The organism is Pseudomonas sp. H3_A02, assembly GCF_054671965.1.
The window spans coordinates 5808087-5864047 of the sequence record NZ_CP162807.1; the positions used below are offsets into that span (position 1 = coordinate 5808087).

The 55961-nt window shown below is 60.7% G+C and carries 57 protein-coding genes (1 of these 57 only partly in view); 29 read left to right on the forward strand and 28 right to left on the reverse strand.

What is annotated here, in order from left to right:
- Nucleotides 1–269 precede the first annotated feature (269 nt).
- The 3 genes from AB4N80_RS25440 to AB4N80_RS25450 all read left to right on the forward strand — a co-directional run bounded on the left by AB4N80_RS25440 (nt 270) and on the right by AB4N80_RS25450 (nt 2510).
- Nucleotides 270–740 carry a hypothetical protein gene (locus tag AB4N80_RS25440; protein ID WP_305470331.1) on the forward strand — a complete coding sequence of 157 codons (471 nt, stop codon included), beginning with the start codon at nt 270–272 and terminating at the stop codon, nt 738–740.
- A gap of 220 nt (nt 741–960) precedes the next feature.
- Entirely contained in the window at nt 961–1854 is an 894-nt protein-coding gene (locus tag AB4N80_RS25445) for a sensor histidine kinase (RefSeq protein ID WP_460083161.1), read from the forward strand.
- Nucleotides 1851–2510, forward strand: a complete 660-nt coding sequence (locus AB4N80_RS25450) for a response regulator (protein WP_122567859.1) — start codon at nt 1851–1853, stop codon at nt 2508–2510. Before AB4N80_RS25445 ends, AB4N80_RS25450 begins: the two co-directional genes overlap by 4 nt.
- Here the strand turns inward: AB4N80_RS25450 and yegS are convergent.
- Nucleotides 2494–3411, reverse strand: coding sequence for a lipid kinase YegS (gene yegS, locus AB4N80_RS25455; RefSeq protein WP_122567858.1), 918 nt, complete (start codon nt 3409–3411; stop codon nt 2494–2496). The two genes, AB4N80_RS25450 and yegS, sit on opposite strands and share 17 nt — an antisense overlap.
- Nucleotides 3412–3726: 315 nt before the next feature.
- On the opposite strand from yegS, the gene AB4N80_RS25460 reads away from it, so the two are divergent.
- Nucleotides 3727–4035 carry a hypothetical protein gene (locus AB4N80_RS25460; protein WP_354336715.1) on the forward strand — a complete coding sequence of 103 codons (309 nt, stop codon included), beginning with the start codon at nt 3727–3729 and terminating at the stop codon, nt 4033–4035.
- Nucleotides 4036–4094: 59 nt separating this feature from the next.
- Here the strand turns inward: AB4N80_RS25460 and AB4N80_RS25465 are convergent, their stop codons facing one another.
- The gene (locus tag AB4N80_RS25465) at nt 4095–5282 is read right to left on the reverse strand and encodes a molybdopterin molybdotransferase MoeA (RefSeq protein WP_163006838.1); all 1188 of its coding nucleotides are present in this window, start codon (nt 5280–5282) and stop codon (nt 4095–4097) included.
- A gap of 22 nt (nt 5283–5304) precedes the next feature.
- Entirely contained in the window at nt 5305–5844 is a 540-nt protein-coding gene (gene moaB / locus AB4N80_RS25470; protein WP_053120541.1) for a molybdenum cofactor biosynthesis protein B, read from the reverse strand.
- 78 nt (nt 5845–5922) lie between these two features.
- Between moaB and mobA the strand changes: the two genes are divergently transcribed.
- Nucleotides 5923–6525 (forward strand): molybdenum cofactor guanylyltransferase MobA, encoded by a 603-nt coding sequence (mobA, locus tag AB4N80_RS25475; RefSeq protein ID WP_305470329.1) that lies wholly within the window; start codon nt 5923–5925, stop codon nt 6523–6525.
- Between the two features lie 75 nt (nt 6526–6600).
- A complete protein-coding gene (locus tag AB4N80_RS25480; RefSeq protein ID WP_003199454.1) occupies nt 6601–6822 on the forward strand; it encodes a YgdI/YgdR family lipoprotein in 222 nt (73 codons plus the stop codon).
- A gap of 436 nt (nt 6823–7258) precedes the next feature.
- Here the strand turns inward: AB4N80_RS25480 and AB4N80_RS25485 are convergent, their stop codons facing one another.
- The 3 genes from AB4N80_RS25485 to AB4N80_RS25495 all read right to left on the reverse strand — a co-directional run bounded on the left by AB4N80_RS25485 (nt 7259) and on the right by AB4N80_RS25495 (nt 8869).
- The gene (locus tag AB4N80_RS25485) at nt 7259–8149 is read right to left on the reverse strand and encodes a pseudouridine synthase (RefSeq protein WP_305470326.1); all 891 of its coding nucleotides are present in this window, start codon (nt 8147–8149) and stop codon (nt 7259–7261) included.
- Nucleotides 8150–8220: 71 nt separating this feature from the next.
- Nucleotides 8221–8541, reverse strand: a complete 321-nt coding sequence (locus AB4N80_RS25490; RefSeq protein WP_003199451.1) for a hypothetical protein — start codon at nt 8539–8541, stop codon at nt 8221–8223.
- Between the two features lie 91 nt (nt 8542–8632).
- Nucleotides 8633–8869 carry a glutaredoxin family protein gene (locus AB4N80_RS25495; protein WP_122567853.1) on the reverse strand — a complete coding sequence of 79 codons (237 nt, stop codon included), beginning with the start codon at nt 8867–8869 and terminating at the stop codon, nt 8633–8635.
- 189 nt (nt 8870–9058) lie between these two features.
- On the opposite strand from AB4N80_RS25495, the gene AB4N80_RS25500 reads away from it, so the two are divergent.
- Nucleotides 9059–10771 (forward strand): cation:proton antiporter, encoded by a 1713-nt coding sequence (locus AB4N80_RS25500; RefSeq protein WP_122567852.1) that lies wholly within the window; start codon nt 9059–9061, stop codon nt 10769–10771.
- Between the two features lie 8 nt (nt 10772–10779).
- Here the strand turns inward: AB4N80_RS25500 and AB4N80_RS25505 are convergent, their stop codons facing one another.
- Nucleotides 10780–11988, reverse strand: a complete 1209-nt coding sequence (locus tag AB4N80_RS25505; protein ID WP_122567851.1) for an ammonium transporter — start codon at nt 11986–11988, stop codon at nt 10780–10782.
- 338 nt (nt 11989–12326) lie between these two features.
- On the opposite strand from AB4N80_RS25505, the gene AB4N80_RS25510 reads away from it, so the two are divergent.
- From AB4N80_RS25510 to AB4N80_RS25540, 7 genes are all read left to right on the forward strand, one after another.
- Nucleotides 12327–12641, forward strand: a complete 315-nt coding sequence (locus tag AB4N80_RS25510) for an ElaB/YgaM/YqjD family protein (RefSeq protein ID WP_122567850.1) — start codon at nt 12327–12329, stop codon at nt 12639–12641.
- Nucleotides 12642–12643: 2 nt separating this feature from the next.
- Nucleotides 12644–13033, forward strand: coding sequence for a phage holin family protein (locus tag AB4N80_RS25515; protein WP_060738527.1), 390 nt, complete (start codon nt 12644–12646; stop codon nt 13031–13033).
- Nucleotides 13030–13365, forward strand: a complete 336-nt coding sequence (locus AB4N80_RS25520) for a hypothetical protein (protein WP_122567849.1) — start codon at nt 13030–13032, stop codon at nt 13363–13365. The genes AB4N80_RS25515 and AB4N80_RS25520 overlap by 4 nt, the downstream gene beginning before the upstream one ends.
- 190 nt (nt 13366–13555) lie before the next feature.
- The gene (locus AB4N80_RS25525; RefSeq protein WP_053183171.1) at nt 13556–14884 is read left to right on the forward strand and encodes a deoxyguanosinetriphosphate triphosphohydrolase; all 1329 of its coding nucleotides are present in this window, start codon (nt 13556–13558) and stop codon (nt 14882–14884) included.
- Between the two features lie 399 nt (nt 14885–15283).
- Nucleotides 15284–15910 carry a response regulator transcription factor gene (locus AB4N80_RS25530; RefSeq protein WP_014337291.1) on the forward strand — a complete coding sequence of 209 codons (627 nt, stop codon included), beginning with the start codon at nt 15284–15286 and terminating at the stop codon, nt 15908–15910.
- A gap of 9 nt (nt 15911–15919) precedes the next feature.
- Nucleotides 15920–19540 carry a transporter substrate-binding domain-containing protein gene (locus tag AB4N80_RS25535; RefSeq protein ID WP_460079457.1) on the forward strand — a complete coding sequence of 1207 codons (3621 nt, stop codon included), beginning with the start codon at nt 15920–15922 and terminating at the stop codon, nt 19538–19540.
- Between the two features lie 115 nt (nt 19541–19655).
- Nucleotides 19656–22604, forward strand: coding sequence for an HD domain-containing phosphohydrolase (locus AB4N80_RS25540; protein WP_460079460.1), 2949 nt, complete (start codon nt 19656–19658; stop codon nt 22602–22604).
- On the opposite strand, the gene AB4N80_RS25545 is transcribed toward AB4N80_RS25540, so the two are convergent.
- Nucleotides 22605–23087 (reverse strand): GAF domain-containing protein, encoded by a 483-nt coding sequence (locus tag AB4N80_RS25545; protein ID WP_354339694.1) that lies wholly within the window; start codon nt 23085–23087, stop codon nt 22605–22607. It lies immediately after the preceding gene.
- Nucleotides 23084–23974: an ATP-binding protein gene (locus AB4N80_RS25550; RefSeq protein WP_460079464.1), complete on the reverse strand. Its 891-nt coding sequence runs from the start codon at nt 23972–23974 to the stop codon at nt 23084–23086. The genes AB4N80_RS25545 and AB4N80_RS25550 overlap by 4 nt, the downstream gene beginning before the upstream one ends.
- Nucleotides 23975–24137: 163 nt before the next feature.
- Here AB4N80_RS25550 and AB4N80_RS25555 point away from each other — a divergent pair, with 163 nt between their 5' ends.
- Complete coding sequence (locus AB4N80_RS25555) at nt 24138–26459, forward strand: hybrid sensor histidine kinase/response regulator (RefSeq protein WP_122567844.1); 2322 nt, start codon at nt 24138–24140, stop codon at nt 26457–26459.
- Here AB4N80_RS25555 and AB4N80_RS25560 read toward each other — a convergent pair.
- From AB4N80_RS25560 to msrB, 3 genes are all read right to left on the reverse strand, one after another.
- Entirely contained in the window at nt 26443–26904 is a 462-nt protein-coding gene (locus AB4N80_RS25560) for a MarR family winged helix-turn-helix transcriptional regulator (RefSeq protein WP_122567843.1), read from the reverse strand. The two genes, AB4N80_RS25555 and AB4N80_RS25560, sit on opposite strands and share 17 nt — an antisense overlap.
- On the reverse strand, nt 26901–27386 hold the full coding sequence (locus AB4N80_RS25565) for a glutathione peroxidase (protein ID WP_003199416.1): 486 nt from the start codon (nt 27384–27386) through the stop codon (nt 26901–26903). The genes AB4N80_RS25560 and AB4N80_RS25565 overlap by 4 nt, the downstream gene beginning before the upstream one ends.
- Before the next feature lie 184 nt (nt 27387–27570).
- Complete coding sequence (gene msrB, locus AB4N80_RS25570) at nt 27571–27966, reverse strand: peptide-methionine (R)-S-oxide reductase MsrB (RefSeq protein WP_122567842.1); 396 nt, start codon at nt 27964–27966, stop codon at nt 27571–27573.
- Between the two features lie 220 nt (nt 27967–28186).
- Between msrB and AB4N80_RS25575 the strand changes: the two genes are divergently transcribed.
- Nucleotides 28187–29398, forward strand: a complete 1212-nt coding sequence (locus tag AB4N80_RS25575) for a pyridoxal phosphate-dependent aminotransferase (protein WP_018603142.1) — start codon at nt 28187–28189, stop codon at nt 29396–29398.
- Between the two features lie 302 nt (nt 29399–29700).
- Nucleotides 29701–30588, forward strand: coding sequence for a protease HtpX (htpX, locus tag AB4N80_RS25580; protein ID WP_003183732.1), 888 nt, complete (start codon nt 29701–29703; stop codon nt 30586–30588).
- A gap of 1038 nt (nt 30589–31626) precedes the next feature.
- Here htpX and AB4N80_RS25585 read toward each other — a convergent pair.
- On the reverse strand, nt 31627–32280 hold the full coding sequence (locus tag AB4N80_RS25585; RefSeq protein WP_122568538.1) for a thiopurine S-methyltransferase: 654 nt from the start codon (nt 32278–32280) through the stop codon (nt 31627–31629).
- A gap of 103 nt (nt 32281–32383) precedes the next feature.
- Between AB4N80_RS25585 and AB4N80_RS25590 the strand changes: the two genes are divergently transcribed.
- Nucleotides 32384–33151 carry a DODA-type extradiol aromatic ring-opening family dioxygenase gene (locus AB4N80_RS25590; RefSeq protein ID WP_460079480.1) on the forward strand — a complete coding sequence of 256 codons (768 nt, stop codon included), beginning with the start codon at nt 32384–32386 and terminating at the stop codon, nt 33149–33151.
- 196 nt (nt 33152–33347) lie between these two features.
- Here the strand turns inward: AB4N80_RS25590 and AB4N80_RS25595 are convergent, their stop codons facing one another.
- Nucleotides 33348–35021 carry a DEAD/DEAH box helicase gene (locus AB4N80_RS25595; RefSeq protein ID WP_122568540.1) on the reverse strand — a complete coding sequence of 558 codons (1674 nt, stop codon included), beginning with the start codon at nt 35019–35021 and terminating at the stop codon, nt 33348–33350.
- A 443-nt stretch (nt 35022–35464) separates the two neighbouring features.
- On the reverse strand, nt 35465–36220 hold the full coding sequence (locus tag AB4N80_RS25600) for a spermidine synthase (protein WP_122568541.1): 756 nt from the start codon (nt 36218–36220) through the stop codon (nt 35465–35467).
- Nucleotides 36221–36362: 142 nt separating this feature from the next.
- On the opposite strand from AB4N80_RS25600, the gene AB4N80_RS25605 reads away from it, so the two are divergent.
- Nucleotides 36363–37709 carry a class II 3-deoxy-7-phosphoheptulonate synthase gene (locus tag AB4N80_RS25605; protein ID WP_305491952.1) on the forward strand — a complete coding sequence of 449 codons (1347 nt, stop codon included), beginning with the start codon at nt 36363–36365 and terminating at the stop codon, nt 37707–37709.
- Between the two features lie 134 nt (nt 37710–37843).
- Here AB4N80_RS25605 and AB4N80_RS25610 read toward each other — a convergent pair whose 3' ends face one another.
- Nucleotides 37844–39073 carry a winged helix-turn-helix domain-containing protein gene (locus tag AB4N80_RS25610; protein WP_122568542.1) on the reverse strand — a complete coding sequence of 410 codons (1230 nt, stop codon included), beginning with the start codon at nt 39071–39073 and terminating at the stop codon, nt 37844–37846.
- A gap of 64 nt (nt 39074–39137) precedes the next feature.
- Entirely contained in the window at nt 39138–39356 is a 219-nt protein-coding gene (locus AB4N80_RS25615; protein ID WP_053120494.1) for a DUF1127 domain-containing protein, read from the reverse strand.
- 97 nt (nt 39357–39453) lie between these two features.
- Between AB4N80_RS25615 and AB4N80_RS25620 the strand changes: the two genes are divergently transcribed.
- On the forward strand, nt 39454–40308 hold the full coding sequence (locus AB4N80_RS25620) for a LysR substrate-binding domain-containing protein (protein WP_027912697.1): 855 nt from the start codon (nt 39454–39456) through the stop codon (nt 40306–40308).
- On the opposite strand, the gene AB4N80_RS25625 is transcribed toward AB4N80_RS25620, so the two are convergent.
- Entirely contained in the window at nt 40298–41065 is a 768-nt protein-coding gene (locus tag AB4N80_RS25625) for a sulfite exporter TauE/SafE family protein (RefSeq protein WP_436278788.1), read from the reverse strand. The genes AB4N80_RS25620 and AB4N80_RS25625 overlap by 11 nt on opposite strands.
- Before the next feature lie 129 nt (nt 41066–41194).
- On the opposite strand from AB4N80_RS25625, the gene AB4N80_RS25630 reads away from it, so the two are divergent.
- The 3 genes from AB4N80_RS25630 (at nt 41195) to AB4N80_RS25640 (ending at nt 43512) form a co-directional block, all read left to right on the forward strand.
- Nucleotides 41195–41656 (forward strand): MarR family winged helix-turn-helix transcriptional regulator, encoded by a 462-nt coding sequence (locus tag AB4N80_RS25630; protein ID WP_305470317.1) that lies wholly within the window; start codon nt 41195–41197, stop codon nt 41654–41656.
- Nucleotides 41657–42042: 386 nt separating this feature from the next.
- On the forward strand, nt 42043–42462 hold the full coding sequence (locus tag AB4N80_RS25635) for an organic hydroperoxide resistance protein (RefSeq protein WP_122568544.1): 420 nt from the start codon (nt 42043–42045) through the stop codon (nt 42460–42462).
- A gap of 36 nt (nt 42463–42498) precedes the next feature.
- Nucleotides 42499–43512 (forward strand): alpha/beta hydrolase, encoded by a 1014-nt coding sequence (locus AB4N80_RS25640; protein WP_305470316.1) that lies wholly within the window; start codon nt 42499–42501, stop codon nt 43510–43512.
- A gap of 210 nt (nt 43513–43722) precedes the next feature.
- On the opposite strand, the gene AB4N80_RS25645 is transcribed toward AB4N80_RS25640, so the two are convergent.
- Together AB4N80_RS25645 and earP are read right to left on the reverse strand one after the other, a co-directional pair.
- Nucleotides 43723–44292, reverse strand: a complete 570-nt coding sequence (locus tag AB4N80_RS25645) for an elongation factor P (protein WP_003199385.1) — start codon at nt 44290–44292, stop codon at nt 43723–43725.
- A 48-nt stretch (nt 44293–44340) separates the two neighbouring features.
- Entirely contained in the window at nt 44341–45474 is a 1134-nt protein-coding gene (gene earP / locus AB4N80_RS25650; protein ID WP_460079488.1) for an elongation factor P maturation arginine rhamnosyltransferase EarP, read from the reverse strand.
- A gap of 121 nt (nt 45475–45595) precedes the next feature.
- Between earP and AB4N80_RS25655 the strand changes: the two genes are divergently transcribed.
- Nucleotides 45596–45988 (forward strand): hypothetical protein, encoded by a 393-nt coding sequence (locus AB4N80_RS25655; RefSeq protein ID WP_122568547.1) that lies wholly within the window; start codon nt 45596–45598, stop codon nt 45986–45988.
- Between the two features lies 1 nt (nt 45989).
- Nucleotides 45990–46472, forward strand: coding sequence for a GreA/GreB family elongation factor (locus AB4N80_RS25660; protein WP_122568548.1), 483 nt, complete (start codon nt 45990–45992; stop codon nt 46470–46472).
- 13 nt (nt 46473–46485) lie between these two features.
- Here the strand turns inward: AB4N80_RS25660 and cysB are convergent, their stop codons facing one another.
- From cysB to AB4N80_RS25680, 4 genes are all read right to left on the reverse strand, one after another.
- Nucleotides 46486–47460, reverse strand: coding sequence for an HTH-type transcriptional regulator CysB (gene cysB / locus AB4N80_RS25665; protein ID WP_003199376.1), 975 nt, complete (start codon nt 47458–47460; stop codon nt 46486–46488).
- Between the two features lie 110 nt (nt 47461–47570).
- Nucleotides 47571–48071 carry a universal stress protein gene (locus AB4N80_RS25670; protein ID WP_354339691.1) on the reverse strand — a complete coding sequence of 167 codons (501 nt, stop codon included), beginning with the start codon at nt 48069–48071 and terminating at the stop codon, nt 47571–47573.
- Between the two features lie 96 nt (nt 48072–48167).
- The gene (locus tag AB4N80_RS25675; RefSeq protein WP_305470314.1) at nt 48168–49073 is read right to left on the reverse strand and encodes a 5'-nucleotidase; all 906 of its coding nucleotides are present in this window, start codon (nt 49071–49073) and stop codon (nt 48168–48170) included.
- Between the two features lie 22 nt (nt 49074–49095).
- Nucleotides 49096–50049 (reverse strand): putative 2-dehydropantoate 2-reductase, encoded by a 954-nt coding sequence (locus AB4N80_RS25680; protein WP_122568550.1) that lies wholly within the window; start codon nt 50047–50049, stop codon nt 49096–49098.
- A gap of 267 nt (nt 50050–50316) precedes the next feature.
- Here AB4N80_RS25680 and AB4N80_RS25685 point away from each other — a divergent pair, with 267 nt between their 5' ends.
- Nucleotides 50317–51393, forward strand: a complete 1077-nt coding sequence (locus AB4N80_RS25685; protein WP_003183777.1) for a 3-deoxy-7-phosphoheptulonate synthase — start codon at nt 50317–50319, stop codon at nt 51391–51393.
- Between the two features lie 87 nt (nt 51394–51480).
- On the opposite strand, the gene AB4N80_RS25690 is transcribed toward AB4N80_RS25685, so the two are convergent.
- Nucleotides 51481–51762 carry a GNAT family N-acetyltransferase gene (locus AB4N80_RS25690; RefSeq protein ID WP_053120470.1) on the reverse strand — a complete coding sequence of 94 codons (282 nt, stop codon included), beginning with the start codon at nt 51760–51762 and terminating at the stop codon, nt 51481–51483.
- 635 nt (nt 51763–52397) lie between these two features.
- On the opposite strand from AB4N80_RS25690, the gene oprI reads away from it, so the two are divergent.
- Nucleotides 52398–52649: an outer membrane lipoprotei OprI gene (oprI, locus tag AB4N80_RS25695; protein ID WP_003183784.1), complete on the forward strand. Its 252-nt coding sequence runs from the start codon at nt 52398–52400 to the stop codon at nt 52647–52649.
- Nucleotides 52650–52773: 124 nt separating this feature from the next.
- Here oprI and AB4N80_RS25700 read toward each other — a convergent pair whose 3' ends face one another.
- The 3 genes from AB4N80_RS25700 to AB4N80_RS25710 all read right to left on the reverse strand — a co-directional run bounded on the left by AB4N80_RS25700 (nt 52774) and on the right by AB4N80_RS25710 (nt 54929).
- Nucleotides 52774–53745 carry a L,D-transpeptidase family protein gene (locus AB4N80_RS25700; RefSeq protein ID WP_060738551.1) on the reverse strand — a complete coding sequence of 324 codons (972 nt, stop codon included), beginning with the start codon at nt 53743–53745 and terminating at the stop codon, nt 52774–52776.
- A 228-nt stretch (nt 53746–53973) separates the two neighbouring features.
- Nucleotides 53974–54267, reverse strand: coding sequence for a hypothetical protein (locus AB4N80_RS25705; protein ID WP_003199347.1), 294 nt, complete (start codon nt 54265–54267; stop codon nt 53974–53976).
- Nucleotides 54268–54323: 56 nt separating this feature from the next.
- Complete coding sequence (locus AB4N80_RS25710) at nt 54324–54929, reverse strand: arylesterase (RefSeq protein ID WP_460079497.1); 606 nt, start codon at nt 54927–54929, stop codon at nt 54324–54326.
- A gap of 10 nt (nt 54930–54939) precedes the next feature.
- Between AB4N80_RS25710 and AB4N80_RS25715 the strand changes: the two genes are divergently transcribed.
- Together AB4N80_RS25715 and AB4N80_RS25720 are read left to right on the forward strand one after the other, a co-directional pair.
- Nucleotides 54940–55623, forward strand: a complete 684-nt coding sequence (locus tag AB4N80_RS25715; protein ID WP_460079499.1) for an ABC transporter ATP-binding protein — start codon at nt 54940–54942, stop codon at nt 55621–55623.
- Nucleotides 55623–55961 carry the start of an ABC transporter permease gene (locus AB4N80_RS25720; protein WP_460079502.1) on the forward strand. 2166 nt of this gene lie beyond the right edge of the window, so the window shows 339 of its 2505 coding nt (coding positions 1–339); the start codon lies at nt 55623–55625; the stop codon falls past the right edge of the window. The genes AB4N80_RS25715 and AB4N80_RS25720 overlap by 1 nt, the downstream gene beginning before the upstream one ends.

A 55961-nucleotide genomic window follows, 5' to 3' on the forward strand; every position in this document is an offset into this window, starting at 1 on the left:
CAATCAGGTCCAACCTGATATTCCCGTTATCCAATAGCCATTAATGTGACGCCATTCTCATTGCTGAACGGAGTCAGGCTTTTGTACGCGACCACAGGACATCGGACCTGCAGCCTTTCGGCCGATCCCACCCGTGTAATCGTTTACGAATTCACCTTCGCTGAACGGCACGGGCGTGTCGTCACGCCTCCGTCCGCGGTCGACCTTGAGATCCAGCCGTTCGCCATACGCGGTTTCCTTTCGCCTGACATGATGTTGTGGAGATAAGCATGCCGAACGATCGTAGGAACTGGAATCAACGTCTTCCCGAATTTCTGATCGAGGCCGAGACACTGCTGGCCAAGTCGGAGGAATGCCTGAGCCATCTGCAATTGATCAACAATGACAAGGACGCCATCGACTGCATGCTCAGCACTTTGCTGAAACTGGCAAACAAGGCCAATGCCCTGGCGCTGGAAGCCGTTTCGGAGTTTTCCCTGCATATCCATGGCTTGCTCAGCCATGCGCAAAACCACATGGAGTTGCATGATCAGGCCCTGGACGCGTTGAAGGATTGCTTCACCCTGATGGCTTGGCAATTGGAACTGGTCGATCACACCACTGGCCAGTTGGGCCTGGACAGCAGCGAACAGACGTCCTTGATCGAGGCATTCGCTTTCCAGGTGGGTCAGAGTCCCGGCCAGGCATTGGCCGCGTCGCGTCCGCTGGCGTTGGTGTCTTATCCCCAGAAACAAGCCTGATACGATGGCGATGTGCCTGCTCCCTAGCGCTTTCACGGCTCCATGCCGAGCGCGACCAACGATAGGCGAAGTGGTACTATCTCCCGCGTCAGCCACTTCAAGACAGCGTCATAAAAGCCGCCAACCGAAGCCGCCTTCGACCTGAAACGTTTACCCGACCCGGCCTGTCAGATGCGCTGACCGGCCTGCCCGCAGCGAACATTCATTGGCTCCATCCGCTATGCACGCCAGCCTCAAGTCATTCATCACCTGGCCTCCCTCCCGAGAAAACGCCCGTCGCTTCACCTTATTATTGTGCATCTGCTCGACCTTCGGCTGCCTGCTCACCTACCTGTACGCCGACACGGTGCCGTTGGTCCTGCTGGCCCTGAATGTCGCGGCCTTGAGCTGTGTCTGGATCCACCATCGATTGTCGCGCAAATCCATCAAATTCCAGCCCCAGGAGCTGGCCGACCGGTTGCTCGAGGTCCAGGAGAATGAGCGCCATCGACTCAGCCGCGAACTGCACGACGACATTGGCCAGTTGCTGACCGCGGCGAAACTGCAAGGCGAATGGCTCAAGCGGCGGATGCCAGAGGAATTGCAAGGTCAGTGCGCGCTCTTGTGCGAGACCCTGGACGAAACCCTCAACAAGGTCCGCGACGTATCGGCGATTCTCAACCCCAGAGAACTGGCCAGCCTCGGGCTTGAGGCCAGCCTGCGGGCGCACCTGCTCAAGACCCTGGCCAACGTCCCGGTGAAGTGGAGCCTCGATTGCCAACAGCGCATGACGGGGATCCCGGAGGAGATGTCGGTCGCGGTGTTCCGGATCACCCAGGAAGCAGTCACCAATATATTGCGCCATGCCCGGGCGACGAACCTGCTGGTACGCCTGCAACGCCTGCCCGACGGCCTGACCCTGGTGATCAGCGACGATGGCCAGGGATTTGTCCCGGCCAGCCACCCCGCTCGCGAAGGTCAACGAGGCATGGCCGGCATGTTGGAGCGGGTCGAACAATTGGGCGGTACCCTCAAGATCATGAGCGAGGCCGGCAAAGGCACGCACATCGAAGCACGCTTCCCCTGGGCACCGCGCGCCCTGGAACGAGCCAGTAAGAATAAGGTTCTCCTTTGATTTGTAATTTGCTTCTGGTAGATGACCACTCCCTGATCAGGGCCGGCGTACGCGCCCTGGTCATGGATATCCCAGGCTATGCCGTGATCGGCGAAGCCAATGACGGCACGCAATTGGTGGAGTTGGTCGAGCGGCTGAACCCCGACATCGTGCTGCTGGACATTTCCATGAAGGACACCAGCGGCCTGGATGCCTTGCAACAGCTCAAGCGGGTACGACCTCACAGCAAGGTGATGATCCTGTCGATGCATACGGATCCGACACTGATCATGCAGGCGCTCGAATCAGGCGCCCATGGCTACCTGCTCAAGGACACCACCGCCACCGAGCTGAAACACGCCTTGGAAGCGCTGCGCAATGACGAACGCTACCTGAGCCCTGCCATCGCTCACACGGTGATCAACCAGGCACTGACCCGCGTCCAGAAACATCAGCCGGGCCCTGCCCAGACCCATAACCTGACGGCACGCCAGTTGGAAATTCTGCGGCTGATCGTGCGTGGCAAGTCCACTCGGGAAATTGCCAACGGCCTGAACCTGAGCGTCAAGACCGTGGAAACCCACCGGGCGCAAGTCATGAAGCGCTTGCAGATCCATGACGTGGCCGGCCTTGTGCTGTTCGCGGTGCGCGAGCAAATCATCAGCCTGGATGACTGAGCACCGTCGCGCCGCCCAACAGCGGCGAATCGGATGGCAGGTGCAGCCGCAGCGCCTTCGGGCGGACAGTGAAGCGCAGGGTGCCGACCTGCAACGGTTCGCCATCGAGATTGATGTCCAGGCCTTGAGCGACCTTGATTTCCACCCACGGCAAGCGCGCGCGGACAAACATGTTGTCGATGCCCAGGCCGCCAGCGAGCAAGTCCTTCAAGGTACTGACCACTTCCTGGGGCGCCGGCAGGATGCTGATGTCCAGCAACCCATCATCCGCCAACGCCTCCGGGCACAGCACATGGCCTCCCCCCGCCTGCCGGCCATTCCCGATGCCCAGCGCGAGCAAATCGCCCTGCCAGTGAAAATCGGGGCCCTGCAACTCACCATAGGCGGCACTCAGCTCACTGAATCGCGACAGGCCCGTGAACAGGTAGGCGGCACCGCCCAAGACCTTCTTGAGATCCTCGGAGGTGTTCGCCGTCACCTGGCTGCCAAAACCACCGGTGGCCATGTTCAGGAAAATCCGCCCGCCGACTTCGCCCACATCAACGGCCTGCGGCGCAACGTCCAATAGATCCAGGGCCTGCGCAGGCTCCAACGGAACACCGGCCGCCCGGGCGAAATCGTTGGCCGTGCCCAGCGGCAGCAGTACCAGACTGGCATCGCTGGACTTGAGGGCGATCGCTTCGGCGATATCACGCAAGGTTCCATCACCGCCGCCGGCGATCAGTCGGGTATAACCAGCATCCAGGGCTTCATCGACGCATCGCTGGGCATCACCGGCTTCCCAGGTCAACCGTACCGCCAGCTCCCAGCCCTGTTCGCGCTTGAGCATCACTGCCGAGCGAACCTCTTCGTTGAGCGCTTGCTTGCCATGCAGAATCAACAGCGCCTTGCCTTTGCTCATCGTGGTCTCCGTCATTGGAAGGTTCAGGCATGGGACCACCCATTCGAGCGAAAAAGCCCGACGCATCTCAATTTATTAACAGAGCAGGACGACTCGCCCGATCGACACGCCCTGATTCGAAGAGTTTTCTTACAAGATCTGGCGAATCAGCTCAATTGACCCTCCAGCGGTATTGAGACACCTTGGCTTCATGTTTGCTGGATCGCTTAAACCCTCATCACACAAGGAAGCATTCTCCCATGGATGGATACGTCACGGCCCGCAGGGGCCGGATCAGTCGCTCGAACAGTTATGCCCAAGGGGATGGACCGTCCCATGCATAACCGTGAATACAAACTGTCGCCCCGGCAGCTCGCACCCTTTGGAAGCGGGCGGGCCGATACTCGAAACGAATGCAAAAGTTGCAGTAATCCCGTTGGAGGAATTGATTTGGAACCGCGCGTCGTTGAACTGGAAACCCACCTCAAATACATCCGCAAAGACATGGATGAAATTCGCACCGACGTCAGGGTGATCCGCCACCGGCTGGCCTATTCGGCTGGGGCCGCGGCGGTGGTGCTCGGCCTGCTGGGCTGGATTGCCAACAATCGATTCGATCAGTTGGTGATGCTGCTCACGCGATAAAGGTGAGGCGCGCAAAGGCCCGAGCGTTCAACTCGGGCCGGAGAACACCTGCCAGGGTACTAGCCCAGGACTTCGCTCAAGGGGATGAAGCCCACCTCGTCGCCCTCCACCAGCGTCTGTCCCTCGAGCACTTCGACCAGCCCTTCGGCCCAGGCCGCGCTGCGCAGGACACCCGAGCTCTGATTTCGGTAGATGATCGCTCGGCCATTCTCCATACGACCTCGCAGGTATTCTCGTCGACTGCCCGCCTTTGGCCAGGCGAAACCGGCCGGCACCTTGAACTTGAGCGGCGCCACCGACTGAACGCCTTGGCGTCTCAATAGGTAAGGTCGTGCCAGCAGCGCGAACGTCACGAGGGTCGAAGCGGGATTTCCAGGCAAGCCTATGACTGGCACGCCACGGTAATGCCCGAACGTCAGCGGTTTACCCGGTTTGATGGCGAGTTTCCACAGCGCCAATTCACCGTCCTCGCGCAAGGCGATGCCCAGGAAGTCCGCCTCCCCCACCGATACCCCTCCAGTGGACAGGATCAGATCGACATCCGACAACTGTGCCAGGCGCTCGCGGGTGGCCGACAAATCGTCGGGCAGGATACCTGCGTCAACCACCTCACAGCCCAGGCGTTGCAGCCAGCCGCACAGCAACACGCGGTTGCTGTTATAGATCTGGCCGGGACCCAATGCCTGCCCGGGCTCGACCAGCTCATCACCCGTGGACAGCACGGCGACGCGGACCTTGCGCACCACGTCCAGCGACGCACAGCCCAAGGATGCCGCCAAGCCCAGCTCGATCGGCCCCAGGCGAGTACCGGCGCAAAGGACTTGCTCCCCAACGGTGGTCTCCTGTCCTTGAGGACGAATGTTCTGCCCACCGACCATGGGCTCGGTAAACCGCACCCGTTGATCGCTTTCAACCACGGTGTTTTCCTGCATCTCGACGCAATCGGCGCCGGCAGGGACTGGCGCCCCCGTGAAGATCCGCGCACACGTGCCAGCGGCCAGCGGCTCCGGCGCCTGCCCGGCAAAAATCCGCTGGCTGACCACCAACGGCTCGCCGTTCCAGTCCGCCAGCCGCAAGGCATAACCGTCCATGGCGCTGTTGGGCCATGGCGGTAGATCAAGGGTCGAGACCAGATCCTCGGCAAGCACTCGCCCTGACGCCGCGGCCAAAGGCAAATGCTCGCGCTGGACAATCGGTGTACTCGCCGCCATCTCGAGCAGCCGCTCCAACGCCACCTCAACGGCCATCAAGGCACCGGCCTTGCCCGGTTTACCCACGGGATTCACAAGGAGCAGCCTGTTTCAAATGGGCCACGAAGTTGCACGGTCGATGCCGTACATCCAATTGTTCGGCCAGGATCCCATCCCATCCGGTACGCACCGCATTGGTCGACCCTGGCAGGCAACATACGAGCGTGCCATTGGCCAGGCCGGCCAACGCACGGGACTGCACAGTGGAAGTGCCGATGTCAGCCACGGATATCTGCCGGAACAACTCGCCGAACCCGTCGACCTGCTTGTCCAGCAGACACGTGACCGCTTCCGGCGTGCTGTCACGCCCCGTGAAACCGGTGCCGCCGGTGATCAGCACCACTTGCACCACGTCCTCGGCAATCCAGGTCGCGACTTGCGCGCGGATCTTGTACAAATCATCTTTGAGCAGGACCCGCGCCGCCAGGTTGTGACCGGCCGCCGTGAGCCGATCGACAAAGACCTGCCCGGACGTATCGGTTTCCAGGGTACGGGTGTCGCTGACTGTCAGCACCGCGATATTGAGCGGCACGAAAGGTACATCAGCCTTGGCTTTCATAGGCTCGTCCAGTTGTGAAGGAAACAGCCCGGTGTTATATCACAGCGCTTCATTTTTTAGCCCGTGCGGAGACACGCCATGACCTCGAACACGCCGCTGCCATCCTGCTCCATTCTGCTCTTGGCGGGTGGGCGTGGGCAACGCATGGGCGGCCAGGACAAAGGCCTGGTGCAGTGGCAAGGCGAACCGCTGATTGCTCATCTCCATCGCCAGACCCGCGCCATGAGCGATGACCTGATCATTTCCTGCAACCGCAATGCGCAACGTTATGCAGCGTATGCCGATCAGTTGGTGCATGACGAGGAAGGCGACTTTCCCGGGCCGCTGGCGGGCATCCGGGCGGGTCTCAAGGCAGCGAGGCATCCGTATTTGCTGGTGCTGCCGTGCGACGTGCCGCAGATCGACGCGAGCCTGCTCGACAACATGCGCAAAACGGCCAGCCAGCACCCTGATCAACCATTGATGGTGCGGCACGGCGAGCATTGGGAGCCGCTGCTGTGCGTCATTCCGTTAACCCTGGCAGCACGCTTCGAACAGGCCTGGAGCGAAGGCGAACGCAGCCCCGGTCGCATCATGCGCGCGCTGCACGCCATTGCCTTGCAGTGCCCTGCCGACGATCCGCGGCTGGCCAATCTGAACACCCCGGAGTTACTGGCCCGACATAAAGGCGTGTCAGATTGACACTAGCCAGGAACTTGCGCGCAATGTATACGTCTGAAGGTCAGTAACTTGAAGAATCCATTTCGGAGAAACACCATGACACAACGGACCCTCGCCACGTTCATGCTCGCTCTGGGCCTCGCCACCCTTGCCGGGTGCGCTTCGCCAACAGTGATCACCTTGAATGACGGTCGCGAAATCCAGGCCGTCGATACCCCCCATTACGATGAAGAAAGCGGCTTCTACGAATTCGAGCAACTGGATGGCAAGCAGACTCGCGTGAACAAGGATCAGGTTCGTACCGTTAAGGATTTGTAATCTGTAGCGTTGCTGCCCGATGTTGCTGGAAAAACCGGCGCTTCCTGAAGAGGGAAGCGCCGGTTTTTTTTTGGGCTTGGGTTTTGAGTTTTGGGTGTATATCCGTTTCTTCGGTAACGGCCACTGGCGGTTCCGCTCTTACAGCGGCTCACTTTTGAAAAGCGCAAAAGTAAGCAAAACGCTTTTGCCCCACCACTCGGTGCCTCGCTTAGGCTCGGCATGCCTGAACGAAGGCATTGCTCCGTGGGCCGCCGCGAAGGGCCCACGGAGCAATGCCGGAGTGAGGGCATGCCGAGCCTGAGCGAGGCACCAAGTGGTGGGGCAAAGCGTTTTTGGTTACTTTTGGCGCTCTTCCAAAAGTGACCCGCTGTAAAAGCGGAACCATAAGCGGCCGTTACCTAAATAACGGATATACACACCCTACCCTAAACAAAAACTACCACTGCAACGAAATACCACTCTCGAACACCCGCTCCTGCCCCGTAACCGGATCGACAAAACGCAACCCCTGAGCCAGCAGCTTTAGCGGATTGGAGTAATCATCCTCAACATCCCGAAGCACATCAGGATAAAACGGATCGTTGCAGATCCCCGCCCCAAGGGCATTCATGTGAACCCGCAACTGATGCTTCTTACCCGTCACCGGATACAAACCATAACGCCACAACTCGCCATTCCTTTCCAGCACTTCGATGGCCGTTTCGGTATTGGGCTCGCCCGGCCCTTCCTGCATTCGGAAGAACGGTTCGCCATCGATCATTCGGCTTTTATGTACTCGCGGAAAGGTCAACCCAGGCAACGCGCGGGCAATGGCCTGGTAGCGTTTCTCGATCCGCCGCGTCGGAAATAACGACTGATACGCCGAGCGGGTATTCGGGTTGGCCGAAAACAACACCAGCCCAGCCGTATGCCGATCGATGCGGTGCAAGGGCACCAGATGCGGGTTGTCCAGCCGCCGGATCAGCCGTCGCAGCAAGGTTTGTTCGACGTATTCGCCCGCCGGGGTGACAGGCAGGAAATGCGGTTTGTCTGCCACCACCAGATGCTCGTCAGCGTACAGGATCGACTCCACCACCGGAATCGGCTTCTCGTCGGGCACTTCACGGAAGTAGTGGATGCGCAGGCCTTCACGGTACGGCAAGTCGACAGGGATGGCCTTGCCCTCCCCGTCCAATACCCGTCCCCGGGCGATCCGGTCCAGCCACTGCTCGCGACTGATGGCGCTGAAATGCTCGCACAAGCACTCCAGCACCGTCGACCAGGAACCGGGCGGCAGATACAGCGTACTGGCCTGATGATGAGCGGCGGAAAACAATGAACCGGACATTGAAAACTCTTGGGCGTTTTACAGGGCGGCATTATCCGACAGTCGCATCGGTCAGCCCAGCGATGATTGCTTCACGCCGTGACTGACGTCGATTTGGCAGCCGCTTCGGTGAACTCCTTCAACCAGCGCAGCACTTCCACCGCCTCCCAGCGACCTGGATCGTACAGCGCGTACAGCAAGCCCTGGTAACCCACCACATCCAACTGCTTGTGATAGCCGGCACGCTGGAACAACGCTTCGATCTCGGCGAAACAGGTGTTGAAATGCAGTTTATTGAACGGTGTCTTGCCTTCGGTCACCAAGCCATCCAGGCGCAGCTCCAGGACCGCCTCACGCACAACGTCCGCGGACATCCTGTTTACGCTGCTTTTCAGTTGTTCGACATTGACCAAGGGATGCACTCCAGATAACTGTATGAACATACAGTAACCGAAGCAGGCTATTTTCGCCAACCGCAGTATCAGAAACTGACGGACGAGCCACTCAGCGGAGAAAGGTCACGATCTGTTCGGCGCCGAAAGGCCAGTCCAGCTCAGCACCAGTATCGATCCTGCGCAGGACCGGGATACGTAACTCATAGGCTTCGAAAAAGGTCTCGTCCTCGGCGATATCCACCAGCTCCACCAACAATCCATGTTCGACGAAAGGCATCAGTTCAGCTTCGGCGACTTCGCAAAGATGACACCCCAGGGTGCCGAACAACTGGCATTCAGGAAGCATGGCGGGTAGACCCTAAAAAGATAGACGGTCATTCTAGGCCCGCCTCGGAAAACCGTCGAGTCACTGGCTCGCTTCAGGGTGTTTCGGTAAAACGCTGATGCAAATCACTGAACATAAATGCTTTTCCAGCGACGCTTGTCACGGTTTCCCCTCTACGCTGTGCGTTGTAGCCTTGAAACGGAGTTCCCCTTGTTTGCCAACCTGCTGATCATCCTTGCTTCGTCCCTGGTGGTCATCGCCCTGTTCCGGCGGCTGCGCCTGCCCCCCGTGCTGGGCTATCTCTGCGTCGGGCTGGCGGTGGGGCCGACCGCGCTGGACTGGGTCAACGACAGCGAAGAACTGCCAGACCTGGCCGAGCTCGGGGTGGTGTTCCTGTTGTTCTCGTTGGGACTGGAGTTTTCCCTGTCGAAAATGCTCGAGCTGCGTCGGGTCGTGTTCGGCCTCGGCAGCCTGCAGGTGTTGTGCTCGGGAGCGCTACTGGCGGGATTGCTGGCCGTGTGCGGCGCACCGGTGATCGCCGCGTTGCTGCTCGGTGCGGGGCTGGCCTTGTCCTCCACCGCCATTGTCAGCAAGGAGTTGACCAGCCTGGGCGAGATCTTCAGCAGCCACGGCCAGAACGCCATCGGTGTGTTGTTGTTCCAGGACGTCGTCGCAGTGCTGCTGTTGACCCTGGTGCCGGTCTTCGCCGGCAGCAGCGAGCACCCGTGGTACTGGGCGCTACCACTGACCCTGGGCAAGACCCTGGTGTTGTTCGGGGGCCTGCTGCTGGCCAGCCGGCTGCTGTTGCCCCGGCTGTTCCATGAGGTAGCGGCGTCCCGCTCCGCAGAATTGTTCGTGCTGCTGGCCCTGGTGATCGTATTGCTGACGGCATGGCTGACCCACCTGCTCGGCTTGTCGCCGGCCCTGGGGGCTTTCCTGGCAGGCATGTTGCTGGGGGAAAGCCACTACCGCCATCAGATCGAAGCCGACATACGCCCGTTCCGCGACATCCTGCTGGGGCTGTTTTTCGTCAGCATCGGCATGCTGATCGATCTGCAGCTGTTCCTCGATGACGGCCTGCTGATCCTGGGATTGACCCTCGGCTTGATGCTTATCAAGGGTTGCGTGGTCGCCGCCCTGGTGAAATGGCGCGGCAGTGATGGGGAAACCGCCTGGCGCAGTGGCCTGGCCCTGGCCCAGGGCGGCGAATTCTGTTTTGCCTTGATGGCGCTGATGCAGCAGAACCGTCTCATGCCCGCCGACATCAGCGGCCTGCTGCTGGCCGCGACATTCTGCTCGATGCTGCTGACCCCGCTGTTGCTGCGCGCGGCGCCACGCATCGCCGCGCGCCTGCATCGCAAACCCAACGAAGAGGCGCAACTGGAGCAGATCAGCGCACTCAATGCCGGCTTGTCGGATCACGTGGTGATTTGCGGCTACGGTCGCGTCGGCCAGTCCATAGGGCGCTTCCTGCGCCGCGAAGGCCAGGCGTTCGTCGCCCTGGATGACGACCCGGTGATCATCCAGGAAGCCACCGTCGGGGAAAACTGCGTGCATTACGGCGATTCGCGACGGGGTGACCTGCTCACCGCCGTTGGCTTGAGCCGCGCCAGGCTGTTGGTGATCGCAGTGGACAAGACCGACATCGCCATCACCGTGCTCAAGGCGGCCCGACGGGTCAACCAACAGGTGCCGATCCTGGTGCGCACCCGTGACGACAGCCAATTGGCCGAGTTACAGGCAGCCGGGGCCAGCGAAGTGGTCCCGGAGCTGCTGGAATCGAGCCTGATGCTGGCGTCCCACGCCCTGATCATGCTCGGCCTGCCCGAGCAGCAAGTCCGGCATCATGTGGATCAGGTTCGTCACGACCGTTATCGCCTGCTCCATGGTTTTTACCCGGGCAACCAGGACAAGGAACCTTAGTGCGCCGATCAGTCCTGGCTGACTGCGCCGATCTTGTGAATCGACAGGTCGGCACCGTAATACTCTTCTTCCTGGCTCAAGCGCAGTCCCAGCACGGCCTTGATCGCGCCATAGACCGCAAACCCGCCAGCCAGGGCGACGACAACACCCAGTGCAGTGCCAATCAACTGGCTGATCAGGCTAACCCCACCCAGACCGCCGAGGGCACCCTGGCCAAAGATGCCACAGGCAATGCCACCCCAGACGCCGCACAGCCCGTGCAGCGGCCAGACGCCGAGTACATCGTCGATCTTCCACTTGCCCTGAGCCGCCGTGAAGCACCAGACAAACAAAGCACCGGCAATGGCACCCGTGGCCAGCGCACCCACCGGGTGCATCAGGTCGGAACCGGCACAGACCGCCACCAGCCCGGCCAGCGGGCCGTTATGCAGGAAGCCTGGGTCATTGCGCCCGACAATCAAGGCCGCCACGGTACCGCCTACCATGGCCATCAACGAATTGACCGCCACCAGCCCGCTCACCCCAGGCAGGGTCTGGGCACTCATCACGTTGAACCCGAACCAGCCGACAATCAGGATCCACGAGCCCAAGGCCAGGAATGGAATGCTCGAAGGCGCGAACGCCACCAGGCGACCGTCCCGGTAGCGGCCATTGCGGGGGCCGAGCAAAAGCACCGCGGCCAACGCCAGCCAACCGCCCATGGCATGCACCACCACAGAGCCGGCGAAGTCATGGAAACTGGCGCCGAACCGGGCTTGCAGCCAGGCCTGCAGGCCGAAATTGCCGTTCCAGACCAAGCCTTCGAAGAACGGATAGACAAACGCCACGATCAGCACTGTGGCGCACAACTGCGGGGCGAACCGCGCACGCTCGGCAATACCGCCGGAAATGATGGCCGGGATCGCGGCGGCAAAGGTCAACAGGAAGAAGAACTTCACCAGGCTGTAGCCATGATCGGTGCTGAGCACCGCCGCTGGCTGCAGGAAGGTCACACCGTAGGAAATCCAGTAGCCTACAAAGAAATAGGCCAGGGTCGAGACCGCGAAATCGCTGAGGATCTTCGACAGCGCATTGACCTGGTTTTTTTGCCGGACCGTTCCCACCTCAAGAAAGGCGAAGCCGGCATGCATGGCCAGGACCATGACGGCGCCGAGCAGGATGAACAGCGTGTTGGAGCTGTGGACCAGACTGTCCACGGCACTTTGCATATTTTCCATGGGTTGGCAGACCTGAAAAAGTTGAAAAAAGCACCAAACCGGCTCATCCACCCCACAAGCGCACCAAGTTGAAACGATTCGTCGGCCGAACGCAGGCCAACGAACCGCTTTGGTGCGCCACAACGGGCAAAACGAAGCCCCGCTTGGAGCTGCTTCGCGGGTTTTGATTATTTGGGTTAAGGTTTTGCGGGCTTGCGCCCAGCTTCAGCGCACTGGCGCAGGCTGACGCACCAGTACATGGCAGATGCGTGAGCAAAAGTTGTACCAGTCACTTTCACTGAACCTTCCAGCAAGGCTCATACTCGAACGCTTCAGACGTCACTTACGGAGATTCACCCATGGCCAGAACCCAGGCAAAGACTGCTCAAGACATCCTGATGGAAGATTTCCAGACGCTGGTCAGCGACACGGAGCGCTTGCTCGATCACACCGCGACGCTGGCAGGCGATCAAGCCGATGCGCTGCGCAGCCAGATCCACGAAACCCTCCTGCGCGCCCGCGAGACGCTCAAGCTGACTGAAGACTCCATGCGCGAACGTGGCCAGGCTGCGGTAGTCGCCACTGAGGAATATGTACAGGCCAACCCTTGGCAATCGGTAGGCATTGCCGCGGGCGTTGGTTTTCTGATCGGTCTGCTGGCGACACGGCGCTGATCATGGGTATCGACGAATCCGGCTCGTCCGAAGCGGGCACACAACCTACAGCACGCCGCCTGGGCGCGGCGTTTCTTGGCTTGCTACACAGCCACGTCGAATTGTTCGGCATGGAGTTGCAGGAACAGAAGGCCCGCACCGTCAGCCTCCTGCTGTTCGCCGGTCTTGCACTGGTGTTCGGCTTGCTGCTGCTGGTCGGGCTTTCGGCGCTGGTGCTGATCCTGGTCTGGGACACCTATCGTCTGTCGGGCATTATCGGCCTGTGCTTGTTTTATCTGCTGGCGGCGCTGTTCTGCGGTCTGCGGCTCAAGGCAGCGATCTACGACGAGTCCTCCCCTTTCAACGCCACCCTCGAAGAACTGGCCAATGACCGGGAGCGCCTGCTGCCATGAGCCTGCCTGATATCCCTCAAGCCCGGACACGACAGGAAATGCGCAAGGCACTGGTGCGCCTGCGCATGGAAATGCACCGCCAGGAAATCCGCCAGGAGACGCGCCAATTGCTGCAGCCCTTGCAACGGGTGCGCGGCTTGACGCAAAGCTGGCACGAAGGTTTCGGCATCAAGCATGCGCCACTGTGGGGCGTAGCGGCGGTGTCCCTGCTCGGTTTCCTAACCGGAAAACGGACCCGCCATGGCGGTGGCGGTGGTTTAACTGGCCTGATCCGCCTGGCAACGACATTGCTGCCGCTGGTCAAGCTGGCCAAGGACCTGCGCAAACCCTGAAGGGATCGTGGAGCAAGCGCTGTGTAGGAGCTGTCGAGTGCAACGGGGCTGCGATCTTGTCCCAGCCAATTGAATCCTGAGTGAACGAAAAGATCGCAGCCTTCGGCAGCTCCTACCCGCATAAGCCTTGCAGGGCGACCCACGAACCGGGAAGCTAGGGCATCGACATCATCGAACGGAGCAACCGGCCTTGGATTGGCATACCCTGCTGACTCGCGAACGTCTCGGAAAACCGCTGCATAGCCCGCAAGAACTGGGCCGTAGTCCCTTCCACAAAGACCACGACCGCATCATCTTTTCCGGTGCCTTCCGCCGCCTCGGGCGCAAGACGCAAGTGCATCCGGTTTCCAGCAACGACCACATCCACACGCGCCTGACCCATTCCCTGGAAGTCAGTTGCGTCGGGCGCTCCCTGGGCATGCGCGTGGGAGAAACCATCCGCAATGCCCTACCCGACTGGTGCGAGCCAAGCGACCTGGGCATGGTGGTGCAATCGGCTTGCCTGGCACACGACATTGGCAACCCGCCGTTCGGTCATTCCGGCGAGGACGCCATTCGTTATTGGTTCCAGCAGGCCGCCGGGCGTGGTTGGCTTGATGCGATGAGCGAAGCCGAGCGCAACGACTTCCTCAATTTCGAAGGCAACGCCCAAGGCTTCCGCGTCCTCACCCAACTTGAATACCACCAGTTCGACGGCGGAACCCGGCTGACCTATGCCACCCTCGGCACGTACCTGAAATACCCCTGGACTGCCCGCCACGCCGATTCCCTGGGCTACAAGAAGCATAAGTTCGGTTGCTACCAGAGCGAACTGCCACTGTTGGAACAGATCGCCCATAAACTGGGTTTGCCACAGATCGAGGATCAACGCTGGGCACGGCATCCGCTGGTTTACCTGATGGAGGCCGCCGATGACATCTGCTATGCGCTGATCGACCTGGAAGACGGCGTGGAGATGGATCTGCTGGAATACCCACAGGTGGAATCGCTGCTCCTGGACCTGGTGGGCGACGATCTTCCGGACACCTACCGGCAACTGGGGCCACTGGACTCGCGACGGCGCAAACTGGCGATCCTGCGGGGCAAAGCCATCGAACACCTGACCAACGCCGCCGCCCGGGCGTTTGTCGAGCAGCAGGAAGCGTTGCTTGCCGGCACGCTGCCAGGGGACCTGGTGGAGCATATGCACGGCCCGGCAAAACGCTGCGTGTTGAATGCCAAGGACATGGCGCGCCGGAAAATCTTCCAGGACAAGCGCAAGACCCTGCATGAGATCGGCGCCTACACCACGTTGGAAATCCTGCTCAACGGCTTTTGCGGCGCCGCCCTCGAACAGCACGGTGGCCGCACGCCTTCGTTCAAGAATCGGCGCATCCTCGACCTGCTGGGGAACAATGCGCCAGATCCCAACGGCCCTTTGCATGGCGCATTCCTGCGAATGATCGACTTCATCGCCGGCATGACTGACAGCTATGCCAGCGAAATGGCCCAGGAGATGACCGGCCGCACGCGCCAATAAAATATACCCTGGCACATCCTACATCGATGCACACAGATCCACCGCCATCGCGAGCAAGCTCGCTCCCGCAGGGGATTGGCGGTGCATGTGGATTTTGTAGCACCACCCCACAAGGAGTTTTAAGTAGATAAATAAATGTATGGCTTACACAAATCTTGGTTAAAGCGCGTCCTTTGTTTGCACAAACAACACATTCAAAGAAATATCCTTCCACACACCGCCAACATCTCCCCTCTTATTGTCATCCACCTACTAAAAAACCGATTACACCGTAATATCTTGCCTCTTTTTTTGTAGGAAACTTCTGAAATTGAAGTTGCATGCCCGTCTCTTCGTACGGCCCCGGCTGTAAGTGGGCTAAGGTGCGCGCTTTATTCAAGTTCGCAGGGTAATTTATTCATGAACTCCGTTTTCATTGTCGACGATCATCCGGTCATCCGCCTCGCCGTTCGCATGCTCCTGGAACATGAGGGCTATAAGGTCGTAGGAGAAACTGACAACGGCGTCGACGCGATGCAAATGGTGCGCGAATGCATGCCAGACCTGGTTATCCTGGACATCAGCATCCCCAAACTTGACGGGCTGGAAATTCTGTCGCGCTTCAACGCCATGACCACGCCGCTCAAGACACTGGTGCTCACGGCACAATCGCCGACGCTCTTTGGTATCCGATGCATGCAATCCGGCGCCTCTGGTTACGTGTGCAAACAGGAAGACCTCAGCGAACTTGTCAGCGCGATCAAAGCGGTATTGTCCGGCTATAACTACTTTCCCAGCCAGGCGCTGAACCCGGTACGCCCGGATGACCCGCGCAGCATAGAGCTGGACCTGTTCAAAAGCGTCAATGATCGGGAACTGATGGTACTGCAACTTTTTGCCCAAGGCCGGACCAACAAGGAAATAGCCAAGGGGATGTTTCTCAGCAATAAAACCGTCAGCACTTATAAAAAGCGCCTGATGCAGAAACTCAAGGTCAAGTCCCTGGTCGAGCTGATTGAAATGGCGAAGCGCAACGCGCTGGTGTGAGAAAACAGGATGCTCAGACGCATAACCGAATGCCTCCTGCTGATCAGCGCAGCGTTATATACAGGAGTGCTCGCGGCGACGCCGGATGCGCCCGCGCAGTACACGCTGCTAGGGCGTTCGTCCATGGCTCAGGCCGAGATCAAGCTCGATGATGTCCACCGCGCCTGGCTAAAAAGCCGGCAGGAACTGGTCCTGGGAACTTCCGCACCGGATTACCCGCCCTTCGATCTCTCCGCCAGCGGACGCGACTACGAGGGCCTGACCGCCGACTATGCCAACATCCTCGCCAAGGCCACCGGCCTGCCCATGAGTGTCCTGCGTTTCGCTTCCCGTGAGGCAGCCATGGCGGCGCTCAAGGATGGGAAAATCGATATGCTGGGCACCGCCAACGGTTTCGAGGCCCGCGACCCCGACATTGCGCTCTCGACGCCATACGCAGTGGACCAACCCGTGCTCGTCACCCGAACGAATGAAAGCCGATCCCTGAATGAAGACCTCAAGGGGTTGCGGCTGAGTATGGTCTATCACTACCTGCCCTTGCGGGAAATCGAAAAACTCTACCCCAAGGCAATCATCACCACCTATCCGTCCTACCAGAACGCCATCAACGCTGTCGCCTTTGGCCAGGCCGATGTATTTCTCGGCGATACCCTGTCCACCCACTACATGATCAGCAAGGGTTACTTGAGCAATATCCGTATGGCCAGCTTCGGCAAACATGAATCCTATGGATTCGGTTTCGCCGTACGCCGTGGCGATACCCGTCTGCTGGACATCATCAACGCTACGCTGAACCAGGTTCCCATCGCCGAACAGGCGGCCATTTCCAAGCGCTGGAGCGCAGGCAGCGACCTGTACCTCACAGACCACCGGGTACAACTGACCGACCGCGAGCAACGCTGGCTGGCCCGGCATCCGGTAGTCCGGGTGGCAGTAAACGAAACCTCCGCCCCCTTCACCTTCTTCGATTCGGACGGTGATTTTCGCGGCATCAGCGCCGACCTGCTGGAACTGATCCGGTTGCGCACCGGCCTGCGCCTGGACATCCAGCGCCATCAGAACGACAGTGAAATGATTGCCGCAGTCCTGAACGATCAAGCCGACATGATCGCCGCACTGTTGCCCAGCAGTGAACGGCAACGCCAGTTGAAATTCAGCCGTCCCTACGTCGACAGCTCGTTCGTTCTATTGACCCGCAAGCCGTCCGACACGCCCACCACACTGGATCAATTCGGCCACGCCAGCGTGGCGATCGCCAAGGGTAATCCGGTCATTGAATGGCTGCGCAGCCAGTACCCGAGCATCCAGATCATCGAAACGGACGGCCCCTTGCGCGCCGTAGACATGCTCGCTCATGGCCAGATCGACGGCAGCGTGCACTCGCAGGTGATGGCCAACTACTTCATTTCCTCCCATGCGTGGCGGGACAGGTTGCAGATCAGCAGCACGGTGGGCACCCAACAGGCGCTGTTCGCGCTGGCCACGGCCAAAAACGCCAGCGAGTTGAACGCCATCCTCGACAAGGCCCTGACCAGCATCGACCCCGACGAGCTGGGCGTCATCAACAACCGCTGGCGCGGTTACGTCTCTCCCTCGGAACACACCTGGCGCACCTATAACCGCCTGTTCTTCCAGGTCGTCGCGGGCGTAGGTCTGTTGTTGCTGCTTTCCCTGGCGTGGAACGCCTACATGCAGCGCCAGATCAGGCAGCGTCAACGGGCTGAACTGGCCCTCAACGATCAACTCGAATTCATGCATTCGCTGCTTAATGGCACCCCCCACCCTATTTACGTGAGGGATCGCAACGGCATCCTGCAAAGCTGCAACGACAGTTACCTGGAAGCGTTCAACGCCAGGCGCGAAGACATCATCGGCAAGGACTCGATGCCCGGCTCCATGAGCAACGCCTTCGAAGCGCAGGAATACCAGGCGGACTACCAGCGCGTCATGGCCGAAGGTACCGCCCTGATCGTCGACCGTCCCCTGCACATCGGCGACCGTAAACTGACGATCTATCACTGGATCCTTCCCTACCGAAACTCCGCCGCGCAAGTGCAAGGCATCATCGGCGGCTGGATCGACATCAGTGAACGCCGGCAGCTGTTCGAGGAACTGCGCGCATCCAAGCAACGGGCCGATGACGCGAACCGCGCCAAAAGCACGTTCCTGGCCACCATGAGCCATGAAATCCGCACCCCGATGAACGCCGTGATCGGCATGCTCGAGCTGGCCCTGAAACACGCCGACAAAGGCCACGTGGACCGTTCGACCATTGCAGTCGCGTACGAGTCGGCTTCCGGCATGCTCGAACTGATAGGCGACATCCTGGACATCGCCCGTATCGAATCCGGCCATTTGAGCCTGGCCCCCGAACGCGTCAACCTCAGGGCCCTGCTGCAATCGGTCATACGGGTCTTCGAGGGAGTGGCCCGGCAGAAAAACCTGGCGTTGTCGCTACAGTTCGACACCGCCGAGGGCAATCCTGACGTGTTGATAGACCCCTTGCGATTCAAGCAGGTGCTGTCGAACCTGATCAGCAATGCCCTCAAATTCACCGAGCAGGGCCAGGTCGTGGTCAAGGTAAGGCTGTCGCCAACCGAGCGGAACGATGTGCTGCACATGCATCTGGAGGTCAACGACAGCGGCATTGGCATCGGTCCGGCCGACCTGCAACGCTTGTTCGAACCTTTTGCCCAGGTCGATAACACCAGTCGGATGGCCCGCAAAGGCGCGGGACTGGGGCTGGTGATCAGTCGTAACCTATGCCGGATGATGGGCGGTAGCCTGCACATGAGCAGCCAACCTGGCTTCGGTACCCAAGTCCTGGTCCGCCTGCAACTCACCGTCCTGTCAACGGCGCCGCTTAGCGTTCCACTTGAACCGGTCATCGAAACGGCCCAGGCCGCCTTGAACGTCCTGATCGTGGACGATCACCCCGCCAATCGCCTGCTGATGTCCCAGCAATTGGAATACCTCGGCCATCACTACCAGGTCGCCCATGATGGTGCCCACGGGCTCGAGGTCTGGCAGAAACGCCATTTCGATCTTGTCATCGCCGATTGCAACATGCCCATCATGAGCGGTTACGAACTGGCCCGGTCGATTCGTCGCGAGGAGTCCGAACAGCGGCGGCCGCCCTGCACCCTCCTGGGGTTCACCGCCAATGCCCAGCCGGAGGAAAAACAACGCTGCCAGGACGCCGGAATGGATGACTGCCTGTTCAAACCGATCAGCCTGAGTGCCCTGAGCCAATGGATCAAGACGGTCAAACCCAGCGGTCGCCCGGCGGCTTTCAGCGTGCACAGCCTCCAGGCGTTGACCGGCGGCGACCCTACGTCCAACCGGCGCCTGCTGGCGGAACTACTCAGCAGCAGTCGCTCGGACCGCCAGGAGTTGCTCGACGTCGCCCAGGACGCAAACCGGCAAGCGCTGACCGAAACGGCGCACAAGATAAAAGGCGTAGCCCGCATCGTCCAGGCGACCACGCTGATCCAGCGGTGCGAGGCATTGGAGCAGGCGTGTCATCAGGCACAGGCACCTGAACGAATCAGCGACTGCATCGACGCCCTCGACCGCGCCATGAGCGACCTGGAGTGGGCTCTGGAAACGGAGATCGCCAAGGCAAAATAACCCAGCATTTACTATGCTATTCGCTCAGCAGTGCGTACCTGGGGGGTTCTCGATCGGTTTCCCTTGCACGCGGGAACACCCATCGAGAACGCCCCTGACACTTGGAGTGACTGCAATGCCCAGCGCACCGCGTCCGGACAAACGCCGGTTCCCCCTGCACGTCCATATCAGCGTGATGTTTACCCTGCTTTTGCTGTTGACCGGCGTGGTGCTGGGTATTTTCAATTACCGGCAAACCACGCAAATCATCCTGTCCAGCAGTGAAAAACTGTTCAACCGCATTGAACAGGATGTGCGCCTGGATTTGTATGACACCTACGAACCCATCCGCCACCTGTTGAGCCTGCTGGCCGACTACCCGGCGACACGCACACCGCAGATGGCGCAACGCCTGGCCCTGCTCGTGCCTTTCAGTCAGGCATTGCGGGACAACCCGAACCTGGCTTCGTTGTACCTGGGCGATCAGCGCGGCAATTTTTTGATGGTCCGGCCACTGCGCACCCCCGCCCTGAAAACCGCCCTGCTGGCACCCACCGGGGCGGCCTATCAGGTCTGGACCGTGGAGCGAGACACCGAGCAAGGCCCGGTTCATTCCGAGTCGCTGTTCTACGACGAGACCCTGACGCTCATCGAGCGCCGGGACATGGCCGACGAAACCTACGATCCGCGCAGCCGCGACTGGTTTCGCAGCGCCGCCGGCAGCACCGAGCAGATCACTACCGAGCCCTACGTTTTTTTCTCGACCCATAACGTCGGCACCACCCTGGCCCGGCGTAGCGGCGAGCAGGCAGTCATCGGCGCCGACCTGACCCTGGCGGCCCTGTCCCAGACCCTGGCCAAGCACAAGGTGACCACTGGCACCGAGATCGTATTGCTCGATCCCAAGGGCAATGCCGTGGGTTATCCCGACAGCGACCGGCTGCTCACCGACGCCCGGTCAGCGCGACTGATCAAGGCCCGCGACCTCAGCCCGGCCGTCGCCGCCGTCCTCGACGACAACGCTGACACGACCCGCTTGGAAGCGGCCGGACGCCAGTGGATCGTCTCGCGCAGCCACATGCAGGAAGGCGGCCCCCAAGGCCTGGAACTGGCGTTACTGGTGCCTGAAGACGAGCTGCTGGACAACGCTTATCGCATGCGTTGGCAAGGCGCACTCATCACCCTCGCCACCCTGCTGCTGTGCCTGCCCCTGGGCTGGCTGACATCCAGGATCCTGGTTAAGCCCTTGCGCGAGCTGGTGCAGGAAGCTGACGCCATTCGCAGCTTTGACTTCAACTATCCGGTGTCCCGCCGCTCCCCGGTGCTGGAAGTCGATCAGTTGAGCGTCTCGATGGGGCGCATGAAAGAGACCCTGGCAAGTTTCTTTGAAATCACCGCCAGCCTGCGCGCCGAAACCCGCTTCGCCCCGTTGCTGGAGCGGGTGTTGTTCGAAACCGTGAAAATCGGCCAGGCCCAAGCCGGCCTGATCTACCTGCGTGAGAACGACGAAAATCGGCTCAAGCCCTATGGGCTGGTGATCGATGGCACCCCCAGGGACCTCGACGCCTTCAAGCTGCGCAGTCATGAGCTACAGGCTAGCGACAGCCCGCAATGGCTCCAGCAACTGGCCGTCTCGGACAATCTTGTGACCTCCCTGGGCTTCGAGCAGGCGGCCGACCTGCAAGGCATCCTGCGGGCACTGGACTCGCCTCGGGTCCACCTGATCGGCATCCGCCTGCGCAATCGCCACCAGGAAACCGTCGGCGTCTTGGTGTTGCTGATCACCGACAGCGGCACCGAAGCCGACCTGGAAAAACTCCAGCCCGATCGCATCGCCTTCCTGCAAGCCGTGTCCGGCGCCGCCACCGTGAGCATCGAGGGCCAGCGCCTGCAGGCCAAGCAAAAGCAACTGCTGGACGCCTTCATCCAACTGCTGGCCGGCGCGATCGATGCCAAGAGTCCCTACACCGGCGGCCATTGCCAGCGGGTGCCGGTCCTGACCCTGACGCTCGCCCAGGCCGCCGCCGCCAGCCAGGCACCGGCGTTCAGCGCCTATCAACCCACGGAGGATGAATGGGAAGCCCTGCACATCGCCGCCTGGCTGCACGATTGCGGCAAGGTCACCACCCCTGAATACGTCGTCGACAAAGCCACCAAACTGGAAACCCTGAACGACCGGATCCACGAGATACGCACCCGCTTCGAAGTGCTCAAGCGCGACGCCTGGGTCGAGTACTGGCAGGCTGTGGCAAGCGGCGGCGAGTCGTCCTCCCTGGCACAACAGCGAGACGCGACATTGACCGCACTGGATGACGACTTCGCTTTCGTCGCTCGCTGCAACCTGGGCTCCGAAGCCATGGCCGAGGTCGATCTGCAACGCCTGCAACATATCGCGCAACGCCCGTGGACCCGGACCCTCGATGATCGCCTGGGGGTTTCCTGGGAAGAGAATCAGCGCCAGGCCCGCACGTCCAAACCGACACTGCCGGTCACCGAGCCGCTGTTGGCGGACAAGCCCGAGCACCTGATCGAGCGCAACGCAGCCGAACTGATCCCGGCGGACAATCCGTGGGGCTTCCAGCTCGATGTGCCGGCCTGGAAATACAACCGCGGCGAGCTCTACAACCTGAGCATCACGCGAGGCACGCTGACCCGCGAAGAGCGCTACGTCATCAATCACCACATGGTGCAGACGATCCTGATGCTCAGCCAGCTGCCCTTCCCCAGCCACCTGAACAACGTGGCGGAGATCGCCGGCGGGCATCACGAGAAGATGGACGGCAGCGGTTATCCCAAGCGCCTCAAGCGCGAAGAGATGAGCCTGCCGGCACGCATGATGGCCATCGCCGACATTTTCGAAGCACTGACGGCGGCCGACCGACCCTACAAGAAAGCGAAGAAGCTGAGTGAGGCATTGGGCATCATGGCCACCATGTGCCGTGACGCCCATATCGATCCCGAGCTGTTCGGGCTGTTCATCGAAGAAAAGATCTACCTGAGCTACGCCGAGCAGTTCCTCGACCCGCACCAGATCGATGAGGTCGACGCCGACAACCTGCTGCTCAAGGCAGGGCTGAAGGCATGATCAGCAATCCGTCAGGCGCAGGAATATTGCAGCCAACGCTTCAATGCCGGCCTGATCATGCTCGCTGAAACGCGCCAGTTTCGGACTGTCCAGGTCGAGCACTCCGATCAGGCGCCCGTCCTTGACCAGCGGCACCACCAGTTCGCTGTTCGACGCGCTGTCGCAGGCGATGTGCCCGGCGAAGGCATGGACATCTTCAACGCGCTGGGTCTGCCGGGTCGCTGCCGCCGTGCCACACACACCACGGCCAAAGGGAATCCGCACACAGGCGATCTGGCCCTGGAACGGGCCCAAGACCAGCTCTTCGTTGCGATTGAGGTAGAAACCGGCCCAATTCAGATCGTCCAACTGACTGGACAGGAAAGCCGAGAACTGCGCGGCGTTGGCGATGAAGTCACGCTCATCGGCCAGCAAGGATTCCAACTGTGCCGATAACAACGCGTAGCCATCGAGGCCAGCACCGGTGCCCTTCAAATCGATCATGCCTTGTGCTCCAACAATTTCAGGCCTACCCAATAACGGGCAAATTGATAAGCGCAACGTCCGTTGCGGTTGCCGCGACCGGTTGCCCAGCGTACCGCCAGCACATCCAACGCTTCGTCGCGCTGCCAGGCCAGCCCGGCCTTGGCCGCCAGTTCGCCGATCCAGTGCTCCACGACGTTGAGGAAATGCTCCTGGGTAAACGGATAAAACGACAGCCACAAGCCAAAGCGATCAGACAAGGCGATCTTGTCCTCAACCGCTTCGCTGGGGTGAAGTTCGCCGTCGACCCGTTTCCAATTCTCGTTGTCGCTCTCTTTTTCCGGCACCAGGTGACGACGGTTGGAGGTGGCATACAGCAGCACGTTATCCGGCGCCTGCTCCAGGGAGCCATCCAACACACTCTTGAGCACGCGGTAATCGCCTTCGCCGGACTCGAACGACAAGTCATCGCAGAACAACACGAAGCGCTGTGGCAGTCTCGCTACCTGCTCGACCACCCGGGGCAGATCAGCCAAGTGATCGCGTTCGATCTCGATCAACCGCAGGCCATGCTGGGCATGTTCGGCCAACAGGGCGCGCACCAGGGACGACTTGCCGGTGCCACGCGAGCCCCAGAGCAAGGCATGGTTGGCCGGCATGCCATCGATGAACTGGCGGGTGTTGCGGCCCAGTTGTTCGACCTGGCGGTCCACGCCGATCAGGTCCGACAGGCGCATGTCGAGGCTGACCTGCAGCGGCAGCAGGTAGCCGCTGCGCCCGTCACGCTGCCAGCGGGCGGCCAGGGTCTGGGTCCAATCGATGGAGGGCCGGGGCGCCGGCAGCAAAGGCTCGATCCGGGCCAGCACGGCATCGGCGCGCTCAAGAAAAGCATTCAATCGCGAGTCCACGTCTTTTCCTCGGACAGGTTCACAGTAATGATGGCGCTCCAGCAACGAAACGCCGTATCCAATGGCGGGTCTACTTCACACAAAACCAACCGGTTGCGCCGGTATTCAGAGATGATCAGCTATGCTTGACCGGCGAAGGGAAACGTAAGTGGTTCATCACTCAATGGACATCAGATTCACCCAACGGCTTTCCTATAAGCAGGCCCGCCTGACCGTCCTGGTGGGCTTCGTGTTGGGCACCTTGCTCAGCCTGATGCAGATCGGCATCGATTATGCCAGCGAAGACGCGTCGATCAACCGTGAAATCCTGTCGCTGCTGGAAATCAGCCACAACCCGGCCTCGCGCATCGCCTACAACATCGACGCCGAACTCGCCCAAGAACTGTCCATGGGTCTGTTGCGCTCACCGGCCATCATCGGCGCCGAGCTGATCGATAACAACAATACCGTGCTGGCCAGCGTCAAGCGGCCCGAGCTGCAAAGCAGCTACCGATTCATCAGCGACTTCCTGTTCGGTGCCCAGCGCCAGTTCGAGGACCGGCTCTACCTGGACCACTTGCCCGCCGAATCCCTGGGCATACTGCGACTGGACGTCGACACCTATGCATTCGGCAGTCGTTTCCTGCGCCGTGCCGAGGTCACCTTACTCAACGGCTTCGCCCGCAGCCTGATCCTGACCGGCCTGCTGCTGGCGCTGTTCTACGTGATGCTGACCAAGCCTCTGGTGCGGGTCATCCGCGAACTGAGCAGCCGCGACCCGAGCAGCAGTGAACAGAACCGTCTGGAATGCCCGGCCGGCCACCAGTCCGATGAAATCGGCGTGCTGGTGTCCGTCGCCAACCAGCAGTTCGAAAATATCTCCACGGAAATCCAACAGCGACGCACGGCCGAAAATCGCCTCACCGAGTACCTTGCGCAACTGGAAAACATCGTCTCGGCACGCACCGCCGAACTCAAGGCCATCAACACCCGCCTCAGCCAGTCCAACGAAGAGCTGGAGGTGGCCCGACGCACGGCCCTGGACATGGCCGAAGCCCGCTCCGTGTTCCTCGCCAACATGAGTCACGAGATCCGCACGCCGCTCAATGGCCTGCTGGGCATGATCGCCCTGTCCTTGGACGGTCCCCTGACGGCCGAGCAACAGCAGCAGCTCTCGATTGCCCATGACTCGGGCAAGGTATTGGTCGAACTGCTCAACGACATCCTCGACCTGTCGAAATTCGACGCCGGTCAACTGGAGCTCGAACGCATCCCGTTCGACCTCGGCGCCCTGGTGGAGGATACCGCCAACCTGCTTTCCCAGAACGCGGCCCCCAGTGTCGAGCTGGCCTGCCTGATCGATCCCCGGTTCCCGGCGCAGGTGCTCGGCGACCCGACCCGGGTGCGCCAGATCGTCAGCAACCTGCTGTCCAACGCCTTGAAGTTCACACGCTTCGGGCGGGTCGACGTGAAGTTGAGCCATTACGAAGGCGGCGTGCGAATCGAAGTCTGCGACACCGGTATCGGCATTCCTCAGGAAGCCCAGGCGAGAATCCTGCAACCGTTCACTCAGGCCGGCGCCGGGATTACCCGTCAGTTTGGTGGCACCGGGCTGGGATTGGCATTGACCTACAACCTCTGCGAAGCCATGCAGGGCCGGTTGACGATCAGTTCCGAAGCCGGCTTCGGCAGTCAGTTCTGCGCTGACCTGCCCCTGCCTTGTCACCTCCCGGCAACGCCGCTCGAACCGTTGCGCGGCAACGTCGTCGCCATCACCGCCAGCAGCAGCGGCCTGGCCGAGTTGCTGAGCATGCTGTTGCCGGGATGGGGTTTGGATTATGTGCAACGCTCCATCGATGACGGACTGCTGGGGCTCAAACCTGACGTGCTGATTACCGATTGCCCGGAATGCCTGTTCAACCTGCGGCCGACCTTTGATGCGCCGATCCTGCTGGTGACCGCCTATGGCAGCTTCATGCCCGGCGAGGAAGCCGCCGCCCTCGCCCCGCTGATACAACAGGCTCGACCGCTGGCACGCCATGCGCTGTACCAGATCCTGCGGCGCGCCATGCAAAGCGAGGCAACCACCATCAACGATGCACAGATCGAAACCCTGGCGCCGTCCAGGCGCGGACGAGTGCTGCTGGTGGAGGACAATCCGGTCAACCAACTGGTGGCCAAGGGCATGCTGGTGAAACTGGGCTGCGAAGTCACCGTCGCGGCCCACGGCGTCGAAGCCCTGGATCAACTGGAACAGCAGGTGTTCGACCTGGTGTTGATGGACTGCAACATGCCGGTGATGGACGGCTACGAAGCCAGCCGGCAGATTCGCCGCAGCGGGCGCTGGTCGGACCTGCCGATCGTTGCGCTGACGGCCAACGCGATGCCCGAGGAACGTGAGCGCTGCCGGGCCTCTGGCATGAACGATTACCTGTCCAAACCGTTCCGCCGGGAAGAGCTGGCGGCCGTACTGGACCAGTGGATACCCACTACGTCAGCGCTTTGATCTGGCCCAGCAGATGATCGAGACCGTCCCGCAATGCGCCCAGGCGGTCCAGATCGACGCCGCTGTCGCATAACAGGCGGGCCTTGAGCGGGCCAACCTGTTCGCGCAAAGCCCGTCCCGCAGCCGACAGGCTCAAATGTACCTCCCGCTCATCCCGGGCCGAACGCTGGCGCTGGACCAGGTCCAACTGCTCCAGGCGCTTGAGCAGCGGCGTCAGCGTGCCGGAATCCAGCAGCAAACGCTCGCCCAGGGCCTTGACCGTCGGCTGCGGCGGAGCCGTGTCTTGCCATTCCCACAACACCAGCATCGCCAGGTATTGCGGATACGTCAGGCCGAGCTGATCGAGCATCGGCTTGTAGCCACGGATCACCGCACGGGAAGCGGCGTACAGCTTGAAGCACAACTGGCTGTCGAGCTTCAGCGAATCGACGGACAGGTCATTCATTTGAGCAGCGCTTCGATCTCACCGGTCAGGTCCTGGGGTTTGGTGGTCGGGGCAAAACGCTTGACCACCTGACCGTCCTTGCCGATCAGGAACTTGGTGAAATTCCACTTGATGCCTTTGGACCCCAGCACGCCGGGGGCTCGCTGTTTAAGCTGGACGAACAGCGGATGGGCGTTGGCGCCGTTGACTTCGATTTTCTTGAACAGCGGAAAACTCACACCGAAGTTCAGTTCGCAGAACTCGGTGATCGCCCCTTCATTTCCCGGCTCCTGCTTGCCGAACTGATTGCAGGGAAAGCCCAGCACCACCAGGCCTTGGTCCTTGTAGGTCTGCCACAACGCCTCAAGCCCTTTGTATTGCGGAGTGAACCCGCACTGGCTGGCGGTGTTGACCACCAGCACAGCCTTGCCGGCGAAATCGGCGAGGGTCTTTTGCTCACCCTTGATGGTGGTGCACGGGATGCTCAGCAGGTTGTCGCTCATGGCAAGGCTCCAGATGGGAAGAAGAGGAAGCCGAAGATAGCGAGCAATTAAATTGCATGCAATTTAATTATCAGAAATTCCCACGTCACAAGCTGTGGGAGCAAGGCTTGCCCGCGATGAAGGCAATGCGATCTTTCAGGGATCGAGGTGCCCTGTTTCGCGAGCAAGCTTTGCTCCCACCGTATTACTCGCGGGGGACCAGATCCAGGCACACCGAGTTGATGCAGTACCGCAAATCCGTGGGCGGCGGGCCGTCGGGGAAGACGTGGCCCAGGTGGGCGTCGCATTTGGCGCAAACCACTTCGGTGCGAATCATGCCGTGGCTGACGTCCCGCACCTCCACCACCGCACTGCCCTCTATCGGCGCGTAGAAACTCGGCCAGCCACAGCCCGAATCGAATTTGGTCTGCGAATCGAACAGCGGCTCGTTGCAGCAGACGCAGTGGTACACACCGTCGGTCTTGGTGGCGTTGTATTTGCCGGAGAATGGCCGCTCGGTGCCCTTCAACCGACAGACGTTGTACTGCTCCGGGTCGAGCATGGCGCGCCATTCTTCAAGGGTTTTCTGCAACTTTTCCATCGTCCTACCTCGGCAATTGAAAAAGCCCGATCCGACGCTTTTCCGCAGATCGGGCGGCACGTATGATTGCGCCTCGTCAGACGCCAGTCTGGCAGTCACGCCATGCGCATTCAAACGGATTGTGGCGCCTACACCGCGTCAGGCCTGGGCACAGACGCAGGATTCCCAGTACGGTAGCTCATACGCCGCCTGGATCGTTCATTTTCGGGAACACATCGCCATGCAGGTCAGCAAATCGAACAAGCTCGCCAACGTCTGCTACGACATTCGCGGCCCGGTGCTCAAGCACGCCAAACGCCTGGAAGAGGAAGGCCATCGCATCCTCAAGCTGAACATCGGCAACCCGGCCCCCTTTGGTTTCGAAGCGCCCGATGAAATCCTCCAGGACGTCATTCGCAACCTGCCGACCGCCCAGGGCTACAGCGACTCCAAGGGCCTGTTCAGTGCGCGCAAGGCCGTGATGCAGTATTACCAGCAGAAGCAGGTCGAAGGAATCGGCATCGAGGACATCTACCTGGGCAACGGCGTGTCCGAGTTGATCGTGATGTCCATGCAGGCCCTGCTCAACAACGGCGACGAAGTCCTGGTGCCAGCACCGGACTATCCGCTGTGGACCGCTGCCGTGAGCCTGTCCGGCGGCAACCCGGTGCATTACCTGTGCGACGAACAGGCCAACTGGTTTCCCGACCTGGCGGACATCAAGGCCAAGATCACGCCCAACACCAAGGCATTGGTGATCATCAACCCGAACAACCCGACCGGCGCCGTGTACTCCCGGGAAGTGCTGCTGGGCATGCTGGAACTGGCCCGCCAGCACAACCTGGTGGTGTTCTCCGACGAGATCTACGACAAGATCCTCTACGACGACGCCGTGCACGTGTGCACCGCCTCCCTGGCACCGGACCTGCTGTGCCTGACCTTCAACGGCCTGTCCAAGTCCTATCGGGTCGCCGGTTTCCGCTCCGGCTGGATCGCCATCTCCGGGCCCAAGCACCATGCCCAGAGTTACATCGAAGGCATCGACATGCTGGCCAACATGCGCCTGTGCGCCAACGTGCCGAGCCAGCATGCGATCCAGACGGCGCTGGGCGGCTACCAGAGCATCAACGACCTGGTCCTGCCCCAGGGCCGGCTGCTGGAACAGCGCAATCGTACCTGGGAACTGCTCAACGACATTCCCGGCGTCAGTTGTGTCAAGCCGATGGGCGCCCTGTATGCCTTCCCACGGATCGACCCGAAGGTCTGCCCGATCCACAACGATGAAAAGTTCGTCCTTGACCTGCTGCTGTCCGAGAAGCTGCTGGTGGTCCAGGGTACGGCGTTCAACTGGCCATGGCCGGACCACTTCCGCGTCGTGACCCTGCCGCGGGTCGATGACCTCGACCAGGCCATTGGCCGGATCGGCAACTTCCTCAAGTCCTACCGTCAATAAGCCAGGCAGCGTGCGAGGCGTCCTCACCTCGCACGCTGTTTGATTCAGCAACATATCCGTTCTGCCGAGTCCGTCGGGCCTTCTACACTGGGGATTGGACGGTTAACGTGCATCTGGGCTCAACGTTCACGGGGGGCAGGCAGCGCATTTCTTTTCCCTGGTCACTTTCAGAAATGTCTTTCAAACATTTAGGACGCCTGTAGGACACAGTTTGAAATAGTCGGCGAGTTGAATAGCCTGCAGCAGCACCTTATATACCCCGCATAACGCTACATCTTTAGCATGAGGAGATTTTCACAACCATGATGCGCATCCTGCTGTTCTTGGCCACTAACCTGGCGGTCGTGCTGATTGCCAGCATCACCCTGAGCCTCTTTGGCTTCAACGGGTTCATGGCGGCCAATGGGGTTGACCTCAACCTCAATCAGCTGCTGATCTTCTGTGCGGTGTTCGGTTTCGCCGGTTCCCTGTTCTCGCTGTTCATCTCCAAGTGGATGGCGAAGATGAGCACCGGCACCCAGATCATCAGCCAGCCGCGCACGCGTCACGAACAATGGCTGCTGCAGACCGTCGAGCAGTTGTCCCGCGAAGCCGGTATCAAGATGCCGGAAGTGGGTATCTTCCCGGCCTACGAGGCCAACGCCTTCGCCACGGGCTGGAACAAGAACGACGCCCTGGTCGCCGTCAGCCAGGGTTTGCTCGAGCGGTTCTCGCCCGATGAAGTCAAGGCCGTGCTGGCCCACGAGATCGGCCACGTTGCCAACGGCGACATGGTGACCCTGGCGCTGATCCAAGGCGTGGTGAACACCTTCGTGATGTTCTTCGCCCGGATCATCGGTAATTTCGTCGACAAGGTGATTTTCAAGAACGAAGAAGGCCAGGGCATTGCCTACTACGTGGCGACGATCTTCGCCGAGCTGGTACTGGGCATCCTCGCCAGCGCCATCGTCATGTGGTTCTCGCGCAAACGCGAGTTCCGCGCCGACGACGCCGGTGCACGCTTGGCCGGCACCAGCGCCATGATCGGTGCCCTGCAACGTCTGCGCGCAGAGCAAGGCTTGCCAGTGCACATGCCCGATACTCTGAACGCCTTTGGTATCAACGGTGGCATCAAGCAGGGCCTGGCACGCATGTTCATGAGCCACCCGCCGCTGGAGGAGCGTATTGACGCACTGCGTCGTCGGGGCTGACAGGTTCGAGCGTCAAGCGTAATGCTGTTCACTTAGAAAAAACGGCGCTTCTTCAGAAATGAGAAGCGCCGTTTTTTTGTTCTCTGTTTTTTAGAGTGGTGTGTATATCCGTTGCTGCGGTAACGGCCACTTAGGGTTCCGCTTTTACAGCGGGTCACTTTTGAAGAGCGCAAAAGTAACCAAAACGCTTCTGCCCCACCACTCGGTGCCTCGCCTAGGCTCGGCATGCCTGAACGAAGGCATTGCTCCGTGGGCCCGCCGCGAAGGGCCATCCATGGCCCAGCGCGGCTAACCCGGCATCCATGCCGGGTTGCCCACTGCGCAATACCTTCGTTCAGCCAGCGTGGTTAACGGGGCGCCCGAGATCAACGTCCACCGCGAAGCGGCCTGATAGCCGACCTGGTTCATGGCGGGACCGCGTTTCTCCTGTGGGATGAGTGTGAGAGCGAGCCTGCTCGCGATGGCGGTGGTTCAGTCACAAGGATGTTGGGTTTCCTGGCCTCATCGCGAGCAAGCTCGCTCCCACAGGTTTTGCGGCGTACATGGATTTTGTGTCTTCTGAAGATCCAGTGTGGGAGCGAGCTTGCTCGCGATAGCGGTGGTTCAGCTAAACAGATGCTGGCATGTATCCCGCTCTTGCTCTTGCTCTTGCTCTTGCTCTTGCTCTTGCTCTTGCTTTGGACTTTGATCTGGACGCCCCGTTAAACCACGCTGGCCGAACGCAGGCATTGCGCAGTGGGCATCCCGGCATGGATGCCGGGATAGCCGCGCTGGGCCATGGATGGCCCTTCGCGGCGGGCCCACGGAGCAACGCCGGAGTGAGGGCACACCGAGCCTTAGCGAGGTGCCGAGTGGTGGGGCAAAGCGTTTTTGGTTACTTTTGGCGCTTTTCCAAAAGTGACCCGCTGTAAGAGCGGAACCCTAAGCAGCCGTTACCGCAGCAATGGATATACACACCAAACCACACCTCTCGGAACAGATAATCAAAATCTTCAATAACGGCTTAAGTGAACAGCATTAGCCAGTGATACGGGCTCATCAATAACTGTAAATCCGATACACCCGCTCATCCAGCCGTTTCACCCCCGCCTGCAAAAACTTCCAGCTCTCCCCAAGCACATCCTGCTCCTGCAAAACCTCCAGCCGCCAGCCCTCTCCCCACAGCCGCCGCACCTCATCATCCTCGACGGAAAACGGTGGACCAGGCATTTCATCCTGGTTGTAATCCAAGGTAATCAACAAGCCGACACCGCCGGGCAAGATCCTCTGCAGGTGAGCCGCGTACCGCTCCCGCATCGGCATAGGCAAGGCAATCAACGCAGCGCGATCGTACAGCCCCGTACAATCGGCCACATCCTGCGCGCCCAGGGCAAAGAAATCACCGCAGCGAATCTCGATATCACCGGCACGGAACACCCTGAAAGCCCCCTCTTCACTCACAACCGGCTCAAGCTGATGCTCAAGAAAAAAATCAGTGGCGGCTTTTTCCGACAACTCCACGCCCAGCACCGAGTAGCCCTGATGGGCAAGCCACAGCAGATCCAGGCTTTTTCCACACAACGGCACCAGCACCCGACTGCCCCGGGCCAATCCCAGTTGCGGCCAGAAACGTTGCAGGTAAGGGTTCACCTCCGGCAAGTGAAAACCGATCTGGTTCGATGACCAGCGCTTGTGCCAAAACTCGGGCTCCATGATTCGCTCCAAAAATTCGATCAAAACAGGCTAAAACTTATATTAGATTTAGATCATAGACCTGACGGAAGATGACCCCATCTTAACGCTCAGGAGTCCCTTCATGCTGCCCAGCCTGTTTATCTCCCATGGCTCACCGATGCTGGCCTTGGAGCCCGGTGCCAGCGGCCCGGCCCTGGCTCGCCTGGCCGGTCAGTTGCCCAAGCCCAAGGCCATCGTCATCGTCTCCGCCCACTGGGAAAGCAACGAACTGTTGGTCAGCGCCAATCCGCAGCCGCGCACTTGGCACGACTTCGGCGGCTTTCCCCCCGCGCTGTATGAAGTGCAGTACCCCGCGCCTGGCGATCCTCAACTGGCAGAGCAAGTAGCCGACATGCTCAACGCCGCGCACCTGTCGGCCCGCCTCGACCCTCAACGGCCGTCCGACCATGGCGTCTGGGTGCCATTGTCGTTGATGTACCCCGAGGCCGACATCCCGGTGGTGCAGGTTTCCCTGCCCAGCCGCCAGGGACCGCTGCTGCAGACACAGGTCGGCCAGGCCCTGGCAAGCCTGCGCCAAGAGGGCGTCCTGCTGATCGGCTCCGGAAGCATCACCCATAACCTGCGCGACCTGGACTGGAACGCCGGCCCTGACAGCATCGAACCCTGGGCCAAGGCCTTTCGTGATTGGATGGTCGAGCACCTGGTGGCCAACGACGAGGCCGCGCTGCACGACTACCGCCGTCAGGCGCCCAATGCCGTACGCAGCCACCCCAGCGACGAGCACTTGTTGCCGCTGTATTTTGCCCGGGGTGCCGGTGGGACATTCAGTGTGGCCCATGCAGGGTTCACGATGGGGACGCTGGGGATGGACATTTATCGGTTCGACTGATGGACCGCGTCGCTGCAATCGCGAGCAAGCTCGCTCCCACAGGGAGTTTGTGAGCGCCGCAAATCCAGTGTGGGAGCCAGCTTGCTCGCGATTGGCCTCCACGACACTTCCCCTGAAGACACACCAAACGCCAGGCAAAAAAATCCCCGAACCAGTCGGGGATTTTTCATGTTCGATCAATCAGCCCAAGAGCCGATCAATCCTCGCGGTAGCGACGCAGCTTGAGCTGCTTGCCAGCGACGCGGGTGTCTTTGAGTTTGGTCAGCAACTTCTCCAGACCATCTTCCGGCAGCTCGACCAGGCTGAAGCTGTCGCGCACCTGAATGCGGCCGATCGCTTCGCGGGCCAGGCCGCCTTCGTTGAGGATGGCACCCAGCAGGTTCTTGGCCGCGATGCCGTCACGGGCACCCAGCGCGGTACGGCAGCGCGCACGACCTTCGGCCAACGGGATCGGAGCACGACGCTCGCGATCACCACGGTCCGGACGATCACCGGTGCGCTCGGGACGATCGCCACGCGGTGCGTTGTTCGGCACCAGGGGACGTTCCTTCTCGATTGCAGCCAGGTTCAGCGCTTGGCCATTGGTGGCCTTGCGCAGCAGTGCGGCGGCCAGGGCGCGTGGGGTGCAACCGATGTCGGCGGTCAGGCGATCGAGCAACTCACCGTGGGTCGATTCGGCGTCAGCCACCAGGGGCGACAGGCTGTTGGTCAGTTTCTTGATGCGAGCATCGAGAACGGCCTGGGCGTCCGGCAGGCGAACTTCAGCCACCTTCTGGCCAGTCACACGCTCGATCACTTGCAGCATGCGGCGCTCACGTGGGGTGACCAGCAACAGTGCACGGCCTTCGCGACCGGCACGACCGGTACGGCCGATACGGTGAACGTAGGATTCCGGGTCGTACGGCATGTCCACGTTGAACACGTGGGTGATGCGCGGAACGTCCAGGCCACGGGCCGCGACGTCGGTCGCCACAACGATGTCCAGGCGGCCATCCTTGAGGGAGTCGATCACGCGCTCACGCTGGTTCTGGGCAATGTCACCGTTCAGCGCAGCGGCTTTGTAGCCTTTGGCTTCCAGGGCGCTGGCCAGGTCCAGGGTCGCTTGCTTGGTGCGCACGAACATGATCAGGGCGTCGAAGTCTTCCACTTCCAGCAAGCTGAGAACGGCGGAAGTCTTCTGGTCGGCGTGAACCAGCAGGTGAGCCTGTTCAATCGCGGTGACGGTCTGAGTCTTGGTCTGGATCTTTACGTGTTGCGGATCGCGCAGGTGGCGCTCGGCAATGGCACGGATCGATTGCGGCAGGGTGGCCGAGAACAATACAGTCTGGCGGGTTGCTGGCAGAGCCTTGAAGATGACTTCCAGGTCATCCATGAAGCCCAGCTTGAGCATCTCGTCGGCTTCGTCGAGAACCAGGTGGTTCACGGTAGCCAGGACTTTTTCGTCACGACGCAGGTGGTCGCACAGACGACCCGGCGTGGCGACAACGATCTGCGCGCCATTACGGATAGCTTTCAGTTGTGGGCCCATCGGGGCGCCGCCGTAAACGGCCACAACGGTAACGCCAGGCATTTGCTTGGAGTAAGTTTCAAAAGCGGTGGCTACTTGCAGCGCCAACTCACGGGTTGGCGCCAGGATCAGGGCTTGCGGCTCGCGCTTGGCAGGATCGATGCGATGCAGGATCGGCAGGGCGAACGCAGCGGTTTTACCCGTACCGGTTTGCGCCTGGCCAATCATGTCGTGGCCGGCCATGATGATCGGGATCGATTGCTGCTGAATCGCCGAAGGTTCTTCGTAGCCGGTCGCAATGACGGCAGCAAGAATGTTCGGGTTGAGATTAAAAGCGGCGAAGCCGCCGGTTTCCTGGGTCATGGGTCTGCCTCTAAGTGCATCCGCAAAGACCCATGCTCCAAAGCTGCGCATGCCGTGTTGAGACTCAAGAGTCGCCCTGGCTGCTTTGTCGGCGGGGATTTGCGAAAACGAATGAATGAAAAAGAACGTCGTGGAAGCATCCGTTGTGCGGACATGCAACCGAAGCTGACTTCGGAGAATTGCGCTACCTTGACGCGGCCCGGCTAAAGGCCGGCGCGCACTATACCGGAATTCGCCCAAAAAGGGAGCTTTTTTTATCGGAAAAGCCCGATACATGGCTCTCTGCCACAAGGCCTTGGGGCAGCCAGCTAAAACGATTCATCTTTACCTGTGGGAGCAAAGCTTGCTCGCGATGCAGACACTGCGATTTCCGCAAGTACTGAGTTGTGTTCTTCGCGAGCAAGCTTTGCTCCCACAAGTTTTTTCACCCCCTGGGACGTGTATCAGGTCGCCGGGCGAATAGCCTTGATCAACGACTGCAACGAATAGCCCAGCCGCGGCGCCAGCCCTTCGGCCCTGGTGGCCAGTCCTTGCATGTCCAGCTCCTGATCCAGGTCCGCCGGCACGATCAGGATCACGTTGCCCTCCTTCACCGGCAGCTCCCAGTAATGCCGGTGGTACAAGCCGCGCAACAGCGCCGCCCCCAAGGGCTTGCCGTCGTCGGTGGCCCATTGGTTGATCACCAGCCAGCCGCCCGGGTTGAGGCGTTTCTGGCAGTTTTCCAGGAACCCCCAGGCCAAGTGCCCGACGCCTGGGCCGACATCGGTGTAAAGGTCGACGAAAATCAGGTCCGCCGGCTCCGCCGTTTCAAGCAATTCCAAGGCGTCGCCAATACGGATGTACAGTCGCGGATCGTCGTCCAGCCCCAGGTATTCGATGGCCAGGCGCGGCACGTCGGGGCGCAGTTCGATGGCTTCGACATCTTCCAGCGGCAGGAACTTGAGGCAGGCCTGGGTCAGCGTACCGGCGCCCAGCCCCAGGAACAGCGCGCTTTCCGGCTGCTCGTGACACAACGCACCGATGAGCATGGCGCGGGTGTAGTCATATTCGAGCCAGCTCGGATCGGCTGTGAACACGCAGCTTTGCTCGATGGCATCGCCGAACTCCAGAAACCGGTAATCGGCCACTTCGAATACGCGAATCATGCCGAATTCGTCGTGCACCTCGGCGAGCAAATGCTCGACGCGCTCCTCTGTCATTTCATCTCCTGATGATTGCCGTGCCGGCATGAGCCTGCGGATACGGGACAAAGGCGCGATTGTCCGCGAAGCAAGCGGAACAGGTCACGCACTAATTTGCTGATAACATGGCCGTCCGAGCGTAAATCACCTAGAGAACATGATGAGCCAACCCTGGAGCCCTGACAGCTGGCGCGCCCTGCCGATCCAGCAACAACCCCGCTACCCCGACGCCGCGCACCTGTTGCAGGTGGAGCAGACCCTGGCCAGTTATCCGCCCTTGGTGTTTGCCGGTGAAGCCCGGGAGTTGCGTCGTCAGTTCGCCGAGGTGACCCAGGGCCGGGCGTTCCTGCTGCAAGGCGGCGACTGCGCCGAAAGCTTTGCCGAGTTCTCGGCGGCCAAGATCCGCGACACCTTCAAAGTGCTCTTGCAGATGGCGATCGTCATGACCTTTGCCGCCGGCTGCCCGGTGGTCAAGGTCGGGCGCATGGCCGGGCAATTCGCCAAGCCGCGCTCGGCCAACGACGAAACCATCGACGGTGTGACCTTGCCGGCCTACCGGGGCGACATCGTCAACGGTATCGGTTTCGACGAAAAAAGCCGCGTACCGGACCCGGAGCGACTGTTGCAGTCCTACCACCAGTCCACCGCTACCTTGAACCTGCTGCGCGCCTTCGCCCAGGGCGGGTTTGCCGACCTGCACCAGGTGCACAAGTGGAACCTGGACTTCATCGCCAACTCGGCCCTGGCGGAAAAATACAGCCACCTGGCCGACCGCATCGACGAAACTCTGGCGTTCATGCGCGCCTGCGGCATGGACAGCTCGCCGCAATTGCGCGAAACCAGTTTCTTCACTGCCCACGAAGCACTGCTGCTCAATTACGAAGAAGCCTTCGTACGCCGTGACAGCCTGACCAATGACTATTACGACTGCTCGGCCCATATGCTGTGGATCGGCGACCGCACCCGTCAGTTGGACGGAGCCCATGTCGAATTCCTGCGTGGGGTGAACAACCCGATCGGGGTCAAGGTCGGCCCGAGCATGGACCCGGACGACCTGATCCGCCTGATCGACGTGCTCAACCCGGACAACGACCCCGGTCGACTGAACCTGATCGCCCGGATGGGCGCCAACAAGGTCGGCGAACACTTGCCACCGCTGTTGCGCGCCGTGCAGCGTGAAGGCAAGCATGTGCTGTGGAGCTCCGACCCGATGCACGGCAACACCATCAAGGCCAGCAGCGGCTACAAGACCCGGGACTTCGCGCAGATCCTCGGTGAAGTGAAGCAATTCTTCCAGGTCCACGAGGCCGAAGGCACCTATGCCGGTGGGATTCACATCGAAATGACCGGGCAAAACGTCACCGAATGCATCGGCGGCGCACGGCCGATTACCGAGGACGGGCTGTCGGACCGCTACCACACCCACTGCGATCCGCGGATGAATGCCGATCAGTCGCTGGAATTGGCGTTTCTGATTGCGGAGACGTTGAAGCAGGTGCGGCGGTGAGTCAGTCAGCTTTGTAGCGTTTGATTTATCGCTTTCGCGAGCAAGCCCGCTCCCACAAAGGACCTGTTGAGTTCACAAAATCGGTGACCGATTCGGTCCAATGTGGGAGCGGGCTTGCTCGCGAAAGGGCCAGTTCAGTCACCATCGATCTGCGCTAACGCCACCGCCAACCGCACCCCACCCACCCGCTGGCAATTGAGCTGAACCCGCTCCAGCCCCAACCACCGGGCCATGCGCCACAGGTTCAGCGCCAACGCCTGCATCCCCTCCTCGTCGAGCCCCGGCGCCTCCTCGTGCACAGCATGCACGGCCAGTTGCCCCAAGGCCCGCTCCGCCCGCAGATCCACCCGCGCCGCAATGCGTTCGTGGTGCAGGAACGGCAACACGTAGTAGCCGTACACCCGCTTGTGCACGGGAGTGTAGATTTCCAGCCGATAGCGAAAGTCGAACAACCGCTCGGTACGGCCGCGCTCCCAGACCAGCGAATCGAACGGCGACAGCAAGGCACTGGCGGCGACCTTGCGAGGGATTTTCACCGCGGGTCGGCACCAGGCCGGTTGTTTCCAGCCCTGCACCTCGCAGCGCAGCAGTTCCCCGGCCTCTTCCAGCTCAGCCAACCGCCCGCGACTGTCGGCCGGGTCGAGGCGAAAGTAGTCGCGCAGGTCTTTCTCGGTCGCGATGCCCAGGGCTTCGGCGGCATGTACCAGCAAGGCGCGCTGGGCCTGGGCTTCGTCCGGCAGCGGTTGCCGCAGGATCGAGGCCGGCAGTACTCGCTCCGGCAAATCGTAGAGTCGCTCGAACCCACGCCGTCCGGCCACCGTGACTTCGCCCGCCGCGAATAGCCATTCCAGCGCATGTTTCTCCGCGCTCCAGTCCCACCATGGCCCGGCCTTTTCCTGACGGGTGGATAAACTGCCGGCGCCAAGGGCACCCTGCTCCTGGACCGACGCCAGGACGCGGCGGATGACATCCTGGCGTTCCTGGCCGAAACGCGCCAGTTGCTGGTAGATCCCCTCGCCACCCGACGCCCGGTCCATGCGCCAGCGCATCAGCGGATACATCGACATCGGCAGCAGCGACGCTTCATGGCCCCAGTATTCGAACAGCGTGCGACGTCGGCCCTGGCTCCAGGCAGCTTGATCGAGCAAATCGCGAGGGTAGTGACCGAGGCGGGAAAACAGAGGGAGGTAATGCGAGCGCACCAGCGCATTGACGGAGTCGATCTGCAGGACGCCGAGGCGTTCGATCAGGCGGTTGAGGCGCGAGGGTTGCACCGAAGCTGGCGGCGACCGCCCATCGAATCCTTGGGCGGCCAACGCCAGACGCCGGGCCTGTTTGAGGGTAAAGGATACAGTCGCGGGCATGGAGATCTCCTTGTCTGCTCGCAACCTACCTCACCAATAAGGGGTTTGTGTAGGAGAGGATGGCTCATTTGTGCATGGGGTCATCCCAGAATGGCCGAACCACTTCCTGCTCTACGTCGGCACGACTCACGCCGATGTCCTTGAGCGCCTCGTCGCTCATTCCGGCCAGCAGTTCACGTTCGTGGTGCAATTCGTACCAGCGACTAAACTTGTGCAGCAAGGCGCTGATGGAAAAGCCGTGGGAGAGTTTGTCTATCAGTAGATAACCTTTTTGACCTTTCATCGTGATGTCCTCCGTTGGGGATGGCTCAAGTCTCGCGCTAACGCTAAGATCAATCCAACGAATGTTTCTTATGCAATACATCTCGGAGATTGATCAATTGTCGAGTTACCCGAGCATCGATACGGAAGTGCTGCGTACCTTTGTCGCCATCGCCGACCAGGGCGGTTTCACCCGGGCCGGGGAATTGGTCAATCGCACCCAGTCTGCCGTCAGCATGCAGATGAAGCGGCTGGAAGAAGATGTCTTGCAGCGACGGCTGTTCGAGCGTGACGGGCGCCAGGTCAAGCTCACCGCCGAAGGCCAGGTATTGCTGGGTTACGCCCGGCGGATCCTCAAGTTGCACAGCGAAGTGTTCAATACCCTGCGCGAACCGCACATGGTCGGCACGGTGCGCATCGGCACGCCGGACGACTACGTGATGCGTTTTTTGCCAGGCATCCTGCAACGCTTCGCCCAGTTCTATCCTCTGATCGAAATCGAAGTGCACTGCGAGTCGTCCAAGCAACTGCTGTTGCGCCAGGACCTGGATCTGTCCATCGTCACCCGTAAACCGGGGGACGAAATCGGCCAACTGCTGCGCAAGGAGCGCTTTGTCTGGGCCGAAGCCGCCTGCTTCAACGTCCATGAACAAACACCGCTACCGCTGGCAATGTTCAACAGTGACTGTTTCTGCCGGCAATGGGCCTGCAATGCGCTGGATGCCATGGGCCGCGATTATCGCGTGGCGTACAACAGCTCGAGCCTGTCGGCGCTCATGGCGGTGGTGGGTGCCGGCCTGGCAATCACGGCACAACTGGAAAGCCTGCTGACCCCGGACATGCGCGTATTGGGCGAGGCCGAAGACCTGCCGGAACTGCCCGAGGCCAGCATCATGCTGATCCGCAACCTGCACAACCCGTCGCCGATCACCGAGTGCCTGGCCGAACACATCGTCGAAGGTTTCAAACTTTAAAGGCGAGCAACACCGCGCACAGCACCAGGAAACCGCAGAACAGCCCGCGCAACAGCCGCTCCGGCAAGGCGTGGGCGACTTTCACCCCCCAACTGATGCTCAGCAGGCCACCGACGGCCAGCGGCAGGCCGATGCTCCAGTCCACTTCGTGGTGAAACGCATACGTGGCGAGGGTCACGCCGGTACTGGGCAACGCCAGCGCCAGGGACAAGCCTTGGGCAACCACCTGGCTGGTGCCAAAAATGCTGGTCAGGATCGGCGTGGCGACAACGGCCCCGCCGACGCCGAACAAGCCGCCCATGGTGCCGGATGCGGCTCCCAGCACGCCGAGCCATGGCCAACCATGACGCATCTGCGCCGACGCGGGTGCAGTGGCGGCGAACATGCGCACCAGGTTGTACAGCGTCAGCGCGATCAGGAACGCCACGAAGCCGATTCGCATGCTGTCCGCGTCGATCCCCACGGCCCAGATCGAGCCGAGCCAGGCAAAGCAGAAGCCCATGGAAGCCAACGGCAGGACATGGCGCAATTCGATGCGATTGCGCTGGTGATAGCGCCACAACGCAAGCATGACATTGGGCACCACCATGACCAGCGCCGTACCTTGGGCGAGTTGCTGGTCGAGACCGAACCAGACGCCCAGCACCGGAATTGCAATCAACCCGCCACCAATGCCGAACAATCCCCCAAGGGTGCCTAACACGGCACCGAACGCCACAAAAATTACAAATTCGATCACAGACGATTCCCCTTTCATCAGGACGCTTATCCTACGCAGTCGGCGCCAGCGGGGGAACGTAACATCTGATCAGAACGTCAGAATTATCTGGCGCATTAAAGGTTCGCCCGCTAGATTTGTCACGACCATTGATTGAAGGTTTTTGCCATGAGCACCCCGCGCGACACCCCCGAAGCCTGCGAAGCCCTGTTGCTCGACAACCAGGTCTGTTTCGCCCTGCACTCCACGTCGCTGCTGATGACCAAGGTCTATAAGCCGCTGCTACAGGCCCTCGGCCTGACTTATCCGCAATACCTGGCGATGATGGTGTTGTGGGAAAAGGACGGATTGACCGTCGGTGAAATCAGCACGCGCCTGCTGACCGACCCCGGCTCGCTGACCCCACTGCTCAAGCGCCTGGAAGCCGAAGGCCTGTTGAGCCGCACCCGTAGCCGTGAGGACGAACGCGTGGTGATTGTCGAACTCACCGAACAGGGCCGTGCCCTGCAGCAAAAGGCCCTCGACATCCCCCAATGCATCCTCGCCGCCAGCGGCCAGACCCTGGAGCAGTTGAAGAAGCTGCAACTGGACCTGCAGGCACTGCGCGGGCATTTGCAAGACAGCCTCTGACTTTCCCCTGTGGGAGCGGGCTTGCTCGCGAAGGCGTCAGCACATCCGATATCCCCGCCAACTGATCCTCCGCTATCGCGAGCAAGCTCGCTCCCACATTGGATTTCTGGTGTCCGCAAAAATCTGCGTCATCCAGCAGACCTTTGGGGGAGCGAGCTTGCTCGCGATAGCGGCAGCCCTGTCTACCAGATCCCTCCTCAAAAAAAATTTCAACACCACAAAGCAGCTCTAGCTCAAGGGTTACACGCCCTTTCAGCGTCTAAAATTCAACTCGCCTCGAAAATTTAACTTGCGCACTAAATATTAGCGCTATACATTTGTCTCACACCTACTTAGCGCGCAAACATTTAGCGCAATAACACCAACCCCGAAACGAGGCTCTCATCATGCAAACGCTCTACACCGCAATCGCAACCTCCACCGGCGGCCGTGATGGTCGTGCGATCTCCAGTGACAATATCCTCGACGTCAAACTCGCCACGCCCAAGGAACTCGGCGGTGCAGGCGGTGCGGCGACCAACCCTGAGCAACTGTTCGCCGCCGGCTACTCGGCTTGCTTCATCGGTGCCCTGAAATTCGTGGCCGGCCAGAGCAAACGCAAGATCCCGGACGACGCCTCGATTACCGCCCATGTCGGCATCGGCCAGATCCCTGGCGGTTTCGGCCTGGACATCGACCTGCACATCAGCCTGCCGGGCCTGGACCAGGGCGACGCGCAAAGCCTGGTGGACGCCGCTCACCGAGTCTGCCCGTATTCCAACGCCACCCGCGGCAACGTCGATGTGCGCCTGCACGTAACCGTCTGACCACCGAACCCTGGACCCGAACTTAAGGAGTTACACATGAACACGCTCAGCAAAGCCTTGACCGGCACCCTTCTCGCCCTCAGCGTCAGCAGTGCCTTCGCCGACGGCATCGTCGAACACAACACCCAGGCGTTTCTCGACGCGCTGAACGCCGGCACCGGCAAGCCACTGGAGCAGCTGTCGCCCAAGGACGCCCGCGCCGTATTGGTGGGCGCCCAGGCGGGGGTCAAACTGACCTTGCCCAAGGCCGACGTCAGCGAGAAAACCATCCAGGTCGATGGCCAGCCGATCAGCCTGACCATCGTTCGCCCCGCCGGGGTCAAGGGTGAGTTGCCGGTGTTCATGTTCTTCCACGGCGGTGGCTGGGTACTGGGCGACTTCCCGACTCACGAACGGCTGGTTCGGGATCTGGTGGCGGGTTCGGGTGCTGTCGCGGTGTTCGTCAACTACACGCCTTCACCCGAGGCGCATTACCCGGTGGCGATCAACCAGGCCTACGCCGCCACGAAATGGGTGGCCGAACACGGCAAGCAGATCAACGTCGACGGCAAGCGCCTGGCCGTGGTGGGCAACAGCGTCGGCGGCAACATGGCGGCGGTCGTGGCCTTGATGGCGAAGGACAAAGGCACACCGGCGATCCGTTTCCAGGCATTGCTGTGGCCGGTGACCGATGCCAGCTTCGAGACGGCGTCCTACAACCAGTTCGCCGAAGGGCACTTCCTCAGTAAAAACATGATGAAGTGGTTCTGGGACAACTACACCACCGATGCCGGGCAACGCGGCGAGATCTATGCCTCGCCACTGCGGGCCAGTACCGCACAACTCAAGGGCCTGCCGCCAGCGCTGGTGCAGACCGCCGAGGCCGATGTCTTGCGCGATGAAGGCGAAGCCTATGCCCGCAAGCTGGACGCGGCCGGTGTGCCCGTCACGGCGGTGCGCTACAACGGCATGATCCACGACTATGGATTGCTCAACGTGGTCAGCCAGGTGCCAGCGGTGCGCTCGGCGATGTTACAGGCGTCCGAAGAGCTCAAGCAGCACTTGAAATAACTGGGCTCCGGAGCCTTTGTGGCGAGGGCTGTGGGAGCAAGGCTTGCCCGCGATGAAAGCGGCGCGGTGCCTCTGGAATCGAGGTGTCTGTATCGCGAGCAAGCTTTGCTCCCACACAAGCTCCCGCTGTCCCCCGGTCTAACAGAAGGCAGCGCAAATAAAAAAGCCCGACTCAATGGTCGGGCTTTTTTTTCATACACAAGACTTCGCTTATTTAGCGCGGCCTTTGTAGGAACCGCCTTCGCGGGTATCGATCTCGATCATGTCGCCGATTTCGATGAAGTCGGCAACCGACAGCTCGGTACCGTTCTTCAGTTTGGCAGGTTTCATGACCTTGCCGGAAGTGTCACCGCGAGCGGAACCTTCGGTGTAGTCAACCTGACGCACGATGGTGGTCGGCAGTTCTACGGAAACCAGGCGCTCTTCGAAGAATACGGCTTCGCAGACGTCGGTCATGCCTTCTTCGATGAATGGCAGAACGCTTTCGATGTCTTCGGCGTTCAGCTCGTACATGGTGTAGTCAGTGGTGTCCATGAACGTGTAGGTGTCGCCGCTGATGAAGGACAGGGTCGCTTCTTTGCGGTCGAGGATCACGTCGTCCAGTTTGTCGTCGGCGCTGTAGACGATCTCGGTCTTGTAACCGGTCAGCAGGTTCTTCAGCTTGGTCTTCATGATCGCGCTGTTACGACCCGACTTGGTGAACTCAGCTTTCTGAACCAGCCAAGGATCGTTTTCGAGACGGATCACGGTCCCGGGTTTCAGTTCTTTACCAGTTTTCATTGCGAATATCCGAATTTGGATGGGATTTACAAAAATCTAGGCCGCGTATCATATCCAATTTCCATAAAACTTCACCAGCGCTGCGGCAAGATCGGGTCGCGAGGCCTGTTCCAGACACCACGCCTGGGCATGTTCGGCCAGTTCCTGCTGCTCTTGGCGAGTCGCTTTCCAATGTTCGGCCATGTCCTGGCCGGCATTCCAGGCCCGCCAAAGACCGCTGATCGCTTTTTCCGCCGTTTCCGAAAGCCCCTGGGTGTAGAGCCTGAGAAATGCCTCGAGCTTTTCCAGGTGGACATCTTCTTCCTGCTGGTAGATATGCCAGAGCATCGGCCGACCGGCCCATTGGGCGCGCACAAAGGAGTCTTCGCCACGCACGGCATTGAAATCACAGCACCACAGCAATTGGTCGTACTGATCCTGGCGGACGAACGGCAGCACCTGCACCGTCAGCGCGCCGCGTCGATGCGGCGCACAGGCCTTCAGGTCTTCGACCCCGAGCCACCGCTCGACATCGCCCAGCACCCGCCCTTCGGGGACCAGCACATGAAACGCCTGGGCATCGGTTGCCATCGCGTCAAACCAGCTCGCCAAACCTTCGTTCTCGTAGGCAAACAACGAGATCAGGCAGGTCTCCGGTGCCCGCTCGACGCCCAAGCCTTGCAGGAAACGGCGTTGTGCCTCGGCATCCTGCTGAAATTGCCGACGACGTTCCAGCAGACCGGCCTCACGCAGCAAGCCACCGGTTCCCTCCCGAAAGCCCGGGAAAAAGAAATATTTCTGCACGTGCTTGTATTTGACCGACGGTAAGCCGTGACAGCCGATCACCCAGTCTTCGGCGCTCAAATAATCGAGGTTCATCCACAAGGGCGTTGTCTGGCGCTCGGCCATCGCCTCCATGTAGGCACTCGGCAACTGGCAGGCAAACGCGGCGATCACCACCTCGGCGGCCTCGGTGGACGGCCAGTCCGCAGGCCAGTGGCACACTTGCACACCCTGCTGCCATTGCTCGGACAGGGTGATATCGATTTGCGGACACAGCCGTTCGAAAGCACGCAGGTCGTCGACCCACAGCCGCACCGCACATGGGTGCTCGGCCACCAATTGCCGAGCCAGGCGCCAAGTGACACCGATGTCGCCATAGTTATCGACGACGGTGCAAAAAATATCCCAGCGCACAGCCATTCCCGACTCCCCATGACAAAGGCCTGATTGTCCCGAATAAACCGATCGCGCAGAAGAGCCGACGGCGATTAATCTTCATGCGACAATCAGCGCCTGCCCATGACCCTGCCAGGAAGCAGCCATGCCCGATCACTCGACACCCTCGCGCCTTACGGCTTTGCAATTGACCTTCAGCATTGCCCTGGGCCTGTGGCTGGGGTTCCTGGCCATCGTGTTGACGGGCTGGCTGCTGTCCAGATTCCTGTTCAACGAACAACTGGCACCGGTGGCCGCCGCCGTCCATCAACTGGCGCAACCACCGGCGGTGCAACCGGCCCCGGAGCCGGAGCCGCCCGCGCCGATGTTCGAGCAGTATCAGCAGAACCTGCAACGGAACGAACAGCGCCAGGCGCTTGATCAGGCCCGCAGCAATCCGCGCAACCTGTCCAACCCCAAGTGCCAGTTCTGGTTGCAACAGGACCAGAATGCGCCCAGTGAAAAAAGCCGCGCCAACGTGCTGCAATTCTGCGAATGATATGAACAAACAGACCGTCCACCAGTTGATTCTCGACAAGCTCAAGATTGATCTCGACATCGCCGAACGCGCCGCGCAGACCGCCTACGAAACCGCGACCCACGAAGAAAACATCGCCGAAAACAAGTACGACACCCTGGGTCTCGAGGCGTCCTACCTCGCCGCCGGACAAGCCAGGCGCGTGGAAGAAATCCGCCAGGCCCTCACCCTTTGCCAAAACCTGGCGTTGAGGCCTTACGACGAGCAGCGCGGTATTCAGGTCGGCACATTGATTGGGCTGGAAGATGAGGACGGCCGCCAGCAATGGCTCTTCCTCGGGCCGGATGCGGCCGGCTTGAAGGTTTCGCTGGTGGGTCAGCCGATCACCGTCATCACCCCTCGCTCACCGCTGGGCCGAGGCCTGCTCGGCAAGTTCGAAGGGGATGAAGTCGAGATCGTGGTCGCGGGCGCCCGGCAACAGTTCGCTGTCACCGAGGCGATTTAGGCAGGTAACGCTTTTAGTGCACCGGCAGTTCGACGCCGTCGAACAGCTCTTCGAGTTCCTGCTTGTTGTGGCACTGGATGGCCTTGGCCATGACTTCCCGGGTCAGGTGCGGCGCGAATTTCTCGATGAAATCGCACATGAAACCCCGCAGGAAGGTGCCACGACGGAAGCCGATCTTGGTCACGCTGGACTCGAACAACTCGCTGGCATCCAACACCACCAGATCACTGTCGAGCTTGGTATCGACGGCCATTTTCGCGACGATGCCCACGCCCAGGCCCAAGCGGACGTAAGTCTTGATCACGTCGGCGTCGGCGGCAGTGAACACCACTTTCGGCGTCAGGCCACGATGGCTGAAGGCTTCGTCGAGCTTGGAACGACCGGTGAAACCGAACACGTAGGTCACGATCGGGTATTCGGCCAGGGCTTCGAGGGTCAGCTTCGGCAGCTTGGTCAACGGATGTCCCTGGGGCACGACCACGCAGCGGTTCCAGCGGTAGCACGGCATCATCACCAGGTCCCCGAACAACTCCAGGGCCTCGGTGGCAATGGCAAAATCCACCGTGCCGTCGGCGGCCATCTCGGCGATCTGCATCGGCGACCCTTGGTGCATGTGCAGCGCCACGTCGGGGTATTGCTTGATGAAATTGCTGATCACCGGCGGCAGCGCATAGCGGGCCTGGGTGTGGGTGGTGGCGATCGACAGGGTGCCTTTTTTCTCGTTGGAGAACTCCTGGGCGATCTGCTTGATGCTTTCGACCTTGCGCAGGATCTCGCCAGCCGTGGTGATGATACGCTCACCGGCCGGGGTCACGCGGGTCAGGTGCTTGCCGCTGCGGGCGAAGACTTCGACGCCCAGTTCGTCTTCCAACAGGCGGATCTGCTTGCTGATGCCGGGTTGCGACGTGTAGAGGCTTTGGGCAGTAGCGGAAACGTTGAGGTCGTGGTGCGCCACTTCCCAGATGTAGCGCAGTTGTTGAAGCTTCATATGTATCCCTCAAAGCAGTTGGACGCCACGGGCATCAGCGACGGTATATAACTATATGGAAGGTTTCGACAATAAATCTAGAACTTTTTATAAAACGCCATCATTTAGCCTCAAGCCTCACCCTGGCGTCGGCGCTGCACCAGGGGAACCAGGTAGACCGGCACCCGGGATAACTGCAATACCCGCGCGGCGGTCCTGCCCAAAGGGGTTTCACCGCTCGCTCCTTGGCAATGACTGCCTACGATCAGCAAATCCACAGAGAGTTTCGCAGCCTGTTCCAGGATGACCTGGGAAGGGTCGCCCTGATACACCCTGACCGACTTGATCAGTTTCAAGTCCTGTTGCCCTTCTCTCAATTCCTCACGGAAACTGTCGAGCACCCGCTGCTCGATATTGGCCATCACCGTATTCAGACCTTGGCGATGGAATTCGTTCAGCGCCTGCTCGTCGAGATAGCTTTGCAACACCGATTCGGCGAACAGCCCCATCGGTTCTACCGCATGCACCACATACAACTCGGCTTCAAACGTCCGTGCCAGCGCCAAGGCATGCTGCATCACATAAGGGGCATAAAGACCCAGGTCTGTGGCGTACAGCATCGAACGAATCATGTGACCTCCTCGCGTGCCAGAATGGCGGAGATTGATTCAGCTTAGCAGCGCCTTGGAGACTGCGACGTGCGGCCTGACGTCCCGGCCTCGAGGACGTCAGGGCTTTATTTCGTTACTGATGCCATGAGGCACGTGACCGGTGGCGACCACCTCCCGGGCCAGTTCGCAGTGGCCGGTCTGGTCATCGAAAAACACATCGGCGGCGAAGGCCTCCAGGAACGCCGACTTGGTCAGGCCGCCAAGAAACAACGACTCGTCCAGACGGATATCCCATTCACGCAAGGTCCGGATGACCCGCTCATGGGCCGGTGCCGAACGGGCCGTCACCAGTGCCGTGCGAATGGGGCAAGCGTCCTCGGGGAACTCGCGCTGCAGCGCATTGAGCGCCGCCAGGAAGCCCTTGAACGGCCCGCCCCGCAGCGGCTCTCGGGCAGACTGTCGCTCGCTGGCCTGGAAGGCTTCCAGCCCCCCAGCCTGATAGACACGCTCCGACTCGTCGGAAAACAGCACCGCATCACCGTCGAACGCAATGCGCAATTCCCCACTGGCGGCACGACTGGCCCCACCCGACAGGATGGTCGCCGCGGCAAACCCGGCGTCCAGGGCGCTGCGCACGTCTTCAGCGTGGGTGGACAAGAACAGGTCGCAGCCGAATGCCTTGAGGTACGGGTAAGGACTGCGACCACCGACGAAGGCCGCGCGCGAAATCGCCAGCCCGTAATGATGAATCGAGTTGAACACCCGAAGGCCGGTGTCGGCACTGTTGCGCGACACCAGGATCACCTCGACCCGGGCACGTCCCAGGTGTTCGTTGAGGTCCAGCAGTTTCTGCACGAGAGCGAAGGCGTCCCCCGGCGCGAGGACTTCGTCTTCATGCTCGATCTGGTATTGCCGATAGGCCTCGACGCCACTCGACAGGTACACCTTGTGGCTTTCCCTCAGGTCGAACAGCGCCCGCGACGAAATCGCCAGCACCAGTTTGTCGTCGATGTTGTTTACCATGCCGCTCCCCCTTTCGCCCCGCTCAGCGGTTATTGCGATCCATGAACGCCAACGCCTGATACAAGGCCTCGATTTTCGGCAGCTCACACCCTGCCGCTTTCGCCGCCGCCAATGGCCGGCCGTAGATCGCGTCCACCTCCAGCGCACGTTTGTGGGAATAATCGTGGTACATGCTCGGCCAGTAATCGGGCATCTTCTCGGTCATCGTGAACAGGTACTCGGCGTAACCCGGCGCGATGTGATGCCCGCAGGCTTGCGCACCGCGGACCACCTCCGCCATCAATGCCTGGATCAATTCGCGGCTATGGTCGTTGGCCATCAGCGGCGTGGTACTGGCGCCCAGCAGAACCGAAAGACCGTTGTACGGCACATTCCACACCAGCTTCTGCCAGCGGGCCTGTTGCAGGCCAGGCATGGCCTGGGCTTCGATACCAGCGCTGCGGAACAGCGTCGCCGCCTCTTCGACGATCGCCATGCGTTGTGCCTGATCGGCGCAGGGACCGCTGTGATAACCGACGTTGACCGCGCCAAGTGCCTGGTGGGCGACGACGCCCGGGCCGACGCGATGCACGCAGATCAGGCACAGGCCACCCAGCAGGTGCAACGAATCGGGCAGCAACGGTCGAAGGTTGTCCTCGACGTCCAGGCCGTTCTGCAGCAACAGGACTTTTGCCCCATCAGCGGCCGCCTGGGCAATGGCCGGAGCCAGGTCGGCATTGCTGGTGGTCTTGGCGCCGACCAGCAGCCAGTCGCAAGGCGGCATGTCGGTCGCCGAGCGATAGGCCTGGACGGGGTCGAGGGCCAGCGCGCCATGGACTGCGCTGTCGATGCGCAAACCGGCTTCGGCCACGGCAGCAAATTCGCTGCGCAGTAGAAAGTGCACGTCAAAACCGGCACGGGCCAGCATCACGCCATAAAACCCGCCAATCGCCCCGGTGCCGATCATCCCGATCCGCGGTTTAACCCCTGCCTGCATCGTTGCAACTCTCCTGGTAAAAGCCCCTGCACACTATCAGTGCGAGCAGCATGGCATGCAATCTTCATTACATCTGCTCACGAATCTGTCGCAGAGCCGTCTCCAAGGCCCTTTCCCCAGCCTATAGGGCATTAAACCCGTCCCAGCCCATTGTCGAGCCACCTCGTAACGCGATAAGGTTCGGCTCCCCGACGCGCTTAAAATCCGCTGTGCACCGCCGCGCGGGGATCGCTGGCGGCCGGCACCCGTGACCTGACGAGTAACACGATGGCTGATTTACCGATCAATGACCTTAACGTCGCCTCCAACGAGACCCTCATCACGCCTGACCAGCTCAAGCGCGATATTCCCCTGAGCGACGCTGCCCTGCGCACCGTGACCAAGGGCCGGGAAGTCATTCGCAACATCCTGGACGGCACCGACCATCGCCTGTTCGTGGTCATCGGCCCCTGCTCGATCCATGACATCAAGGCCGCCCACGAATACGCCGAGCGCTTGAAAGTGCTGGCCGCGGAAGTCTCCGACACCTTGTACCTGGTCATGCGCGTGTATTTCGAGAAACCTCGGACCACCGTCGGCTGGAAAGGCCTGATCAACGACCCGTACCTGGATGACTCCTTCAAGATCCAGGACGGCCTGCACATCGGTCGCCAGTTGCTGCTGGACCTGGCGGAAATGGGCCTGCCCACCGCCACCGAAGCCCTCGACCCGATCTCGCCGCAGTACCTGCAGGACTTGATCAGCTGGTCGGCCATCGGCGCGCGCACCACCGAATCCCAGACCCACCGCGAAATGGCCTCCGGCCTGTCGTCGGCGGTGGGCTTCAAGAACGGCACCGACGGCGGTCTCACCGTGGCGATCAACGCCTTGCAGTCGGTTTCCAGCCCGCATCGCTTCCTGGGTATCAACCAGGAAGGTGGCGTGTCGATCGTCACCACCAAGGGCAACGCCTACGGTCACGTGGTGCTGCGCGGTGGCAACGGCAAGCCGAACTACGACTCGGTCAGCGTCGCCCTGTGCGAGCAGGCGCTGAACAAGGCCAAGATCAAGCCGAACATCATGGTCGATTGCAGCCACGCCAACTCCAACAAGGACCCGGCGCTGCAACCACTGGTGATGGAGAACGTGGCCAACCAGATCCTGGAAGGCAATCAGTCGATTATCGGCTTGATGGTCGAAAGCCACTTGAACTGGGGCTGCCAGGCGATCCCGAAAGACCTCGCCGACTTGCAGTACGGTGTCTCCATCACCGATGCCTGCATCGACTGGAGCGCGACCGAGAACACCCTGCGCAGCATGCACGCCAAGCTCAAGGACGTGCTGCCGAAGCGTCAGCGCAGCTGATCGGGCCTGCTTCAACGCATAAAAAGCAACGCATAAAAAAACGCCGGACTTTTCAGTCCGGCGTTTTTTTATGGGGAATCCGTTTTCTCAGAGCTTCGCCGCGTGCCGCTGGTGACGCTCCATGTAACGCTCCACATAGGAGCAGGACGGGATCACCGTGTAGCCCATTTCTTCAGCGTACTGCAGCGCCCTTTCGGTCAGCGCCGCCGCGATGCCCCGGCCACGCAAGGCGTTGGGCACGAAGGTACGATAGATATCCAGGGTCTGCTTGCCCAGGTCCATGTAGGTCAGATAGGCACGATGACCGTCCACATTGGTCTCGAACTGATGACCAGCCTGGTCATGGTGGATGGTAACCGCCTCGCTCATCACTACTCCTCGCGGGTCTGAATGCCGACCCCTACCTTACCGATGTTTTTCCGGCGAAGGAACATCTACGCCACCCCGTGCCTTCCTGGTCACCGAGCGCCAAAAACGATCCGCTCAAACCCGAGCACGTCGTGAATAGTAGGCACCAATGACGCAAATGCTCAAGGCACGCCTGTCATCGAAGGGGTAAACCTGGTCGGGTTTATCGATTGAGCGCCATCGTCGCGCTGTAGTCGATCACGGTGCAATAGCTGAACATCGCCAGTTGTTGAGTCTTGAGACGAGCGCGCGTAGTTAAAGTCACCGCCAATACCAACAAAGATGCCTGGGGCGCTGCACAAAAAATGTACAAAAGTGTAGGTGAATCAATAAACAACGACGTTAGCGAGGGCTGCAAGAGTTCTTCCAGGCTGCGGAACTTTTCTTCGTCGACGCGCTCCAGCCAAGGGCTTGGGGCTGTATATTTTTTCAACACGCCTAAGAAAAGTTGCTCGAAAAAGAATCACCGCCTACAATTTTTTTGCTTCTTGCGCTACGTCAGTTTACTTACTACAAGTAATGGGTAGTATGTACGCCGGCTAACTCCTCAGTCTGGGGAGACAGTCACTAATAGAAAGTCCTTGAAGGGGAAACCGATGAACAACGTTCTGAAATTCTCTGCTCTGGCCCTGGCCGCAGTTCTGGCTACCGGTTGCAGCAGCGCATCGAAAGAAACCGAAGCACGTCTGACTGCTACCGAAGACGCAGCAGCTCGCTCCCAGGCTCGTGCAGACGAAGCTTACCGTAAAGCTGATGAAGCTCTGGCTGCTGCTCAAAAAGCACAACAGACTGCTGACGAAGCTAACGAGCGTGCTCTGCGCATGCTGGAAAAAGCTAGCCGCAAGTAATAGTCCTTCGGGATTGTTATCGAGCCGACCCATTTTTGGGTCGGCTTTTTATTGCCTGGTGTTTTAGCAGGCGATAAAAAACCCGCCGACATCGCGAAACATCGGCGGGTTGCTTTCGAGGTTTTTACTGTTGTAAATCGATCGGCGCGCTCGAGACCATCGGTGCCGAGGTATTGGGGACAGCGATTTCCACCGGCAGGCCATCTTCGGCCGCCACCACGTCCCGCACCACGTCCCAGTTCATGCGCAGGTTGCTGGTGATGTCTTCACGCTTGAGCATCGCGTTGATCACCGCGGTGTGCTTGTCCACCACCGACGGGTTGCCCTTGTCGTCCAACGGCGTATGCGCTTCCAGGTACACCTTGCCACCGCTCAAGCCCAGCTTGTAGGGGTCGTTGATGATCCGCACCGACGTGCCCACCGGCACCATGCCGGCCATTTCCAGTACGTTGTTGTTGAACATCCGGAAGCAACCATGGCTGGTCCGCATGCCGATGCCAAACTTCTTGTTCGAACCGTGGATCAGATAGCCCGGGGTACCCAAGGTGAACTTGAAAGGCCCCAGCGGGTTATCAGGGCCGGCGGGCACGACATTCGGCAACGGGTCGCCGTCGGCGGCGTGTTCGGCCTTGATCGAGGCAGGCGGCGTCCAGGTCGGGTTCGGCGTCTTGGCGATGATGCTGGTGTGGGCGATCGGCGAACCCCAGCCCTCACGGCCAATCCCCAGTGGGAAGGTGTAGACCACGTTCCGGCCCTTGGGGAAATAGTAGAGACGGTACTCGGCCAGATTGATCACGATGCCCTCGCGCGGGCCCGGCGGCAGGATGAAGCGAGTGGGCAGCACGATCTCGGTGCCAGCGCCCGGCAACCAGGGATCGACCCCCGGGTTGGCGGCGACCATCTCGCTGTAGCCCAGGTCATAGGTAGTGCCCAGGTCGGCGAAGGTGTCTTCGTATTTGGCCTTGATGACTTGCACCTGGCCAATGATGTCTTCACCCGGCGGTGGCAGAGGCAGCTCGAGTGCGGCAACGGGGCCCGCCATACACAGGGCGGCAAGAGACAGGCAGCGGGCGACGGCAGGCAAGCGCGGCAACATCCGGGAAATCCTTCGCAGATCGAACAGGGGTATGAAAACGGCGATTGTACACCGCCACCTGTTATTTCGGGGAGAGCGGTACGCAGGCGTCCGATGCGCAGCATGTCTGGAACTGAAATGAAACCTGTGAGAGCGAGCTTGCTCGCGATAGCGGAGGGTCTGCTGGCATTAGTGTTGAATGTGCCGCCCTCATCGCGAGCAAGCTCGCTCCCACACTGGAGCAAGGGATTACAACTCGAACCGCAGCTCCGGCCAGATTGGCGAGGTGCCGCGCTTCTGGGACTCCAGGATCGCCCGGCACAGCGAGCACAGGCGATGATCCTGGAAAATCTTGCGATCGACGCTGGACCAGCGCGGCTGGGCCGGCAGCAGGCTGCCGCAGAGGGTCCGGTCGGCCGAGCCACCGAGTTCCAGTTGCCGGGTTACCAGGTGCACCCGTACTTCCTGGCAGGCGAACAGATCCAGCTGCTCGTCAGGCTCGATCAGTTGGTAGGCAAACAGGGACCAGGCGGGACGCGGCATCGGGGGCTCCAAATCGGGGGCGCCACATTAGCCGAAAGCCCGCCGGTAGAAAAGCGTCAAAGCAGCGGTTTCAGTGTCGGCCAGACATTTTCCAGCAACTTGCCCTGGGCCGCGACGGACGGGTGCAATCCGTCACCTTGCATCATGGTCGGAACGCCACCGACGTCCTTGAGGAAAAACGGCACCAGCGGGACTTTTTTCTCCTCGGCCAGGGTGGTGTAGACCCGGGCAAAGGCATCGGTGTAGCGCCTTCCGTAATTGGGTGGCAATTGCATGCCCAGCAAAAGCACCTTGGCACCGCTGGCACGGGCGCTGTCGATCATCGCTGCAAGGTTTTGTTGCAATTGTGTTGGCGGCTGTCCACGCAAGCCATCGTTGCCACCCAGCTCCAGGATCACCAGGTCCGGTTTATGGGCTGCAAGCAGCGCCGGCAGCCGCGCCTGGCCTCCGGCGCTGGTGTCGCCGCTGATGGAAGCATTGACCACTTTATCGTCAAAACCCTCGGCCTTGAGCCGTTGTTCGAGCAGCGACACCCACCCTTGCCGGGTATCCAGGCCGAAAGCCGCGCTGATACTATCGCCAACGATCAGGACTGTACCCGCCGCTGCGTTCTGGGCCATGCACATCAAGGCCAGGCCGGCACTCAAAAACCACACACGCATCGGATTCTCCATGGGCTCAAGCATTCTCACCGCGACGGACCTTAGCAAAGTGGTCGCCAGCGCGGAAGGTGAACTGACCATCCTGCACGAACTCAGCCTGGAACTGAACAAAGGCGACAGCCTGGCCATCGTCGGCGCGTCCGGTTCCGGCAAATCCACCCTCCTGGGCCTGCTGGCCGGCCTCGACCTGCCCAGCAGCGGCGAGGTCACGCTCGCTGGCCAGGCCCTCAGCGCACTGGATGAAGACCAGCGCGCGCAGATCCGCGCCGAGCATGTCGGTTTCGTTTTCCAGTCGTTCCAGTTGCTCGACAGCCTCAACGCGCTGGAAAACGTGATGTTGCCGCTGGAACTGGACGGTCGCAAGGATGCCCGCGAACGCGCCACGCAACTGTTGCAGCGCGTCGGCCTGGGCCAGCGCCTGACCCACTCGCCGCGCCAGCTCTCCGGCGGCGAACAGCAACGGGTGGCGATTGCCCGCGCCTTTGCCGCCGAGCCCGACGTGCTGTTTGCCGACGAACCCACCGGCAACCTCGACAGCCACACCGGCGAGCGCATCAGCGACCTGCTGTTCGAACTGAACAAGGAACGCGGCACGACCCTGGTGCTGGTCACCCATGATGAACGCCTGGCCCATCGTTGCCGGCGCCTGATCCGACTTGAAGCTGGCGAGATGGTCGCCCCTCTGGAGCCTTGATGGCACGCTTGCCGCTGTTGCGCCTGTTCAGTCTCGCTGTCCGTCAATTGCTTCGCGATGCCCGCGCCGGTGAGTTGCGGGTGTTGTTCTTCGCCCTGCTGGTGGCGGTGGCGGCGAGTACCGCCATCGGTTACTTCGGTGCCCGCCTCAACGGCACGATGATGATGCGCGCCACCGAATTCCTCGGTGCCGACCTGCTGCTCGAAGGCAGCTCGCCGGCCCGCCTTGAGCAGATCCGCAGCGGCACCGAACTGGGGCTGGAACACGCCCGGGTGGTGGAGTTCTCCAGTGTCGTGGCCACCGACAATGGCATCCAGCTGTCCAGCGTCAAGGCCGCC

Excerpts from the sequence above, each read along its gene's own strand:
- AB4N80_RS25605 (WP_305491952.1), top strand. The coding sequence starts at position 36,363 with ATGAGCCAACCCTGGAGCCCTGACAGCTGGCGCGCCCTGCCGATCCAG.
- AB4N80_RS25635 (WP_122568544.1), top strand. The coding sequence starts at position 42,043 with ATGCAAACGCTCTACACCGCAATCGCAACCTCCACCGGCGGCCGTGAT.
- htpX (WP_003183732.1), top strand. The coding sequence starts at position 29,701 with ATGATGCGCATCCTGCTGTTCTTGGCCACTAACCTGGCGGTCGTGCTG.
- AB4N80_RS25585 (WP_122568538.1), bottom strand. The coding sequence starts at position 32,280 with ATGGAGCCCGAGTTTTGGCACAAGCGCTGGTCATCGAACCAGATCGGT.
- AB4N80_RS25710 (WP_460079497.1), bottom strand. The coding sequence starts at position 54,929 with ATGCGTGTGTGGTTTTTGAGTGCCGGCCTGGCCTTGATGTGCATGGCC.
- AB4N80_RS25565 (WP_003199416.1), bottom strand. The coding sequence starts at position 27,386 with ATGAGCGACAACCTGCTGAGCATCCCGTGCACCACCATCAAGGGTGAG.
- AB4N80_RS25615 (WP_053120494.1), bottom strand. The coding sequence starts at position 39,356 with ATGAAAGGTCAAAAAGGTTATCTACTGATAGACAAACTCTCCCACGGC.
- yegS (WP_122567858.1), bottom strand. The coding sequence starts at position 3,411 with ATGAGCAAAGGCAAGGCGCTGTTGATTCTGCATGGCAAGCAAGCGCTC.
- AB4N80_RS25700 (WP_060738551.1), bottom strand. The coding sequence starts at position 53,745 with ATGTTGCCGCGCTTGCCTGCCGTCGCCCGCTGCCTGTCTCTTGCCGCC.
- AB4N80_RS25445 (WP_460083161.1), top strand. The coding sequence starts at position 961 with ATGCACGCCAGCCTCAAGTCATTCATCACCTGGCCTCCCTCCCGAGAA.
- AB4N80_RS25660 (WP_122568548.1), top strand. The coding sequence starts at position 45,990 with ATGAACAAACAGACCGTCCACCAGTTGATTCTCGACAAGCTCAAGATT.
- AB4N80_RS25645 (WP_003199385.1), bottom strand. The coding sequence starts at position 44,292 with ATGAAAACTGGTAAAGAACTGAAACCCGGGACCGTGATCCGTCTCGAA.
- cysB (WP_003199376.1), bottom strand. The coding sequence starts at position 47,460 with ATGAAGCTTCAACAACTGCGCTACATCTGGGAAGTGGCGCACCACGAC.
- AB4N80_RS25505 (WP_122567851.1), bottom strand. The coding sequence starts at position 11,988 with ATGGAAAATATGCAAAGTGCCGTGGACAGTCTGGTCCACAGCTCCAAC.
- AB4N80_RS25485 (WP_305470326.1), bottom strand. The coding sequence starts at position 8,149 with ATGTCCGGTTCATTGTTTTCCGCCGCTCATCATCAGGCCAGTACGCTG.
- AB4N80_RS25465 (WP_163006838.1), bottom strand. The coding sequence starts at position 5,282 with ATGGCCGTTGAGGTGGCGTTGGAGCGGCTGCTCGAGATGGCGGCGAGT.
- AB4N80_RS25545 (WP_354339694.1), bottom strand. The coding sequence starts at position 23,087 with ATGATCGATTTGAAGGGCACCGGTGCTGGCCTCGATGGCTACGCGTTG.
- AB4N80_RS25515 (WP_060738527.1), top strand. The coding sequence starts at position 12,644 with ATGGGTATCGACGAATCCGGCTCGTCCGAAGCGGGCACACAACCTACA.
- AB4N80_RS25680 (WP_122568550.1), bottom strand. The coding sequence starts at position 50,049 with ATGCAGGCAGGGGTTAAACCGCGGATCGGGATGATCGGCACCGGGGCG.
- earP (WP_460079488.1), bottom strand. The coding sequence starts at position 45,474 with ATGGCTGTGCGCTGGGATATTTTTTGCACCGTCGTCGATAACTATGGC.
- AB4N80_RS25685 (WP_003183777.1), top strand. The coding sequence starts at position 50,317 with ATGGCTGATTTACCGATCAATGACCTTAACGTCGCCTCCAACGAGACC.
- AB4N80_RS25590 (WP_460079480.1), top strand. The coding sequence starts at position 32,384 with ATGCTGCCCAGCCTGTTTATCTCCCATGGCTCACCGATGCTGGCCTTG.
- AB4N80_RS25705 (WP_003199347.1), bottom strand. The coding sequence starts at position 54,267 with ATGCCGCGTCCCGCCTGGTCCCTGTTTGCCTACCAACTGATCGAGCCT.
- AB4N80_RS25535 (WP_460079457.1), top strand. The coding sequence starts at position 15,920 with ATGCTCAGACGCATAACCGAATGCCTCCTGCTGATCAGCGCAGCGTTA.
- AB4N80_RS25540 (WP_460079460.1), top strand. The coding sequence starts at position 19,656 with ATGCCCAGCGCACCGCGTCCGGACAAACGCCGGTTCCCCCTGCACGTC.
- AB4N80_RS25655 (WP_122568547.1), top strand. The coding sequence starts at position 45,596 with ATGCCCGATCACTCGACACCCTCGCGCCTTACGGCTTTGCAATTGACC.
- AB4N80_RS25640 (WP_305470316.1), top strand. The coding sequence starts at position 42,499 with ATGAACACGCTCAGCAAAGCCTTGACCGGCACCCTTCTCGCCCTCAGC.
- AB4N80_RS25670 (WP_354339691.1), bottom strand. The coding sequence starts at position 48,071 with ATGATTCGTTCGATGCTGTACGCCACAGACCTGGGTCTTTATGCCCCT.
- AB4N80_RS25610 (WP_122568542.1), bottom strand. The coding sequence starts at position 39,073 with ATGCCCGCGACTGTATCCTTTACCCTCAAACAGGCCCGGCGTCTGGCG.
- AB4N80_RS25600 (WP_122568541.1), bottom strand. The coding sequence starts at position 36,220 with ATGACAGAGGAGCGCGTCGAGCATTTGCTCGCCGAGGTGCACGACGAA.
- AB4N80_RS25690 (WP_053120470.1), bottom strand. The coding sequence starts at position 51,762 with ATGAGCGAGGCGGTTACCATCCACCATGACCAGGCTGGTCATCAGTTC.
- AB4N80_RS25595 (WP_122568540.1), bottom strand. The coding sequence starts at position 35,021 with ATGACCCAGGAAACCGGCGGCTTCGCCGCTTTTAATCTCAACCCGAAC.
- AB4N80_RS25510 (WP_122567850.1), top strand. The coding sequence starts at position 12,327 with ATGGCCAGAACCCAGGCAAAGACTGCTCAAGACATCCTGATGGAAGAT.
- mobA (WP_305470329.1), top strand. The coding sequence starts at position 5,923 with ATGACCTCGAACACGCCGCTGCCATCCTGCTCCATTCTGCTCTTGGCG.
- AB4N80_RS25675 (WP_305470314.1), bottom strand. The coding sequence starts at position 49,073 with ATGGTAAACAACATCGACGACAAACTGGTGCTGGCGATTTCGTCGCGG.
- moaB (WP_053120541.1), bottom strand. The coding sequence starts at position 5,844 with ATGAAAGCCAAGGCTGATGTACCTTTCGTGCCGCTCAATATCGCGGTG.
- AB4N80_RS25520 (WP_122567849.1), top strand. The coding sequence starts at position 13,030 with ATGAGCCTGCCTGATATCCCTCAAGCCCGGACACGACAGGAAATGCGC.
- AB4N80_RS25625 (WP_436278788.1), bottom strand. The coding sequence starts at position 41,065 with ATGAAAGGGGAATCGTCTGTGATCGAATTTGTAATTTTTGTGGCGTTC.
- AB4N80_RS25495 (WP_122567853.1), bottom strand. The coding sequence starts at position 8,869 with ATGCTTCCTGAATGCCAGTTGTTCGGCACCCTGGGGTGTCATCTTTGC.
- AB4N80_RS25440 (WP_305470331.1), top strand. The coding sequence starts at position 270 with ATGCCGAACGATCGTAGGAACTGGAATCAACGTCTTCCCGAATTTCTG.
- AB4N80_RS25460 (WP_354336715.1), top strand. The coding sequence starts at position 3,727 with ATGCATAACCGTGAATACAAACTGTCGCCCCGGCAGCTCGCACCCTTT.
- AB4N80_RS25575 (WP_018603142.1), top strand. The coding sequence starts at position 28,187 with ATGCAGGTCAGCAAATCGAACAAGCTCGCCAACGTCTGCTACGACATT.
- oprI (WP_003183784.1), top strand. The coding sequence starts at position 52,398 with ATGAACAACGTTCTGAAATTCTCTGCTCTGGCCCTGGCCGCAGTTCTG.
- AB4N80_RS25630 (WP_305470317.1), top strand. The coding sequence starts at position 41,195 with ATGAGCACCCCGCGCGACACCCCCGAAGCCTGCGAAGCCCTGTTGCTC.
- AB4N80_RS25555 (WP_122567844.1), top strand. The coding sequence starts at position 24,138 with ATGGACATCAGATTCACCCAACGGCTTTCCTATAAGCAGGCCCGCCTG.
- AB4N80_RS25530 (WP_014337291.1), top strand. The coding sequence starts at position 15,284 with ATGAACTCCGTTTTCATTGTCGACGATCATCCGGTCATCCGCCTCGCC.
- AB4N80_RS25715 (WP_460079499.1), top strand. The coding sequence starts at position 54,940 with ATGGGCTCAAGCATTCTCACCGCGACGGACCTTAGCAAAGTGGTCGCC.
- AB4N80_RS25560 (WP_122567843.1), bottom strand. The coding sequence starts at position 26,904 with ATGAATGACCTGTCCGTCGATTCGCTGAAGCTCGACAGCCAGTTGTGC.
- AB4N80_RS25480 (WP_003199454.1), top strand. The coding sequence starts at position 6,601 with ATGACACAACGGACCCTCGCCACGTTCATGCTCGCTCTGGGCCTCGCC.
- msrB (WP_122567842.1), bottom strand. The coding sequence starts at position 27,966 with ATGGAAAAGTTGCAGAAAACCCTTGAAGAATGGCGCGCCATGCTCGAC.